At 68.1% G+C, this 56081-nt stretch carries 55 protein-coding genes and 1 pseudogene; 30 read left to right on the top strand and 26 right to left on the bottom strand.

What is annotated here, in order from left to right; genetic code table 11:
• Positions 1-197: 197 nt before the first annotated feature.
• The 9 genes from ACFLIM_RS35920 (at position 198) to ACFLIM_RS35880 (ending at position 7714) form a co-directional block, all read left to right on the top strand.
• Entirely contained in the window at positions 198-392 is a 195-nt protein-coding gene (locus ACFLIM_RS35920) for a hypothetical protein (RefSeq protein ID WP_393172832.1), read from the top strand.
• Positions 353-655: a helix-turn-helix domain-containing protein gene (locus tag ACFLIM_RS35915; protein ID WP_393172914.1), complete on the top strand. Its 303-nt coding sequence runs from the start codon at positions 353-355 to the stop codon at positions 653-655. The genes ACFLIM_RS35920 and ACFLIM_RS35915 overlap by 40 nt, the downstream gene beginning before the upstream one ends.
• 104 nt (positions 656-759) lie before the next feature.
• Complete coding sequence (locus tag ACFLIM_RS35910; protein ID WP_393172831.1) at positions 760-1191, top strand: integrase core domain-containing protein; 432 nt, start codon at positions 760-762, stop codon at positions 1189-1191.
• Positions 1192-1282: 91 nt separating this feature from the next.
• Positions 1283-1795, top strand: a complete 513-nt coding sequence (locus ACFLIM_RS35905; RefSeq protein WP_393172830.1) for a helix-turn-helix transcriptional regulator — start codon at positions 1283-1285, stop codon at positions 1793-1795.
• Positions 1796-1866: 71 nt separating this feature from the next.
• A complete protein-coding gene (locus tag ACFLIM_RS35900; protein WP_393172829.1) occupies positions 1867-2559 on the top strand; it encodes an alpha/beta hydrolase in 693 nt (230 codons plus the stop codon).
• A gap of 70 nt (positions 2560-2629) precedes the next feature.
• Positions 2630-4882: an ATP-binding protein gene (locus tag ACFLIM_RS35895; protein WP_393172828.1), complete on the top strand. Its 2253-nt coding sequence runs from the start codon at positions 2630-2632 to the stop codon at positions 4880-4882.
• A 112-nt stretch (positions 4883-4994) separates the two neighbouring features.
• Entirely contained in the window at positions 4995-5675 is a 681-nt protein-coding gene (locus tag ACFLIM_RS35890) for an alpha/beta fold hydrolase (protein ID WP_393172827.1), read from the top strand.
• Between the two features lie 214 nt (positions 5676-5889).
• On the top strand, positions 5890-6714 hold the full coding sequence (locus ACFLIM_RS35885; RefSeq protein ID WP_393172826.1) for an alpha/beta fold hydrolase: 825 nt from the start codon (positions 5890-5892) through the stop codon (positions 6712-6714).
• Positions 6715-6817: 103 nt separating this feature from the next.
• Positions 6818-7714, top strand: coding sequence for an alpha/beta fold hydrolase (locus ACFLIM_RS35880; protein ID WP_393172825.1), 897 nt, complete (start codon positions 6818-6820; stop codon positions 7712-7714).
• A 299-nt stretch (positions 7715-8013) separates the two neighbouring features.
• Here the strand turns inward: ACFLIM_RS35880 and ACFLIM_RS35875 are convergent, their stop codons facing one another.
• Positions 8014-8925 (bottom strand): helix-turn-helix transcriptional regulator, encoded by a 912-nt coding sequence (locus ACFLIM_RS35875; RefSeq protein WP_393172824.1) that lies wholly within the window; start codon positions 8923-8925, stop codon positions 8014-8016.
• Positions 8926-9130: 205 nt separating this feature from the next.
• On the opposite strand from ACFLIM_RS35875, the gene ACFLIM_RS35870 reads away from it, so the two are divergent.
• From ACFLIM_RS35870 to ACFLIM_RS35850, 5 genes are all read left to right on the top strand, one after another.
• A complete protein-coding gene (locus tag ACFLIM_RS35870) occupies positions 9131-9334 on the top strand; it encodes an aldo/keto reductase (RefSeq protein ID WP_393172823.1) in 204 nt (67 codons plus the stop codon).
• Entirely contained in the window at positions 9331-10605 is a 1275-nt protein-coding gene (locus ACFLIM_RS35865) for an aldehyde dehydrogenase family protein (protein WP_393172822.1), read from the top strand. The genes ACFLIM_RS35870 and ACFLIM_RS35865 overlap by 4 nt, the downstream gene beginning before the upstream one ends.
• On the top strand, positions 10602-11348 hold the full coding sequence (locus ACFLIM_RS35860; RefSeq protein ID WP_393172821.1) for a class I SAM-dependent methyltransferase: 747 nt from the start codon (positions 10602-10604) through the stop codon (positions 11346-11348). The genes ACFLIM_RS35865 and ACFLIM_RS35860 overlap by 4 nt, the downstream gene beginning before the upstream one ends.
• Before the next feature lie 561 nt (positions 11349-11909).
• The gene (locus ACFLIM_RS35855; RefSeq protein WP_393172820.1) at positions 11910-12113 is read left to right on the top strand and encodes a hypothetical protein; all 204 of its coding nucleotides are present in this window, start codon (positions 11910-11912) and stop codon (positions 12111-12113) included.
• 27 nt (positions 12114-12140) lie between these two features.
• Entirely contained in the window at positions 12141-12779 is a 639-nt protein-coding gene (locus ACFLIM_RS35850; protein WP_393172819.1) for a transposase, read from the top strand.
• A gap of 758 nt (positions 12780-13537) precedes the next feature.
• Here the strand turns inward: ACFLIM_RS35850 and ACFLIM_RS35845 are convergent.
• The gene (locus ACFLIM_RS35845) at positions 13538-15094 is read right to left on the bottom strand and encodes an ethanolamine ammonia-lyase reactivating factor EutA (protein ID WP_393172818.1); all 1557 of its coding nucleotides are present in this window, start codon (positions 15092-15094) and stop codon (positions 13538-13540) included.
• Positions 15091-16227 (bottom strand): hypothetical protein, encoded by a 1137-nt coding sequence (locus tag ACFLIM_RS35840; RefSeq protein WP_393172817.1) that lies wholly within the window; start codon positions 16225-16227, stop codon positions 15091-15093. The genes ACFLIM_RS35845 and ACFLIM_RS35840 overlap by 4 nt, the downstream gene beginning before the upstream one ends.
• A gap of 206 nt (positions 16228-16433) precedes the next feature.
• Between ACFLIM_RS35840 and ACFLIM_RS35835 the strand changes: the two genes are divergently transcribed.
• The gene (locus ACFLIM_RS35835) at positions 16434-17171 is read left to right on the top strand and encodes a FadR/GntR family transcriptional regulator (RefSeq protein ID WP_393172816.1); all 738 of its coding nucleotides are present in this window, start codon (positions 16434-16436) and stop codon (positions 17169-17171) included.
• Positions 17172-17451: 280 nt separating this feature from the next.
• Here the strand turns inward: ACFLIM_RS35835 and ACFLIM_RS35830 are convergent, their stop codons facing one another.
• Positions 17452-18705 carry an MFS transporter gene (locus ACFLIM_RS35830; protein ID WP_393172815.1) on the bottom strand — a complete coding sequence of 418 codons (1254 nt, stop codon included), beginning with the start codon at positions 18703-18705 and terminating at the stop codon, positions 17452-17454.
• A gap of 425 nt (positions 18706-19130) precedes the next feature.
• Between ACFLIM_RS35830 and ACFLIM_RS35825 the strand changes: the two genes are divergently transcribed.
• From ACFLIM_RS35825 to ACFLIM_RS35800, 6 genes are all read left to right on the top strand, one after another.
• Positions 19131-19259: a hypothetical protein gene (locus ACFLIM_RS35825; protein ID WP_393172814.1), complete on the top strand. Its 129-nt coding sequence runs from the start codon at positions 19131-19133 to the stop codon at positions 19257-19259.
• A gap of 179 nt (positions 19260-19438) precedes the next feature.
• A complete protein-coding gene (locus ACFLIM_RS35820) occupies positions 19439-20470 on the top strand; it encodes an ABC transporter substrate-binding protein (RefSeq protein ID WP_393172813.1) in 1032 nt (343 codons plus the stop codon).
• A complete protein-coding gene (locus tag ACFLIM_RS35815; protein WP_393172812.1) occupies positions 20467-21615 on the top strand; it encodes an ABC transporter substrate-binding protein in 1149 nt (382 codons plus the stop codon). The genes ACFLIM_RS35820 and ACFLIM_RS35815 overlap by 4 nt, the downstream gene beginning before the upstream one ends.
• Before the next feature lie 84 nt (positions 21616-21699).
• Positions 21700-23427 (top strand): ABC transporter permease, encoded by a 1728-nt coding sequence (locus tag ACFLIM_RS35810; RefSeq protein ID WP_393172811.1) that lies wholly within the window; start codon positions 21700-21702, stop codon positions 23425-23427.
• Between the two features lie 26 nt (positions 23428-23453).
• Positions 23454-24605, top strand: a complete 1152-nt coding sequence (locus tag ACFLIM_RS35805; protein WP_393172810.1) for an ABC transporter ATP-binding protein — start codon at positions 23454-23456, stop codon at positions 24603-24605.
• A gap of 92 nt (positions 24606-24697) precedes the next feature.
• Complete coding sequence (locus tag ACFLIM_RS35800) at positions 24698-25984, top strand: MFS transporter (RefSeq protein ID WP_393172809.1); 1287 nt, start codon at positions 24698-24700, stop codon at positions 25982-25984.
• Positions 25985-26032: 48 nt separating this feature from the next.
• On the opposite strand, the gene ACFLIM_RS35795 is transcribed toward ACFLIM_RS35800, so the two are convergent.
• The 5 genes from ACFLIM_RS35795 to ACFLIM_RS35775 form a co-directional block, all read right to left on the bottom strand.
• Positions 26033-26770 carry a phosphoglyceromutase gene (locus tag ACFLIM_RS35795; protein WP_393172808.1) on the bottom strand — a complete coding sequence of 246 codons (738 nt, stop codon included), beginning with the start codon at positions 26768-26770 and terminating at the stop codon, positions 26033-26035.
• Entirely contained in the window at positions 26767-26952 is a 186-nt protein-coding gene (locus ACFLIM_RS35790) for a hypothetical protein (RefSeq protein ID WP_393172807.1), read from the bottom strand. Before ACFLIM_RS35790 ends, ACFLIM_RS35795 begins: the two co-directional genes overlap by 4 nt.
• Positions 26953-27379: 427 nt before the next feature.
• Entirely contained in the window at positions 27380-28882 is a 1503-nt protein-coding gene (locus ACFLIM_RS35785) for an NAD(P)/FAD-dependent oxidoreductase (protein ID WP_393172806.1), read from the bottom strand.
• Positions 28883-29517: 635 nt separating this feature from the next.
• Positions 29518-30513 (bottom strand): cupin domain-containing protein, encoded by a 996-nt coding sequence (locus tag ACFLIM_RS35780; RefSeq protein WP_393172805.1) that lies wholly within the window; start codon positions 30511-30513, stop codon positions 29518-29520.
• Positions 30514-30573: 60 nt separating this feature from the next.
• Positions 30574-30837 carry a hypothetical protein gene (locus ACFLIM_RS35775; RefSeq protein WP_393172804.1) on the bottom strand — a complete coding sequence of 88 codons (264 nt, stop codon included), beginning with the start codon at positions 30835-30837 and terminating at the stop codon, positions 30574-30576.
• 121 nt (positions 30838-30958) lie between these two features.
• On the opposite strand from ACFLIM_RS35775, the pseudogene ACFLIM_RS35770 reads away from it, so the two are divergent.
• Positions 30959-31141, top strand: a pseudogene (locus ACFLIM_RS35770) (FAD-dependent oxidoreductase); the annotation flags it as partial.
• 175 nt (positions 31142-31316) lie between these two features.
• Here ACFLIM_RS35770 and ACFLIM_RS35765 read toward each other — a convergent pair.
• From ACFLIM_RS35765 to ACFLIM_RS35745, 5 genes are read right to left on the bottom strand one after another with little or no spacing between them, the layout of a single operon-like run.
• Entirely contained in the window at positions 31317-32054 is a 738-nt protein-coding gene (locus tag ACFLIM_RS35765; RefSeq protein WP_393172803.1) for a class II aldolase/adducin family protein, read from the bottom strand.
• Positions 32051-33037: an ABC transporter substrate-binding protein gene (locus tag ACFLIM_RS35760; RefSeq protein WP_393172802.1), complete on the bottom strand. Its 987-nt coding sequence runs from the start codon at positions 33035-33037 to the stop codon at positions 32051-32053. Before ACFLIM_RS35760 ends, ACFLIM_RS35765 begins: the two co-directional genes overlap by 4 nt.
• A 1-nt stretch (position 33038) precedes the next feature.
• The gene (locus ACFLIM_RS35755) at positions 33039-34043 is read right to left on the bottom strand and encodes an amidohydrolase family protein (RefSeq protein ID WP_393172801.1); all 1005 of its coding nucleotides are present in this window, start codon (positions 34041-34043) and stop codon (positions 33039-33041) included.
• The gene (locus tag ACFLIM_RS35750; RefSeq protein WP_393172800.1) at positions 34040-34744 is read right to left on the bottom strand and encodes a 4-carboxy-4-hydroxy-2-oxoadipate aldolase/oxaloacetate decarboxylase; all 705 of its coding nucleotides are present in this window, start codon (positions 34742-34744) and stop codon (positions 34040-34042) included. The genes ACFLIM_RS35755 and ACFLIM_RS35750 overlap by 4 nt, the downstream gene beginning before the upstream one ends.
• Positions 34741-35886, bottom strand: a complete 1146-nt coding sequence (locus ACFLIM_RS35745; protein ID WP_393172799.1) for a zinc-dependent alcohol dehydrogenase — start codon at positions 35884-35886, stop codon at positions 34741-34743. Before ACFLIM_RS35745 ends, ACFLIM_RS35750 begins: the two co-directional genes overlap by 4 nt.
• Before the next feature lie 46 nt (positions 35887-35932).
• Here ACFLIM_RS35745 and ACFLIM_RS35740 point away from each other — a divergent pair, with 46 nt between their 5' ends.
• Both ACFLIM_RS35740 and ACFLIM_RS35735 read left to right on the top strand, forming a co-directional pair.
• Positions 35933-36865 carry a hypothetical protein gene (locus ACFLIM_RS35740; RefSeq protein WP_393172798.1) on the top strand — a complete coding sequence of 311 codons (933 nt, stop codon included), beginning with the start codon at positions 35933-35935 and terminating at the stop codon, positions 36863-36865.
• A gap of 12 nt (positions 36866-36877) precedes the next feature.
• The gene (locus tag ACFLIM_RS35735) at positions 36878-37312 is read left to right on the top strand and encodes an RpiB/LacA/LacB family sugar-phosphate isomerase (RefSeq protein ID WP_393172797.1); all 435 of its coding nucleotides are present in this window, start codon (positions 36878-36880) and stop codon (positions 37310-37312) included.
• On the opposite strand, the gene ACFLIM_RS35730 is transcribed toward ACFLIM_RS35735, so the two are convergent.
• From ACFLIM_RS35730 to ACFLIM_RS35705, 6 genes are all read right to left on the bottom strand, one after another.
• Entirely contained in the window at positions 37313-38167 is an 855-nt protein-coding gene (locus ACFLIM_RS35730; protein ID WP_393172796.1) for an alpha/beta fold hydrolase, read from the bottom strand.
• Positions 38168-38175: 8 nt separating this feature from the next.
• The gene (locus ACFLIM_RS35725; RefSeq protein WP_393172795.1) at positions 38176-39006 is read right to left on the bottom strand and encodes a 3-methyl-2-oxobutanoate hydroxymethyltransferase; all 831 of its coding nucleotides are present in this window, start codon (positions 39004-39006) and stop codon (positions 38176-38178) included.
• Entirely contained in the window at positions 39003-39482 is a 480-nt protein-coding gene (locus ACFLIM_RS35720; protein WP_393172794.1) for a hypothetical protein, read from the bottom strand. Before ACFLIM_RS35720 ends, ACFLIM_RS35725 begins: the two co-directional genes overlap by 4 nt.
• 19 nt (positions 39483-39501) lie before the next feature.
• Positions 39502-40785 carry an aromatic ring-hydroxylating dioxygenase subunit alpha gene (locus ACFLIM_RS35715; protein ID WP_393172793.1) on the bottom strand — a complete coding sequence of 428 codons (1284 nt, stop codon included), beginning with the start codon at positions 40783-40785 and terminating at the stop codon, positions 39502-39504.
• A 73-nt stretch (positions 40786-40858) separates the two neighbouring features.
• Entirely contained in the window at positions 40859-41182 is a 324-nt protein-coding gene (locus ACFLIM_RS35710) for a 2Fe-2S iron-sulfur cluster-binding protein (protein ID WP_393172792.1), read from the bottom strand.
• Positions 41183-41285: 103 nt separating this feature from the next.
• Entirely contained in the window at positions 41286-41675 is a 390-nt protein-coding gene (locus ACFLIM_RS35705) for a hypothetical protein (protein WP_393172791.1), read from the bottom strand.
• Positions 41676-41931: 256 nt separating this feature from the next.
• Here ACFLIM_RS35705 and ACFLIM_RS35700 point away from each other — a divergent pair, with 256 nt between their 5' ends.
• Positions 41932-42699: a FadR/GntR family transcriptional regulator gene (locus ACFLIM_RS35700; protein WP_393172790.1), complete on the top strand. Its 768-nt coding sequence runs from the start codon at positions 41932-41934 to the stop codon at positions 42697-42699.
• 155 nt (positions 42700-42854) lie between these two features.
• Positions 42855-44036 (top strand): integrase core domain-containing protein, encoded by a 1182-nt coding sequence (locus tag ACFLIM_RS35695; RefSeq protein ID WP_393172789.1) that lies wholly within the window; start codon positions 42855-42857, stop codon positions 44034-44036.
• 73 nt (positions 44037-44109) lie between these two features.
• On the opposite strand, the gene ACFLIM_RS35690 is transcribed toward ACFLIM_RS35695, so the two are convergent.
• The 5 genes from ACFLIM_RS35690 to ACFLIM_RS35670 all read right to left on the bottom strand — a co-directional run bounded on the left by ACFLIM_RS35690 (position 44110) and on the right by ACFLIM_RS35670 (position 49837).
• Positions 44110-45024, bottom strand: a complete 915-nt coding sequence (locus ACFLIM_RS35690; protein WP_393172788.1) for a hypothetical protein — start codon at positions 45022-45024, stop codon at positions 44110-44112.
• A gap of 384 nt (positions 45025-45408) precedes the next feature.
• A complete protein-coding gene (locus ACFLIM_RS35685; protein ID WP_393172787.1) occupies positions 45409-46776 on the bottom strand; it encodes an IS110 family transposase in 1368 nt (455 codons plus the stop codon).
• Between the two features lie 329 nt (positions 46777-47105).
• Positions 47106-47489 (bottom strand): tyrosine-type recombinase/integrase, encoded by a 384-nt coding sequence (locus ACFLIM_RS35680; protein ID WP_393172786.1) that lies wholly within the window; start codon positions 47487-47489, stop codon positions 47106-47108.
• A 150-nt stretch (positions 47490-47639) separates the two neighbouring features.
• Positions 47640-48362 (bottom strand): tyrosine-type recombinase/integrase, encoded by a 723-nt coding sequence (locus tag ACFLIM_RS35675; protein WP_393172785.1) that lies wholly within the window; start codon positions 48360-48362, stop codon positions 47640-47642.
• A gap of 266 nt (positions 48363-48628) precedes the next feature.
• Complete coding sequence (locus ACFLIM_RS35670) at positions 48629-49837, bottom strand: plasmid pRiA4b ORF-3 family protein (protein WP_393172784.1); 1209 nt, start codon at positions 49835-49837, stop codon at positions 48629-48631.
• 204 nt (positions 49838-50041) lie between these two features.
• Here ACFLIM_RS35670 and ACFLIM_RS35665 point away from each other — a divergent pair, with 204 nt between their 5' ends.
• Both ACFLIM_RS35665 and ACFLIM_RS35660 read left to right on the top strand, forming a co-directional pair.
• Entirely contained in the window at positions 50042-51229 is a 1188-nt protein-coding gene (locus ACFLIM_RS35665) for a hypothetical protein (RefSeq protein ID WP_393172783.1), read from the top strand.
• Positions 51230-51244: 15 nt separating this feature from the next.
• The gene (locus ACFLIM_RS35660) at positions 51245-51784 is read left to right on the top strand and encodes a hypothetical protein (RefSeq protein ID WP_393172782.1); all 540 of its coding nucleotides are present in this window, start codon (positions 51245-51247) and stop codon (positions 51782-51784) included.
• 305 nt (positions 51785-52089) lie between these two features.
• On the opposite strand, the gene ACFLIM_RS35655 is transcribed toward ACFLIM_RS35660, so the two are convergent.
• Positions 52090-52971: a hypothetical protein gene (locus ACFLIM_RS35655; protein ID WP_393172781.1), complete on the bottom strand. Its 882-nt coding sequence runs from the start codon at positions 52969-52971 to the stop codon at positions 52090-52092.
• Between the two features lie 605 nt (positions 52972-53576).
• Here ACFLIM_RS35655 and ACFLIM_RS35650 point away from each other — a divergent pair.
• Together ACFLIM_RS35650 and ACFLIM_RS35645 are read left to right on the top strand one after the other, a co-directional pair.
• Positions 53577-55148 (top strand): DUF7405 family protein, encoded by a 1572-nt coding sequence (locus tag ACFLIM_RS35650; RefSeq protein WP_393172780.1) that lies wholly within the window; start codon positions 53577-53579, stop codon positions 55146-55148.
• A 187-nt stretch (positions 55149-55335) separates the two neighbouring features.
• Positions 55336-55923, top strand: a complete 588-nt coding sequence (locus ACFLIM_RS35645; RefSeq protein WP_393172779.1) for a hypothetical protein — start codon at positions 55336-55338, stop codon at positions 55921-55923.
• Positions 55924-56081: the final 158 nt, after the last annotated feature.

Genomic DNA, 56081 nt, shown 5'->3' with positions numbered 1-56081 from the left:
GCTCTCGCAGGCCGGAGTAGGGTGATGCGGCCTGCTGAACGGATCCGATGAGTGTTTCCGGCAGGTCGTTCGCAGTCGCGAAGAGTGCGCCTGCCGAAAATTACATCCGCCCAGGTCATGACCATGTGAGCTCTTCGCGTGGCGGCGTGAGCTCCGGTCACCCAGAAGACGGAACGCGTGCGGCAGGATGATCAGCCGTGCTCCTTCGCCTGGCCTACCTCACCGTCACGAACACGTTCGCCGCGCTGCGGTTGCTGCCCATGGGCGATCGGGATAAGGACGTGGAGATACTCGCCCTGCGCCACCAGATCACCGTCCCTGAACGCCAACTCGGTGCCGACACCAGAGTGAGATTCGCACCGAGGACCGGGCCTTTCTCGCCGCGCTCCTGACCTCGCTGCCCCGCGAGATTCTGCGCCGACTGCAACTCCTCGTCCGCCCGGATACCGTCCTGCGCTGGCACCGCGACCTGATGAAACGGCGTCACGCCCGTACCTGCCGGCCGAAGCGGCCTGGGCGCCCGCCCACGGTCCGCTCCATCCGCGCTCTCATCCTGCGCCTGGTTCGGGAGAACCCCGACTGGGGATATCGGCGAGTGCATGGTGAGCTCGCCACACTCGGCATCAAGGTCGCGCCGTCCACGGTCTGGGAGTAACCGTCACCTTAAACGGGGAGCGCCAGTACATCCTGGCCGTCATTGAGCACGCCGGCAGGCGCATTCGCGTGTTGGGCACCACCGCTCACCCGACCGCCCGCTGGGTGATCCAGGCGATCAGGAATCTCGTGATGGACCTGGAGGATGCGAACTGCCGGGCACGCTTTCTGATCCGAGACCGGGATGGGAAGTTCCCCGCCCTCATGGACGAAATCCTCGCCGACGCAGGCATCCAGACCGCACTCACCGGTATCCGGATGCCGCGAATGAATTCCATCATGGAGCGATGGGTGCAGTCCTGCCGCCACGAACTCCTGGACCGCTGCCTGCTCTGGAACGAACGCCACCTGCGGCATGTCCTACGCGAGTACGAACTGTTCTACAACCGGCACCGAGCCCATCAAGCCCTGGCCCAAGCCGCCCCGCTGCGTACCGTCCCGGACCCGATCACGGATCCAGAGCGAATCACCGACCTGAACATACGCCGACGAGACCGGCTTGGCGGCGTCCTTCACGAGTACTCACATGCCGCTTGACCTGCATGGATGAAATTTTCGGCAGGCGGACTGGCGCAGCGGGCGCCACGCTGAAGTGGCCGCGCATGCCGCCGCCGTGCAGGGGTCGGCCGTGATCTCGCCACGGCTGACGATGGTCGCCGGTGCCTGCGCGGCCCTGGCCGCCCCCCACGGGCACTACGGCCGGCTGTTCGAGACCGCGCTGGCCACCGCGGGCGCGGAGCGCTGGCCGTTCGAGCGGGCCCGCCTGCAGCTCATCTACGGTGAACGCCTGCGCCGCGACAAGGCCACCACCGAGGCCCGCGGCCAGCTGACCACCGCGCTCGACACCTTCCGCAGCCTCAGCGCCGGACCGTGGGTGGCCAGGGCGAGCGCCGAGCTACGGGCCACCGGCCTGTCCATCGGGCCCGGCGGGGCCACCGGCACGGCCACGGGGATGGCCGCGCTCACCCCGCAGCAGCAGGAGATTGCCAAGCTCGCGGCGGCGGGGCTGACGAACAAGCAGATCGGCGAGCGGTTGTTCCTGTCTCCGCGTACCGTCGCCAATCACCTGTACCAGCTGTTTCCGAAGCTCGGTGTCACCTCCCGGGCCGCGCTCAGAGACGCGCTGAACCAAGTCAAATGACTCAATCGACACCTTCGCCCCGCGACCTAGCGTGAGTGCCCTCACGGTCTCATCGGCGAAGGAGCACAGCCATGACAATCCCGCGCATCGTTCTGGTCCACGGCGGGTTCGTGGACGGGTCCGGCTGGCAGGGCGTCCACCACCTGCTGAAGCAGGACGGCTACGACGTCGCCGTCGTGCAGAACCCGACCCTGTCGCTGGATGGCGACGTCACCGCGACCCGGCAGGTCATCGACGCCCAAGATGGCCCGGTCGTCCTGGTAGGCCACTCCTACGGCGGAGTGGTCGTCACCGAGGCGGGCACTCACGACAAGGTGGCCGCCGTGGTCTACATCGCGGCCTTCGCCCCCGACAAGGGCGAGTCGGTGAACGCGCTGATCGCCGACCCGCCACCCGGGGCGCCGGTCCCGCCGATCCTGCCGCCGGTGGACGGCTTCCTGTTCCTGGACCGCGAGAAGTTCCCCGCCTCGTTCGCCGCCGACCTGCCGGCCGAGCAGGCCGCGTTCATGGCCGACTCCCAGGTTCCCTGGGGTGTGGACGCCCTCGGCGGCGCGGTCGTCGAGCCGGCCTGGCGACACAAGCCGAGCTGGTACCTGGTCGCGACCGAGGACCGGATGATCCCCCCGCCCGCCCAGCGAGCCATGGCCGAGCGAGCGGGCTCCACCGTGACCGAGACCGCCGGCAGTCACGCCGTCTACGTGTCCGACCCCGCCGCGGTGGCCGCGGTCATCCGCCAGGCCGCCACCGCCGTCTCCGCACGTTGACCACGGTCCCGGCGCTCGGACCGGCCGAGCGCCGGACTCGATCCACCCCCGACAGGTCGCGGAGAAACGCGTGTCCACCACCCCACCCAGCTTCGCGGAACTGCTCCGCCACCACCGACGCGCGGCGCAACTGACGCTTGAGCAACTCGCCGGGGCCTCGGGAGTCAGCATCCGGGCCCTGTCCGACATGGAGCGCGGACGCAGCGCCGGACCTCAGCACCGGACCGTCGTCGCGCTGGCCGATGCGCTCGCGCTGAGCGAAGACGACCGCGAACAGCTCATCGACCTGGCGCGATCCGGCCGGCTGAGGGATCACTGGACGCGCCCGACCGGCCTGTGCGAGCTGCCCCGATCCGTGGACGACTTCACCGGCCGGGCCGCGGAGCTAGCCTGGGCCGACGACGTCATGCACGCCGGCGACGCGCCAGGCGCGGCCGGCGTGGCCCTCATCACCGGCGCGGCCGGCCTGGGCAAGACCACGCTCGCCGTGCACACCGCCCATGTGCTGCGGCCGAGCTTTCCCGACGGGTTGTTCTTCGTCGACCTGTACGGCATGTCCCCTCGGCCGCTCACGGCCGACGACGCTCTCATGCAACTGCTGCGCGCGCTCGGCACCACGGAGCGGCACCTGCCCCACGACACTCTGGAGCGCGCCTCGGTTCATCGGTCCCTGCTGCGGGAGCGGCGTGTGCTGCTCGTGCTCGACAACGCCGGGTCGGAGGAGCAGATACGGCCGCTCCTGCCCGCCGGCGGCCAGAGTCGCGCGCTCGTGACGAGCCGGCGACTGCTGGCCGGACTGGAGGGTGTGCACCGGCTGAGTCTGGGCCCGTTGCCGCTGGTGGAAGCGGCTGAGTTGCTGACCGGGATTCTGGCCAGACGTGGGTCCTCCGATGGAGGATCGGCTGTCGGCGAGCTCGCCGAGTTCTGCGGTGGTCTGCCGCTGGCTTTGCGGATCGTGGGCAACCGGCTGGTCAGCCGGCCCGGCTGGCGTGCCGCGGAGTTCGCCGACCGGCTGGCGGACGAAGAAAGGCGCCTGGACCAGCTCAGAGCTGGCGATCTCAAGGTAGCTACCGCGTTCGGGATGTCCTACAAGCAACTGGCCGCCTCGACGCAGCGGGTCTTCCGCAGGCTCGCCTTGGTGCCAGGCCGAGACTTCGACGCCACTCTCGCGGCAGTGGCGGGTGGCGCCTCGATGGAGGGGATGTGGGAAGCCCTCGACGAACTCGTCGACCTCGGTCTGCTGCAGGACAGCAGGTCGGGACGCTACCGCTTCCACGACCTGGTCCGGCTGTTCGCCCGCGACCGGTTGCACGCGGAGGAGCGCTCGTCCGAGCGCGACGCGCTCACCGTGACGGTGACGTCGTGGCTGCTACGCATGGCCACCGTCGCCGGGCGGTGGTTCGACCCCGCCTACGGCCGTCCCGATCCGCCCGACGCCGACCTGTCCTCTTCCGAGGAGGCCGACCACTGGCTGCGTGTGAACGTGGACAACTGGCTGGGCGCGTTGCGGGCAGCGGCGGGCGGCGGCCGACAGGCCGACGTTCTCGACTGCGCCGAGTCGATGGACTGGTTCTCCGACCGGTGGATGCACGCGCCTCACTGGCACGAGGTCTTCACCCTCGGCTCCGAGGCCGCCGCCGCCCTGGATGATCCGGCCCGCCAGGCCAGGCAGCTGAACCTGCTGGCCTGGGTCCATCTGGTACCGCGAGACGACCTGGAGACCACCCTGCGATACACGGCCCAGGCGCTGGAGCTCGCCACCCGTAGTGACGCCACGGCGCAGGTCGCCTCGGCTCACCACAATGCGGCGGGCGCGCTTCGCAGGCTCGGACGGCCCGATGAGGCCATCGCAGCGGAGACTCGGGCGGCGGAGCTGTTCAAGGCCGTCGGCGACATCGATACCTACGGACAATGTCTCGGTTCCCTCGGCAGTTGCCTACGCGATTCCGGACGCCACAGCGAGGCCTTGGAGCAGTATCTCGGCCTGTGGGCCCTGGTGAACGACGACCGGTCGGGGGTGACGTCGAGCGTCGCGGCGTTCATCCGGCCGATCGCGCTTGCCCGCATCGGCGAATGTCTGGCGCTGCTCGGCCATCACTCCGAGGCGATCGCCACGCTCACCGAGGCGATCACCCTCATGGAGGAGGGTCAGTTGCCCGTCCCGCAGGCCGCTTCCCTGCAGACGCTGGCGGCCTTGCTGGGCGAGGAAGGCCGGACCGGCGAGAGCCGCCATGCCTATGCGCGGGCGGCCGAGGTGTACCAGGCCGTCGGCGACATCGAGGCGGCCGACCGCTGCCGCAAGCTGGCGAGCGCCGCGCCCTGATGGTTCCGCACTACTTCTGCCTCCTGTTCCGCATGGTCTGTTCCCTCGGGCGCCACTTGGATGAAGGGCACAGGACGGGCATCGGGCCTGTCCCTCCAGATCAGGAGCGATCATGACCACCATCAGGAACATCGTGCTCGTGCACGGTGGCTTCGTCGACGGATCCGGATGGCAGGGCGTCTACGACGAGCTCGCCCGGGACGGCTTCCGCGTCCGGATCGTGCAGAACCCGACGCTGTCGCTGGAGGGGGACGTCGCCTCGACCCGCCAGGTCCTCGACAGCCTCGACGGACCGGCCGTTCTCGTCGGCCACTCCTACGGCGGGGTCGTCATCAGCGAAGCCGGCACGCACCCCAACGTCGCAGCGCTGGCCTACATCGCCGCATTCGCCCCCGACAAGGGCGAATCGGTCAGCACCCTCATCGCCGACCCACCGCCCGGGGCGCCCGTGCCGCCGATCCTGCCTCCGCGTGACGGCTTCCTGTTCCTCGACCGCGACAAGTTCCACGGCTCGTTCGCCGCCGACCTGCCCACGCAGTCCGCCGCGTTCATGGCCGACTCCCAGGTCCCCTGGGGCGTGGACGCCCTCGGTGGGAGGGTCACCGAACCGGCCTGGCGGCACAAGCCGAGCTGGTATCTGGTGGCCACCGAGGACCGCATGATCCCGCCGCCGGCTCAGCGGATCATGGCCCAGCGCACCGAGGCGACCGTAGTCGAGGTCGTCGGCAGCCACGCCGTCTACGTGTCCCAACCTGCCGCAGTCGCCGATCTCATCCGCCAGGCCGCCGCCTGACGGCCGGGCTGTCGGCGCGCTCACACCGAGTCACTACCCGGCCGCCGACCGGGCACCGGACGATCTTCTCCTGCCTGGGCGGCAAGCCGCCTGGGCCGTCCGGATGGCGCTCGGCCTGGAGCAACGCCGTGCTGAAGCGTGGCTGAGCCGTGCCCGGGCGCCGTCTTCCCCATGTATTCCCGTCATCTCTCGCACCAGTTCTCTGGAGATACCGTTGAACCGCTCCACCCCACTGCCACGCCGCCTCGTGTTCGCCGCCGCTGCCGGCAGCCTGGCCGCCGCGCTCCTTGCGGTCCCTGCCGCGTCCGCGGCACCCTCCAACAGTCCGGCCAAGCCCACGATCGTCCTGGTCCACGGCGGATTCGCCGACGCCTCCAACTGGAACGGCGTGATCAGCAGGCTCCAGGAGAGGGGCTATCCGGTCATCGCGCCGGCCAACCCGCTGCGCGGCCTGCCCACCGACGCGCCGTACATCGCCAGCGTGCTGAAGTCGATCGAGGGGCCGATCGTCCTGGTCGGCCACTCCTACGGCGGCGCCGTGATCACCAACGCGGCCGTCGACGTCCCCAACGTCAAGGCGCTGGTCTACATCGCCGCGTTCGTCCCCGACGAGGGCGAACAGCTCGGCGTCCTGATCAACAAGTACCCCGGCACCCAGATCCCCGGCGCCGTCCGGGAAGTGCCCTTCCCCAACCCGGACGGCAGCACCGGCACCGACCTGTACCTCAGGCCAGACAAGTTCCGCAGCGCCTTCGCCGCCGACTTGCCTGTCTCCACCACCCGCCTCATGCAGGCCGGGCAGCGGCCGTTCAGCGCCTCCTCCTTCACCGACAAGACCACCGGTGCCGCCTGGCGCACCGTCCCCTCGTGGGCGCTGGTGGCCACCGAGGACAAGGCCATCCCGCCGGCCCTGGAGCGCTATATGTACAAGCGGGCGAAGTCGCGCATCTACGAAGTGGCCGCCTCGCACGTGCCGATGATCAGCCAGCCGAGCCTGGTGACGCGCATCATCCAGGACGCGGCCCGCGCCGTCGACTGAACCGGCCATGCCGATCGGCAACCCGCGCCGCTACTTCAGCCGCGGCGTGACCACCTGAGTGCGGGACCCCCCGGGCAGCACTGTCCATGTCAGGAGTACGTTCGTGAGCCTCTCCTCCGACCCGCTGCTACCCGGCACCCACACCGTGAGCATCCAGGGAGTGCTGCAGCGCTACCACGTCACCGGCTCCGGCCCGCTCTGCCTCGTCCACCCCGGCGGCCCCGGGCTCGGCTGGGAGTACCTGCGAATGCCCGAACTGGAGCAGCATCTGACCCTGGTCTACCTGGAGCCGATCGGAACCGGCGGCTCCGGGCACCTGCCCCGGCCGCAGGACTACCGCATCGATACCTACGCCCACTTCCTGCACAGCGTCGTGGAACACCTGAACGTGCCGAGCGTGTTCCTGCTCGGCCACTCCCACGGCGGCTTCGTCGCCCAGCAGTACGCGCTGATCCATCCCGCCGCCCTGGCGGGCCTGATCCTCTACGACACCTCGCCCTGCACCGGCCAGGAGTTCTGGGACCAGGCGCTCGCCACCCTCGACCGCCTCCCGCAACGCCACCCCGACCAGCCCGAGGCCGCCACCATCCCGCGCCTGTTCCGCCACGCTCTCGCCGCCACCGACAATGCCTCCTGCACCCAGGCGCTACGTGCAGTCCTGCCCGCCTACTTCGCCGACTACTGGGCCCGCGAAGCCGACCTGGCCCCTCTCCGGGCTTCCCTGCGCGCCTGGGTCGACCCGATGCGCGCGGAGCAACCCCCCTTCGACGTCCGTGACCGTCTGGGCCAGATCGCCACACCCACCTTGATCATCAGCGGCGCCCACGACTTCATCTGCGGTCCTGACTGGGGACGGCTGCTGCACGAAGGCATCGCCCACGCCCAGTTCCTCCTTCTGCAGAACAGCGGCCACCTCGGCCACCTCGAACAACCCGGCGCGTTCACAGCGGCCATCAACGCCTCCACCTTTGGCGCCGGTCGGCCGGCGGAGGCGACGTGATCACGGACGCTGCTGTAGTGCTGGATCCGGCATGGCCTTCTCAGAAACGAGCCGCCCCCAGAGCACGATCAAATATCGGCTGCCGGGCTCTTCGGGACGCGAACGCGCTTGCAGAACTCGTTCTCATCGTCGGCGACGCCGCCGACGGCGGGTCTCGCCGTCAACCACCCTTGCAGCCCGTCGAAACCGTGCTCCGCGCGTTCTTGATCTTCTTCCCCAGACAAGAGGAAGGATCAATCAAGGGCTGTCCCCATGGTCAGCCGGGGTCGATACCGGCCGGCCGCAGGTTAAAGATCAAGTTAGCCCTCGAGGTTCCGGCCGCGTGTTCCTGCCGTCGGGTTGTTGTTCGGTTGGTTGTCGGCGTTCCAGCTGGCCAGGAGGCGGATCGCGTCGGCTTCGGGGGTGCCGGGCTGGGGGGCGTAGACGGTGAGTATCTGGCTGGAGGCGGCGTCGATGCGGAGGGTCTCGTAGGGCAGTGTGACCTCGCCGATGAGTGGGTGCCGGAAGGTCTTCGTGCCGGCCCGGTGGATTCGTACGTCGTTGGTCGCCCAGCGCGTCCGGAATTCTGTGCTGCGGGTCGCGAGTTGTCCGATCAGTTCGGTCAGGTCGGGGTCGTCGGGGTGGCGGCCGGCCTCGATGCGCAGCATCGCCACAGTGTCGGCGGTGATCCGGTCCCACTCGGGGAACAGGTCCCGGGCCCTGGGCTCGTCGAGGAACAGGAAGCGGGCGCTGTTCGTCCGTCCGGGCATGTCGTACACGGGTGCGAGGAGTGCGCGCCCCAGTGTGTTGACCGCGAGGATGTCGAACCGGCCGTTGAAGACCACTGCGGGCAGGTGGTCCATCGAGTCCAGCAGCACCCGGATTCCGGGGGTGATCAGGTCCTTCGCCGCGCCGCGGCTCCGCTTGCGGGCCGCGGGGGTCAGGGCGGCGAGCAGCCGGCCGAGGTGAGCGCGTTCGTCGTCGTCCAGACGCAGGACGTCGGCGACGGCGTCGACGACTCCGGCGGAGGGCCCGGTCGCCTGGCCGCGTTCGAGCCGCACGTAGTACTCCGGGCTGACCCCGGCGAGCAACGCGACCTCCTCCCTGCGCAGGCCCTTGACCCGACGGCGGGGGCCCTGCGGAGGAAGGCCGGCCTCGGTTGGGGTGACCCGGGCACGGCGAGTGGTGAGGAACTCGCGGACCGCCGTCCGCGCAGCCTCCTTCTCGTCCATGAGATCAAGGATAGGCCCGGCCCGCGCCCCGGAAGGGGTCCCTGTGAGTACCCCTTTTCGCAGGGGCTGTCGCGACGTGGTGAACCGATGTTGGCTGAACGTCAGCGAGATCGAGATCGGCGCCCGGATGCCGTGGACGCCGTCCTTCGCCACTTCCCTCTGATGCACCTTCCTTCGACACTCTCGACGAGAAATGAGTTCTCTGATGCGGCACGCCATGCTGGGGAGCCTGCGCGTTTCCCGGATCGGTCTGGGTGCCATGTCCATGGCCGGCACTCTCCTCTCCGGCGGCGGCCTGGACGACGCTGAATCGATCCGCGCTATCCATCGCGCGCTCGACCTCGGCGTCACCCACATCGACACCGCCGAAAGCTACGGCCCGTACCACGGCGAGGAGATCGCCGTATGAGCGAGCAGCGAGCAGCCCAGCACTGGATCGACGGCGCCGAGGCCGCCGGCGGCGGGTGCGAGCGCATCGAGGTCGTGAACCCGGCCACCGCCACCGTGATCGCCGACTTGCCGGCGGGTACGGCGGCTGACGTCGACCGGGCCGTCGCGGCCGCGCAGCGTGCGTTCCCAGAGTGGTCGGCGGTGCCGGTCAGTGAGCGGGCCGCCGCGATCGCCCGGATCGCCGACGGCATCACGGACGCCATCGACGACTTCGCCGCCACCGTCACCTCCGAGATGGGTTCGCCGATCTCGTACGCCAAGGTCGTGCAGGCCGGGCTCCCCTACCAGGTGGCGAGTAGCTTCGCCGCGCTGGCCGACGGCTACGCCTGGGAGGAGGAACTGGGCAACAGGCTGATCGTGCGCGAGCCGATCGGCGTCGTCGGCGCGATCACGCCGTGGAATGCCCCCCTGTATCAGACCGTCGCGAAGGACGCGCCGGCGTTGCTCGCCGGTTGCACGGTGGTGCTCAAGCCCAGCGTGGTCACCCCGCTCACCGCTGCCCTATTCGCCGAGCTGACCGCGGCCGCGGGGATCCCGGCGGGCGCCTTCAACGTCGTGTACGGCGCCGGGTCGGTGGTCGGCGAAGCGATCTCCGGCCACCAGGGCATCGACATGGTGTCGTTCACCGGATCCACCGGCGCCGGCAAGCGGGTGTCGATCAGTGCGGCCGGCACCGTGAAGCGGGTGGCGCTGGAGCTGGGTGGCAAGTCGGCCAACGTCATCCTCGACGACGCCGACATGCAGAACGCCGTCAACCTCGGCCTGGAGTACGCCTGGATGAACGGCGGCCAGACTTGTGCTGCGTGGACGCGGATGCTGGTGCCCGCGAGCCGGCACGACGAGATCGTCGAGCTCGCGGTGGCCGCCGCCGGTTCCTACGGTGTGGGCGACCCGACCGACCCGGCCACCCGGATCGGCCCGATGTCCTCGGTCGCCCAGCAGGGCCGGGTGTCCGGCTACAACCTGCTGACCGCCGACGGCTTCCGTGTCGGCATCGTGCAGCACGCCACGTTCTCGCTCGCCGGCGACGTCGGACCACCTGACGGGTCCTCGACGCCCAGAACGGTCCCTCCGTGCCGTCGGGCACTCCTACGGCGGAGTCGTCGTCTCCGAGGCTGGCACCCACGACGCCGTGGCGCCGGTGGTGTACATCGCCGCGTTCGCCCCGGACCAGGGCGATTCGGTGAGCACGCTCATCGCCGACCCGCTGCCCGGCGCGTCATGCAATGACCGATGACCCGACACATCGAGCCGCCCGTTTCGTCGGTCAGAAAGAAGGCATCGTGAACAACACTCTTATTCCGTTCATCCGTGAATTCGCTAAGGCGCCAACCGTTGTCGCGTCGGTGATACCGAGCGGCAAAGCTCTCGCCCGGCAGGTGACATCACCGATTCCGTCGATTGGGCAACCGGTCGTCGTGGAACTCGGCTCCGGCACCGGTGCGTTCAGCCGGACGATTCAAGAGCGACTTGACGGGCGGGGGCGGCATATCGCCCTCGACGTCAATGAGCGTTTCACCGCCTTGTTGTCCGAACGCTTCGCAGGCCTCGAAGCGGTCACGGCGGGTGCCCGTGACCTCTCCGCCCTCCTCGCCGAGCGCGGCCTCGGTCAGGCCGATGCCATCGTCAGCGGCCTGCCGTGGGCGTCGTTTCGACACGAACGGCAGCGTGAACTGCTCGACGCCGTCGTGGACGCCTTATCGCCACAGGGTGCCTTCACGACCTTCGCCTATGTCCATGCTCGCCGGTTCATCCCGGCTCGCCGGTTCCGCCGGTCATTGGCGGATCGGTTCGATGAAGTCGTCCTCGGACGGACCGTGTGGGCGAATCTGCCTCCGGCGCTGGTGTATCACTGCCGTCGTCCCCAGCCACGACAGCGCGACCACCGGACGGCTGGCGTACCAGGCCACGCCGTGGCGGCAGATCGATTCGGTGCCGCAGATGCCAGCGCCGCCGATCAGCACTGCTGGTGACGGTTAGTAGTACCTCCGGGAAGTCGGTCAGGCGTCCGCGCCAGCCGGTGTCGAGGATCTTCCAGTTGACCAGGTGCGCGATGTTGCGTTCCACGGCCGCTCGGAGCTGGTTGAGGGTGCTGCTGCTGCAGGCGCGCTGAACGTCGGTGAGATCCCGGCCACGGGTTTTCGGGTACCGGTGATCGCGGCGGTGCCCAGGTCGGCCTCGCTCTATGCGGCGCTGGGCCGTGGGCCCCTGTCGCCGGTGATCTCGGCGGAGTCGAACAGCACAGCCTGCGCTGAAGGCACGCATCGGCAACACCCCAGAGCGGAAGATCGCCTGCCGCGGAACCGTTTCGTACGGTAGGCAAGTACTTCAAGCACGCCTGACCGTTGCCTGGAGAATCACGCTTAAAGCTCGGCGGCTGACTAGGAAGAGGCCATTGGCATGGACCCGAAAAGCCAACGGCGCCGTGGGCCGCCAAATTGCCCCTGGCTCAGGAGGCCGGGGTGGGCCCGACCTACGCGGTGCAAGCTAGGGGGTGCGATTTCAGGGCTCAGTCAAGGGGAGTGTGGTCCGCGATGTCGACGCCGGTCGAGCGCAGACGCGCTTCGATCGCCCGCAAGGAGTTCGAGACGATGGCCCAGGCCGCCGACGAGTGCATCACCAAGGTCGCCGGCATCGAGGTGGTCGGCCCGCAGGCGGTCCGGCGCGAGAACACCAGCCTGCTCGCCCAGATGATCGCCGACCTCGAAGCCAGGCTCACCGAGCCGACGGCAGGCTGAGCAGAGCAGCGGATCACCTCGCTGTTGATGCGGTACGGACGGATCTGGCGCCAGGGCGTGAAGTGGACCGCCGTTCACCGGGAATGGGTGAACGGTCAGCGCTTCGAAGAGCCGGCGCTGAGTTCGACCTATCAGCACTATCTGGCCGCGCTGCAGGCCCGAGAGGCCGAGCTTGCGGCCGTCGAAAGGGTGCTGCTGCTCTGGGCCGAGCGTGAGCCGCTGAGCGCCGCGGTCCATCGTCTGATCGCCTACCGGGGCATCGCCGAGCTGACCGCGCTCACGTTGGCCGGCGAGGTGGTCGGCTGGCGGCGCTTTCCCTGCGCGCGGGCCTTCATGGGCTTCACCGGGCTGACCCCAAGCGAATACTCCAGCGGTGAGCGGTCCCGCCGCGGCCACATCACCAAGGCGGGCCCGACCGACGTGCGCACCGCGCTCACCGAGGCTGCGTGGGCGTATCAGTTCCGGCCGGCAGTCGGTGCGCCGCTGCGCCGTCGCCAGGCAGGTGCCAGTCCGGCCACCGTCGCCCGCTCCTGGAGCGCCCAGCAGCGGCTGTGCGCCAAGTTCCGCCAGATGACCGGCCCCGGTAAGCGCCCCGGCCCGATCGCCGTGACCGCGGTCGCCCGCGAACTGGCCGGGTTCGTCTGGGCCGAGATGACCAGCGAGTAGGCGCTCATGACCTTCGGCACGGCATCTCCTTCACCCGGCGGCCGTCACCGCCGGTGGGTGTCGTGCCACCGTGACCGGTGGTGGATCGGGACGCACGCCGCGGCAGGGGTGAACCCCGTCAGATCTTTGAGCTACCCAACGCTCGTCTCAAGTGAGGGGCCCCGTCCTGCGCACAGCAGACATGCGATCTCGACACGCGAATATCAGAATGGCAGTGGCGAAGGCCACGACCCCGCCCTGATCCACCACCCCTGCCTCGCGCGTCCTCCACCCGGCTGGAGTGTGGAGAGATCTCCCCGACGCCTCAAGACCGTTCGTCCTCGCTACGCTGCGGGCGCTCCGTCTTGACCCGTCAGGTCGATTTCTCCTGCTCATAGACCAGGAGGACACACAGGAAAAACGACACCAAACCATCAACATTCGGGCCGGTGTGGCTGCAAAGCCTTGACGGGCCGTTTCATATCAGAACTGTTGCTTAGCCGACATGCATGACCACCTGGATCTCGGCCCGGCCACCTTAGCTGCGCGGCGGTAGCAGGGCAGCGATACAGCGATACAGGCCGCACATCGACCACGTCGAACGGCCTGCGGCTCCTTGGCGCCCCGCGGTCCTCTTGAACGACATCAAAGGATCTTGAAAGTCGGATGGCTCATCTTCGTAGAAGAGATCACGACGGCGGCGGGTACCGAAGTACCCGCCCGTTCGACGATTACGGGCTCCCAGCCGACCTGACGCAACCGGATCGCCGTGAGCACGCTCAGCCAGTCGCATCCATGTCGTTGAAGACCAGCGACTTGATCGTCACCGGCACCGTACCCGAAGGCTGACGGACGCGCCCGAGGTCGACATAGTCGAAGTCGCGCAGGAGCAGGCCGTCGAGGATCAGGAGGTCGTTCTCGACCCCCAGCTCGTCGCGCAGGATCCGGCCGAGCGTCCGGGCGATGTCGCCCTCCACCACGAGGTAGAGCCGCTCACCGGCGGCGAGTCGTGACGACAGCCCCTTGACGAGGCCTTCGCCGAAGGCGCGCAGCCGGTGATACTCGGGGTCACCGCTCCACGACAGGGCGACGGCGAGATCGCCGTCGCCCTGCGTGAATCGGCCGAGGTGCTCCCTGAGCGCGTCGGCCATGGCTCCGGAGTCGACGGTGTCGCCGAGAACGTACGTGGGCCGCGCCACTGGGAGGTTGCGCCGGGGAAGGGTCCGCTCGGCCGAGTCGAGGTGACTGGTGATGCCGCTGAGCTGCACGGTGTACTGCGAGGCGCCGAGCACCGTCGCGCGGATGCGCTCGGCAGCGGGTAGCACGGGCGCGGGGAGGAGTCCGCCTTCCGCGCTGCGTCGCAGCTCACCGCCGAGTCGATGGCCGAGGTCGCCGAAGTCGGCGGTCTGGGTGCCGTAGACGTACTCGGCCACGCCGCCCGAGAAGACGATGCCGTCGAGCCGCTCCGGGATGCTGAGCGGCTCGGTGAGCCACAGTCCCTCCGTCGCCTTGGTGTGCTGCCCGTTGAGAGCTTCCAGCAGCTCACCTGCCATGAGCGCGGCCACGTCATCGAGCTGGTCGTCGGTCACCGGAGAGCCGAGCGCCAGGTCGTGCCCGGCCCGCAGAGCATGCCGGCGGCCGCCGGGCTCGATCCGGGTGACCACGCCGTCGGTGACCGCGATGAGACGGCCGCCGACGTGGAACGCCGCCGTCTCGACGATCCGCCCGTCCTCCACCAGGGCAAGTTTGGTGGTGCCACCGCCGATGTCGATGTTGAGCAGGCGGCCGTGCTCCCGGCTCGACGCCCTGACGGCACCTGAGCCGTAGGCGGCGAGCATGGCTTCCATGTGATGACCGGCCGTCGCGCAGACCAGGTCGCCCGCACGCTCGCTGACCACCTCGGCGATCGCCTCGGAGTTGCGGCGGCGGAGCGCCTCGCCGGTGAGGATGACCGCACCGGTGTCGATCATCTCGGGCGTGAAACGCGCCTCGGCGTACGCCTCGTCGAGGAGCACGCCGAGGCGGGCCGCGTCGATCTGCAGGTCCGCGCCGAACGGCGTCAAGTGGACCGGCGACTCGTAGAGCGACTCGCGCCGGACCACGACGTACCGGCTGGTGAGGTCCTCGCTCAGCCGCCGGAGATGGAGCCGCGAGAACGCAAGCTGGGTGCCTGAGGAGCCGATGTCCACGCCTACGCTGTGCAGCGTGACGTTGTCCTGCTGCCAGATCGGGTGCTCGTCCAGCGGAACGTCGGGCTCGTCGTCGTGGTCGTGGTCGTGGTCGTGGTCGCGCCCAGCGCCGTCGACGTCATCATGGTGCCCGTGCCCGGTGCTCATGCGGTGGCGGTGCTCTCGCCCGGCGTCGGCGGCAGGTCCTCGAGCTCGGCCGCGTAGGCGGCGTCCATCTGCGGGGTCAGCCCCTTCTGGGCGAGCGCCTTGGCGAAGGTGTCGCGGACGATGGGGGACTCATCGGCGTAGTCGATCTGATCACCGCCGATCCGCCGGCTGATCCAGGCCTTCGGCACGCCCTGGGCGTTGCGGATCGAGACCACCTCGTGCTTGAACGCCAGGTACCGGGCAGGACTGTCGCCGGTGTTGAAGTGCTGGTGGAACCACATGTTGGGCGGGACGATGAGCGTGCCCGGCTTCCAGTCGTAGCGCTTCGGCTCCTCGCCCTCGGGCCACATCAGGCTGAAGCCCTCACCGCTCAGGATGATGACGTGCGCGCCCGGGCCGTGGCGGTGACCCTTTTTGTACGTCGCGACGGGGAACTGTGAGATGTGGCTGTTCATGGAGCCCTTGGCCATCATGAAGCGGATGTGGCCTCCGCCCGCACCGCGCTCCTTGGCGTGGATGAGCGGGAGGTTCACGGCGTCGGCGACGAAGTTCGTCTTGAGGAGCAGGCCCTCGACCTCGTCCTTGTCGGCGAAGTAGTCGGGCTCGCCGTTGAAGCGGCCGACGAAGTCGTGTGCGGTGTCGAAGACGAACTCCGGCTCGTCGTACATGTTCAGCACCGGCGGCATGTTCGTCGAGGAGACGAAGCGGGCGGCGGTGGTCCCCGAGCCGTTGAAGTGCTGGTGCCAGGTGTTGAGCGGAATCGCGAAGAGGGAGCCCGAGCCCCACTCGAAGGTGATCTTCTTGCCGGCGTCGTTCCATACGCTGGTCGAGCCGTTGCCCGAGAGCACCATGATCATCTCTTCGAAGAGCTGGCGCTGTGGGGCCAGCTTGCCGCCGGCGGGGATCTCGCACACATAGCAGTCGTTGGACGTGCGGGAGGCTTCGTGGTTGATGAAGACACCGCGCCCGCCGCGGCGATCCCAGGGTTTCAGCTCGACCGTGTTGAGGTCAGGGATGTAGTGGGCGGAGATGATGTCCAGCCCCTCGTTGCGGACCCATGAGGCGTACGGGGTGTTCTTCTCGCGGGCGAAGTTCTTCGCCATGCTGTCCGAAACGAGCGCATCTTTTGTCACTGAAACCTCCACTTTCATGTGGTACAACGGTAAGACCAATATCTGGATTGCGTCAACAAGCGCCCCCCGATCGAAGGCAGGTGCGAGCACCGTGGGCATCGCCGCCTGGTTGCGCCTGCACCAGGCGTTGCCCGTCGAGCCGCGGCCCACACGCCGCGCAGGTCCCCGCTCCGAGGTCATGGTGGAGATGTCATACCATTAGCTACATGGAGACAACGAGATCCGGGAGCAGCGCCGACCCGTCGGAACTCTTCAGCCGTGTCAACGTCGACCGTGTCTCGCAGGTCATCGTCGACCAGATCAAGCTTCTCATCCGTGACGGGCGGCTGAGTTCTGGCGATCGCCTGCCCAGCGAACGCGAGTTGTGTCAGCGTTTCGGCGTCAGCCGGGTGACCGTGCGTGAGGCCCTGCGCGTGCTGGAGGCCGGCGGGCTCGTCACGATCAAAGTCGGTTCGCACGGCGGCGCCTTCCTGACCTCGCCTTCGGCGGAGCGCCTCGGTGCCGGACTCGCCGACCTCATCTCGCTGACGCCCCTGACGGCGGCGAACATCACCGAGGCGCGCATCATCGTGGAACTGGGCATCCTTTCCCTGGTCGTCGAACGAGCGACTGAGGAGGACATCGCCGATCTGCTCACCATGGTCGAGGAGAGCCGGCAGGCCGTCGAGAAGGGCGAATACGCGATCGAGATGTCGGCCGCGTTCCACACCCGGGTGGCGGCGTGCACGCACAACCCCGCCATCGAGATGCTGGTCCAGAGCTTCCACGGTCCTCTGCTGATGTCATTGCAGGAGTCGCACGTCGACGCGCCGATGGGACACCAAGGGACCGACGAGCACCGGGCGCTCACCTACGCCATCAAGGATCGCGACCAGGCGGCGGCTCGCGAGGTGATGACCCGCCACCTCGAGCGAACGGCTCGCCGTGTGGGGCACGACGGGTGACCAGCCCGCGAGTACGGCGAAACGGGGCCGGCACCGGCGGCCGTTGGTAATCATGAGTGGACGGGGGCAACCCTTCTACCCTCCGCTGGGCGACGAGACAGAGCTCTTCGAGGCCCAGGCGGTCCGCACCGGTGCCATCTGCGATTTGGACGAGATCGTCGAGGCGCGTAAAGGACACCACCGTCATCCTGCACCCGGGGAACTGCATGGAGGGGATTTTCGGCAGGCGCAATGTCGCCAGGCTGCGGCCAGCGGATCTCACGATCGACTGACCGGGAGGTCACTCCTCGCGCAGGGCGCGCACCTTCCGCAACCACGGCAACACCGCGAGCGCTGCGAGCCCTGCCGGGATCCCGGCCAGCAGGAGTCCGGTGCGTGCTCCCCACTGCTCGCACACCCACCCCGTGATCGGGGCTCCCAGCGGAGTGCTGCCGAGAAATAACAGGCTGTGCAGGGCGATCACCCGCCCCTGCATCGTAGGATCCGCCCTGATCTGCAACAGCGTGCGGGCGAGCGTGTTGAAGCAGATGTTCGCGATACCGAGGGCGACGACCGCCGCCATCGCCAGGCCGAGCACGGGAGCGGCCGCGACGGCGACGTTCACGCCGGCGAAGGCGAACGTCCATAACAGCAGGGACCACGTGGTGGCGTCCACGCGCGCGGCGCTCGCGAGGGCACCGAGCACCGCCCCCACTCCGAGGGCGGAGGTGAGCCAGCCGTAGATCTCGGCGCCTCCGCCGAAGGTCTCGCGGGCGAGCAGAGGGAACACAACGCGAAAGTTCTGGCCGAGCAGCGCGACCACGGCTACGAGAAACAGGCACATGCGTAGCTCCGGGTGCTCCCATACATATCGCAGGGCCTGCCTGGCCTGGCCCTTGGCTCGGGGAAGGGCCGGAACCCGGTGCAGCTCCCGCGGATTCATGCGCGCGAGCCCGACCAGGACCGCCACGAACGACAGCGCGTTGACCGCGAACGCCGCTCCGACGTCGACGGTCGCGATCAGGACTCCGGCGATCGCCGGGCCGACGAGGCGGCCGGCGTTGTGCACCGTCGAGTTCAGGGCCTGCGCGTTCACATAGTTCTCCGGGCTGACCATCTCGGTGACGAAGGCCTGCCGCGCGGGCACGTCGAGGACGGTGACCAGGCCGAGCCCGAGGGCGAGCGCGTAGACCATCCAGAGCTGCACCAGGTTGCCCAGCACGAGCACCGCGAGGGCGGCCGCGAGGACGGCACTGGCCGCCTGCGTCGCCATGATCGTGCGGCGCCGGTCGAGCCGGTCGACGAGGACACCTCCCCACAGGCCGAACATGAGGGTGGGCAGGAACTGCAGCGCGGTCGAGATGCCGAGCGCGACGGGCGAGTCCGTCAGTTCGAGCACGAGCCAGTCCTGTGCCACCCGCTGCATCCAGGTTCCGATCACGCTCATCGCGTGACCGGTGAAGAAGCGTCGGTAGTTGGGCACGGTGAGCGAGCGGAAGACACGCCGGTGCGCGGTGCGGACGCGGGCGAGGAACGTGTCATCTGCCGAGCCCATGGAGACCCCTTCCCTAGATCAGGCTAATGGTATTACCTTAAGATCCTTAAGGGAGCGGCTTGGGGTAATTGTTATGACTTGCCCTGGACTGTTGCCGTCTTGAAGGGATATTCCAGTTTCACGGCCCTCGGGGACGCGGGTCGCCTGACAACGAAGGGCCCGAATGTCGACGACAGTCGCCGCGGCACTTCGCGTGCCCCCCAGGGGTCTGACCGGCGCAGTCGCGCCGGCCGGGGGTCGACACGGCGCCCCGCTCGTCTGAGCGGCCCGCGCGATCTCAACATGAGAGACGGCCGGACCTCTATCCGGGGAACTGCTCCGGGACTTGTCCACCGTGTAACGGTCCGGTAAAACTGTGGCCAAAGGGTTAGACCTTTAGTCCGACCGGGTGTGTACTTCAGGGTAATTCGCTCAAAGGAGGCAAAATGTGCGATGACCATCTGGCTGGAGCTCTCGCCGGCGAGACGGGGAACCGGGACGGGCCGGAGATCGCCGCACATGATCCGTGGCGCCAGCACTCCAACCTGGGCCAGATCGAGACGGGCGTGATCTGAGCACTATTTCTCGCGGGGGAGAACAAAAGTGCATCATCGCCGGGTCGGTGCTCACACCGCCCCGCCGAGCTCGCGGGAGAGCATCCATGCAACACCAGAAATTCTTCGGATCGGTGGCGGTGGCCGCCGCCGTTCTCCTCCTAGGAGCCTGTGGCGCCTCGCCGACAGCTGGAGGGCCCATGCCGGCCGACGGGGCCGACAAGTCCAGCGTGAAAGCTCAGGAGGTTTACGACCGCATCAACGGGCTCACCGGTGACGAACGGACCAAAACCCTCCTTGACCTCGCGAAACAAGACGGCACGCTTTCGATCTACACCTCAAACACCGACCTGGACAAGGTTATCGAGGGATTCGAGAAGACCTACCCGATCGAGGTGAAGGTCTACCGCGGGAACTCAGAGTCGGTGCTTCAGCGCGTGATGCAGGAGCAGCAGGCGAACTACAACGGCAACGATCTTGTCGAGACGAACGCCGGCGAGCTCAACGTCATGGCCGACCAGAAGATGCTCTATCCGTACGAAGGCGCGCTGCGCGCCGCCGTACGCAAGGAGGGCCAGGCGGATGGCTGGACCGCTACCCGGTTCAACGTGTTCGTGGTCGGCTGGAACACCACCAAGGTGAAGCCCGGCGAGGAGCCGAAGACGTTCGAGCAGCTTGCCGACCCGAAGTGGAAGGGGCGCGTCTCCCTGGAGGTCGGCGACGTCGACTGGTTCGCCGCCATGTACAAGTACTACCTCGACCAGGGCAAGACGGACGCCGAGGTCCGCGACCTGTTCAACCGGGTCGTCGCCAACGCGAAGATCGCCAAGGGGCACACGGCGCAGGGTGAACTGCTCTCGGCCGGGCAGTTCGCGGTGACTGCCTCCTCCTACAGCCACACGATCGACAAGGCCGCCGACCAGGGCGCCCCGGTGAGCTGGCATCCGGCCTCGGGGACTCCGGTGCAGCCCATCGTGGTACGGCCCAACGGCGTGGCCCTGATGAAGACGGCGCCGCACCCGGCCGCGGCGATGTTGTTCGTCGACTACGAGCTCAGTGAGGGGCAGAAGATCATGCACGAGTCTTTCCGGGTCGGGTCGATCCCCACGGCGAACGATCCTCTGGCCGGACTCACGACGATTTCCGTGCCCGAGAAGGAAATGCTCGACAACCCCAAGAAGTGGGACGCGCTCTACGAAGAGATCGTCCAGTCAGGCCGGGAGGTCAAGTGAACATCGCCCCCCTGTCGGGCCACCGCAGAGGCAGGCCCGCGAAGCGCGCGCTGGCCTCAGGGTCCGCACTCGTACTCCTGCTCTCAGGCTGCGGAGGCTTGCCCACGGCCACCGCACCACAAGCCGCGACCGGCGGCGGGCCTACCGCAGCGGAGAAGCTCTACACCGAGGTCAACGGAATGACCGGTCAGCAGCGGCGCGACAAGCTCGTCCCGCTGGCCGAGAAGGAAGGCACGCTCGACCTCTACACGTCCATGACGAGCGATGTGGCCGACGCGGTCCTGAAGGCGTTCGAGGGCCAGTTCGACGTCACGGTGAACCTGTACCGCGCCGGGTCGGAGACGGTGCTGCAGCGAGTCGTGCAGGAGCAGAAGGCCAACTACCAGGGCAACGACGTGGTCGAGACTAACGCGACCGAGATGTTCGACCTGAACAACGAGGGCGTTCTCGCCAATTACGACGGTGAGCGGCGCCGCCTGGTCCCCGAGGCAGGGCGGCTCCAGGGATGGACGGCGACGCGGTTCAACCTGTTCGCGCCGAGCTGGAACACCAAACTCGTGCCCAAGGGGCAGGAGCCGAAGACCTGGGAGGATCTCGCCGACCCCAAGTGGGACGGCAAGCTGGCCATGGAGCTCAGCGACTCCGACTGGTACCTCACCCTCTACGGGTACTGGAAGAAGCAGGGCAAGAGCGACGACGAGATCAACAAGATCTTCGACGGCATGGCCAGGGGCGCGAAGATCGTCAAGGGCCACACCGTGCAGGGCCAGTTGTTGTCGGCCGGCCAGTTCTCGGTCGCCGCCTCCAACTACTCCTACATCGTCCAGCAGTCCAAGTCCGCGGGCGCGCCCGTCGATTACCTGCCCTACGTCGAGCCGGTCATCGCCCGGCCCAACGGCGTCGGGCTGATGAAGACGGCCAAGCATCCGGCCGCGGCGATGTTGTTCGCGGACTGGCTGCTCCAGGAAGGCCAGGCGGTCCTGTCAAAGCGGGGGCTCACCCCGGCCATCGTGGAGGGCGACGACCCCCTCAAGGGCGTGGAGATCATCCCGATCGATGTCGAAGAGCTGACGAAGAACGGCGACGAGTGGAACAAGCGATATGACCAGGTCATCTCCAACGGTGAGCAGGTCGACGGAAATTGAGTCACCGATCGCGCGGCGGCACCGGTGTCGGTGGTGCCGCCGCGCCCTCGGTCATCGCAGACTGGTTCAGAAAGAGGTGAGGGCGTGACCACGGCATCTCCCGCCGTCCCTGCCCGCAAGGGAGCCACGCTCGGATGGCTGCGCCGGTTGGGGACCCCTAAAATAATCATCATTGCCGTGGTCGCCGGCTTGATCGGCTATCTCGCGCTTGTGCCCCTTTACTACCTGATCTGGGGCACCTTCTTCGATGCCAACGGCTTCACCCTCGGCGGCTTCGCCCGTGCATACGGTGACCCGCGCGTCGGCGGCATGATTGGGAACTCGTTGTGGTTCGCGGTCGGCTCGGCCGTACTGTCGCTGTGCGTCGGCACCGCGCTTGCCTACCTCAACGTGCGGACGGACGTCCCGTTCAAGGGGTTGTTCTTCGCCGCCTCGATCATTCCGTTGATCATCCCGGGGATTCTGTACACCATCGCGTGGATCTTCCTGGCGAGCCCGGACATCGGCCTGCTCAACAAGGTTGTCGAACCGATCTTCGGCCCCGGGTTCTTCGACGTCTTCACCGTGTGGGGGATGGTCTGGGTCGAGGGACTGCACCTTTCTCCCATCGTGTTCCTCCTCATGGTCGCCGCCTTCCGCTCGATGGACCCCTCGCTGGAGGAGTCGGCCCTGATGTCCGGGGCCAGCAGGTGGCAGGTCTTCCGCAGGGTCACCGTGCCGCTGACGCGCCCGGCGATCGTCGCCGCGGTGCTCATCATGGTCGTGCGCAGCCTGGAAAGCTTCGAAGTTCCCGCCCTGCTCGGCCTGCAGAACGGGATCTACGTCTTCACCAGCCGCATCTACTTCGTTCTGCGCTCCTACCCGCCGGACCTCGCCGCGGCCGGCGCGCTGGCGGTGGGCCTACTGGTGCTCGCGTTGATCGGCGTCGCGATCTCCAACCTGGTCGGCAGGGCGGGCAAGACCTACCAGACGGTGACCGGCAAGGGGTTCCGTCCCCGTCCGATGGAGCTGGGCAAGTGGCGGCCGGTCATGGGCGGCGCCATCGTGCTGTACTTCTTCCTCACCGTCGTCGGGCCGCTGCTGGTGCTGCTCTACACGTCCCTGCTGAAGTTCTACCAGGCGCCGTCGGCCGACGCCTTCGCGTCGATGTCCCTGGACAACTATCGCCAGCTCTTCGACCTCTCCGACGCGATGACAGCACTGAAGAACTCCCTCGCGCTCGGTCTGGGGTCGGCAACGCTCGTCATGATCCTTATGGCGGTCGGCGCCTGGATAGTCGTGCGCTCGCGCATTCCCGGGCGGCAACTCGTGGACCACTTCTCGTTCGTCCCGCTCGTGATCCCCGGTCTGGTACTTGGGCTCGCGCTTTCGTTCGTGTACCTGCGCAGCCCTGTCCCGATCTACGGCACGATCTTCATCCTGTTGATCGCCTACTGCACCCGCTACATGCCGTACGGCATGCGCTACGCGGTCACCTCGATGCACCAGATCTCCTCGGAGCTGGAGGAGTCCGCACAGGTGAGCGGGGCGAGCTGGTGGCAGACGTTCCGCAGGGTGCTCCTGCCGCTCCTCTCGCCCGGCCTCCTGGCCGGGTGGATCTACATCCTCGTGGTCTCGTTCCGCGAGCTGTCGAGCTCGATCCTGCTCTACAGCCCCGGCAACGAGGTCCTCTCCATTCTCATCTTCGAGCAGTACGAGAACGGCCAGTTCACCGTCCTGGCGGCACTCGGTGTCGTCATGGTGCTCACCCTGGCCGTGCTCGTCATCATCGCCTACAAGCTCGGCGCCAAGGTCGGGCTCCGGCAGGACTGAACAACGGGCTCTTATCAGGAGGACAGGTGCTCCGCATCAACAACCTCGTCAAGACCTTCGACGGAGAGCGCCGCCGCCGGCGTGACTCGCGCGCGTCCTCGGCACAGGAGGCCCGGGTGTTCGCGGTCAACGACGTCAGCTTCAACGTCGAGAACGGTCAGCTGTTCACCTTGCTCGGACCCTCGGGTTGCGGCAAGACGACGACGCTGCGCTCGATCGCCGGGCTGGAACGCCCTGACTCGGGGACCATCGAAGTCGGCGATCGTCTCCTCTTCTCCACCAACGAGGGGAAGAAATCGGTGAACGTTCCCGCGAATGAGCGGGGACTGGGCATGGTCTTCCAGTCCTATGCCATCTGGCCGCACATGTCGGTCTTCGACAACGTCGCCTTCCCCCTGCAGGTGAAGAAGCGCGGCGACCGGCTGGGCCGTAAGGAGATCTCCGAGCGGGTGATGCGCGTGCTCGAGACGATGGAGCTCGGCACCCTGGCCGACCGCCAGGCCACCAAACTGTCCGGTGGCCAGCAGCAACGGCTCGCCCTCGCCCGGGCACTCGTCATCGAACCCCCGCTCCTGCTGCTCGACGAACCACTGTCCAACCTCGACGCGAAACTGCGGGAGTCACTGCGCTACGAGCTGAAGAGGGTGCAGCGCGAGCTCGGCATCACCTCGGTGTACGTGACGCATGACCAGGTCGAGGCCCTGGCCCTCAACAACGCGATCGCGGTGATGCGGGACGGCAACATCGTGCAGCTCGGCCGTCCCCGCGACATCTATGAGAACCCCAACTGCAGGTTCGTCGCCGAGTTCATCGGTACGTCGAACTTCCTGTCCGGCAACGTGGTGGCCAAGGATGGTGATCGATACACCGTCAACACCATCGACGGGCAGCTCGCACTCGACTCTGCCATGACCCTCCCCCTGGGCACCGACGTGATCGTGTCCGTGAGGCCTGAAGCGGTGGAGGTCGGCACCACCTCCCGGGCGGGCGAGGTGCCCAACGAGTGGAAGGGTACGGTCCTGACCCGTGCCTACCTCGGAGACAGCCTCGACCACGTGGTGGGGGTCGGCAAGCACGAGCTGCGGACCCGCGGGAACCCCTCGACCTCGATAGAACCCGGGACCCAGGTCTATCTGCGGATGGATCCCGCCAAGCTCGTGCTCGTCCCCGTCGACTGACCGTACCTCCGATCAGTGAATCGGAGGGCCCGGCGCTCTCCGGGCCTTCGGCGTGAACAGGAGTGCGTGATCAGAAAGGTGGGAGACACCGCGTGATACCCGCGATCCTACGGAACCGCGACTTCACGCTGTACTGGGCAGGGGTCGTCCTGTCCCAGATTGGCACCCGCGGCACCGTGGCGGCGAATTTCTACCAGGTCTACCAGCTCACCGGCTCTGTCGCCTACACCGGGCTGGTCGGCGGCGCGCAGGCGGTCGCGCTGCTTGTCCTCAGTCCGCTGGGCGGGGCATTCGCCGACCGCCTGGACCGGCGCCGTCTGCTCCAGGCCGCGCAGGCCGTCGCGTTGCTCGTCGCCGTTGCGCTCTCCTGGCTGACGCTGATCGGCCAGGCCGAGGCCTGGCACGTCGTGATCTCCGTGGTGCTCACAACAGCCGCGGCGACTTTCGACCAGCCGGCCAGGCAGGCGCTGATTCCCGCTCTGGTGCCGAAGAACCAGATCGGGCAGGCGGTCGCGCTGCTCAACCCGTCGCGGGAGCTGGCCGTGCTGGTGGGCCCGCTCCTGTCCGGCGTGCTCATCAGCCTGGCCGGGCCCGGACTGATGTACGTCATCGACGCGGCGACCTACGCGGTGCTGGTCGGAGTGCTCGCCACGCTTCGGATCTCCAAGCTGGAGCCGGCTGCGGAGCGCCGCTCGATACTGGGATCGATCGCCGAGGGCGCCAAGTACATCGCCCACCGGCCGCTCATCTACAACCTCATGCTGCTCGACCTGTCGGCGACCGTGTTCAGCGCCTATCGCGTTCTGCTACCGGCGCTCGCGCTGGATGTGCTGCACGTCGGCGCGACCGGATACGGAGTGCTGTCCGGTGCCCCGTCCGCCGGTGCGTTGATCGCGACATATGCGGTCTTCCGTACGGTGCAGCGAAGTCAAAGGCAGGGCCGGGTCCTGCTGGTTTCCACGGTCCTCTACGGCATCTCCGCCATTCTGCTGGCGCACTTGCCGGTCTTCCTCCTGGCCGTGCTCGCCGCCCTGCTCCTCGGCGCCTTTGACGCCATGGCGACCACGATCCGGCATGCCGCGGTCCAGATCGACACCCCGGACGAGATCCGGGGCCGGGTCACCGCCTTCTACCAGATGTCTTCGCGGGGAGGTCCGGCGATCGGCGACGTCGTCGTCGGGGCGGTGGCCGGTGTGATCGGACCCGTGGCGGCACTCACCATCGGAGGGCTGGGTCCGATGGTCGTCGCCGGGTGGTCATGGCTGCGGGGCGGCGTGGTGCGGTCCTACACCGGAATCGTGGAGGCCGATGAGGAGGGGGTGGCGGAGTCGTCCGACGAAAATCCCGAAGAGAAGCGGCGCTCCACACCGGGGACATGACCGTCAAGGTCGGGAGCGTCGCATGACGAGCTCGCCCCCGAGTTCGGCTCAACGCCCTTGGTCCGCCACCGCCAGGGCACCCACAGCGGCCGCCTCCGGGTCAAGGTAGCGGCCACCGCGCAGGACCGGCTCCAGATTGTCGTCGAGGTCATAGCGCAGGGGAATGCCGGTTGGGATGTTCAGCGCCATGACCTCCTCACGGTCGAGGCGGTCGAGGTGCGCGACGAGTGCCCGCAGCGAGTTGCTGTGCGCCACGACAAGCACCGTATACCCGGCGCGCAGGTCAGGAGCGATGACGTCGTACCAGTAGGGCAGCAGGCGGGCGACGACGTCGGCGAGTGACTCGGCCCGCGGCACGAGGTCGCGGGGCAGCCCGGCGTAGCGCGGGTCGTTCCGCACGTGCCACTCGTCGTCCGGGTCGTCCGGCGGCGGCACGTCGTACGACCGGCGCCAGAGCCGGAACCGCTCCTCGCCGTACTCTTGGAGAATCGTCCTTTTCTCCTTGCCTTGCAGTGCGCCGTAATGCCGCTCGTTGAGCCGCCAGTGCCTGCGGGCCGGGATCCAGACCCGACCGGCCGCCTCCAGCGCAAGGTTCCCGGTGCGCACCGCGCGTGTGAGCAGGGAGGTGTGCACCACGGTCGGCAGCAGTCCGGCCTGGTGCAGTAGTCGCCCACCCTGCCGTGCCTGCTCCTCACCGAACGGCGTCAGGTCGACATCGACCCACCCCGTGAACAGGTTCTTGGAGTTCCACTCGCTCTCGCCGTGCCGAAGCAGGACCAGTCTCATCGTGGCTTCCGCATTCTGGGCCGGTGCGTCATCAGATGACCGGTCAGCCAGGGAAGCATGAACCGCAGGACGACGTCGGTGAACACCCGCCGCACACGAGGGTCGCGGGCGGCGAACGGGCTCGGCACGCGCCGCGTGCGGTCGTAGTCGCCGCAGGCGAAGGTGAGATGCGGCCGGGACATGGGTCTACCTGTTGTCCGCGGGACTACCCGGTGCGGAACATTTCGCCCATCGGCGTCCCTGGACCGGTCTGCGTCAAAGGCTCGTTGATGTCCTTCCCTTAGCACGGCCGTTTCCCCCTCATGTGATGGACCGGTGCCGAACTGGCGGTATCGGATCCGCGACCCGGGTCCGCGGTCCTGCCGGGTCCGGGTGTCATGGCTGTTCCGGGGGGATCTCCACGGTCAGACCGTCGAGGGCCTCCGCAATGCGCATCTGGCACGAGAGACGACTGGTGCTGCGTCGCTCCGAGACCCCCATTGCATGTCATTGGGAGGACTCAACGGGCCGGTGCGAACTCCGCGCTCACCCGCACGTGGCAGGTGGCACAGGAACAGTTACCGCCGCATTCAACTCCCTGCGCGGGACGCGCCGATTGAATTGGTGCGATCACGCACTTAGCGGTTCGCCGATCCCCTTCACGGTTCCGCTCGATGAGCCGCCGGCGTTGACGAGGGATTTCAGGGGAATGGCAGGATCGCCGGCGCGGTCGGGAGCGATGGTCGCTTTCTGGCTGAGGGCCTTGCGTACGGCCATGTAGTCGGCTGGACGGTTGACGGCGTCAATGGCCAGCAGCCGGTCGTCTCGGTAGTACAGGACCGAGAACTGCCCGTCATCCGGATCACCGCGCACGACCTGGCTGTCGTAACCGGTGGTGAGACCGGCGATCTGCAACTTGAGGTCACCCTGATAGGACCAGAACCACGGTACCGATATCACGTTGTCGACCCGGCCGAGCAACGTCGCGGCCGCCACCTTAGCCTGGGCCACGGCGTTGTGAACCGATTCGATCCGTACCCGCCCCTCCCCGGTGATCGGATGCGGTTGCACGGTGCAGTCGCCGGCGGCGACGATCGAGGGGTCGCTGGTGCGGGCATGGGCATCGACGACAATGCCTTGGTCGCACACGAGTCCTAGCTGTTCGGGGAGTTCGGTGCGAGGGAGGACGCCGACCCCGATCAGGACCAGATCGGCCGGCAGATGCGTGCCGTCGGACAGCTTGACGCTGGTGACCCTGTCGCGTTCACCCTGGAACCCGGACACCACGGACGAGAGCCGGACGTCGACGCCGCGGCGCAGGTGCGCCCGACGGTAGAACTCCGAGACCACCGGTCCCACCGACCGTGCCATCAGTCGTTCCGCGGCCTCGACCACCGTGACGGATCGGCCAAGGGCGCGGGCCGCCGAAGCCACCTCCAGGCCGATGAACCCGCCGCCGACGACGACGACGTTGGTGGCGGTCGCGAGCCGCATCCGCAGGTCGGCGGCATCGTTGTATTCGCGCAGGTAGCAGATCCCGTCGAGGTCGGCGCCGGGCACGGGGAGCCGTCTGGCGCCCGCTCCCACGGTCAACGCCAGCCGATCGAAGGGCAGTTCGCGCCCGCTCGTGGTCATCGCGACTCCTGGCCCCGGAGGGCCCGATGGGGACAGGCTCACCTCGCATACCCGCTCACCGCATACCAGGTCGATTCCGAAGTCGGCGTAGAAGCCGGGCGTGCGGAACACCAGTGAGTCGAGCTCCGCCTCGCCGGCGAGGAACTCTTTCGAAAGGGGCGGCCGCTGGTACGGCGGGTGTTCCTCCTCGCCGACCAGGGTGATCGGCGAGGTGTCGCCGAGCTGCCGCAGTGACACGGCCACTTGCAGACCGGCCTGGCTGCCACCGATGATCAGCGTCCCCTTGCTCATCAGGCCCTCCGGAAGTCGGGTCGGAACGGCGGCCTCTGTGGAGATGGCCGGGCATCTTGAGCCCGCCAGGGGCGACACCGCTGGTCCCTGCGTGACATGGAATCCTCTCCTGAATTTAGGTAATACCATTAAACCATCAAGCCCCAAAGTGTCCCGCCGACTTCGTCCTGATGCACCGGGGTCGTCCGGATCGCGGACTCGCCCCATGTCCGAATCTGGACATGGGGGCGATCGCGCCAAGCGCTGGGTTACCACTCGGATCGCGGTGCCGACATCGAGCGCCGCGGCCTGGCGGGAGAAGATCTCCAGGCGGCATCCGGGCGTGCCGATGACGCCGGCTGCCGGCCGGCCACCCGGCCCGAGCGGGCGGTGCGGCGCGTGGACGGCTGCGTCGGGCCCGAGCCGACGGCCGTCAGGCCCGGATCTGCTCCGCGACCGTCCGCTACGCACAACGCGGGGCGTCGCGGAACAGAGGCCGGGCCGACAGCACGATCAGCTCAGCTCACATGGTGATCCGTTAACCCGCCGGCCAGCTGGTCGAAGGTCGTCTTTACTGTGTCGCCGTACTGCCCCGGGGAGCCTCCGGTAGTGACCGTTCATCGCCATCATGAGCGGCGGCACCGTCCCGCCTCGATGTTCGCGGGCATGGAGGGGTTGGACGGGTCACCACACGGTGAATCCTCAGGCGCGAGATCGCCGCGGGCGAGAGCGTTCTGGAGTTGCTGTCCGGATCCCGGCGGCGTCCCGCGTCCCACCCTGTGTGGCAGGACGGTCACCGTCGGCGCCGACGTGACCGCCTCGCTCCGGGTGCCGGAGTGAGGCGCCCTTCGTCCGCGAGGTCACTACATCGCATTCGAGGCCGGCTCCAAGTAGTGGACGGTGTCGTAGCCGAGGTGCTTGAAGACGCGGTTCTGGGCGTTGAACAGACGCAACGGGGTCCCGTCCGCCGCGAAGATCTGGCAGACGTGATTCTGCGGGACATAGAGCGTGTCGCCCCGCCTGATGTCATAGCGCTTCGGCTCAAGGGCGATCCTCGCGTAGTACTTCTCCGCAATCTCCGCCTCGACCTCCCACTGGAGCGCGTACCCGTCGCCGTCGAGCACGTAGTAGACCTCGTCGGCCATCTTCCAGTACTTGCCGCTGTGGCCACCTGCGGGGATGTCCAGCTCGAAGGCGTCCACGCTGAAGATGCGGGCGTCCGTACGCTCCGGCGAGGACATGACGCGGACCCGCCCGAGCGGGGTCTGCTGCCAGGTCGTGTCCGCGGGAGAGATCACCTTCTTGCGGTCCAGGACTCCCGGCGTCCAGATGCGCGACCAGTCCTCACGGGGACCGAACCGGTCCTCCTCCTCGACCGGCCCCGACCGCCCCTGCTGGATGAGCCCCATGAACATCCACGTGCACTTCGCCTTCACCACGAGGGCGACGGCCCGCTCCTGGTACGGGTTGAAGTGCCGGTGCACGGAGTCGGTGTGCACGAAGACCAGGTCGTCCTTGTTCCAGTCATAGCGCTGGTCGTCGTGGATCTCATAGCCCCGGCCCTCCAAGATGTAGAAGGCGGCCTCGTTCTGGTGCCCGTGGCCGTGATTCGACGACTCCGGGGGAAGCTCCACGAAGTGCACCTGGATCGTCTGGGTGAGGAAGTCCTCGTCGCCCGGACCGATCCGCCACCAGGTCCGGCTCTTCGCGCTGTCGCCCGAGTGCCCGACCTTCGCGTCGTCCACGACGACGCTGTCGTCACGTACCCGCTCGACTGCCAATTGGCGGCGCCGGAAGTCTCCGAGGCCGTACGTCTGCGAGGTCAGTCCGCGCACGAACACTCGTCCGCTCTTGCCCATGGGTCCTCCTATTTTCGGTCATCGTCCTGCTCGGGCGCCGGTGTGCCACCGGTACCCGTGTCACGGTTGCTTCGATTCGGCCCCCGCGAAGTGCTCCAGCCCACGACCGAGGAGTTCTTGCCCGGTGGGGGTCGGCCCGAGGAGGTCCGCGATGATGTGGCTCATGTGCTCCGGGTGCATCACGCTGATCCGCCCCCCGGACTCCGGCGACGAGTCCGTGGTCCCCGTTGCCGGAGTCCGGAAGCCGGCGTAGTACGCGCCGAAACGCCTCACGGGGCCGGCGCCGACGACCGAAACCTTGACTTCGAACGCGTGCGTATCCATCTCCTCCTCTCGCGAGGTCCGACCTTATTAGGGTCAATGGTATTACCTTCCTACCGGTAGCCGCAATGGCCGTTGTCACCGGCGTCGGCGACGATCGAGTCGTCGCGTACTCGCGGCGGGCATCGGCCTGGAGCCTCGCACCGAGCTCGCCGAGCAGCTGGGGCTGCGGGTGGACCGCGGCATCGTCGTCGACGCCGACGCGAGGACCAGCAACCCGGCGATCGTCGCCGCCGGCGACTGCACCGTTCTTCCCCATCCGCTGACCCGGCAGGGCCAGGTGCGGATCGAGTCGGTGCAGAACGCCGGGTCACAGGCGCAGGTCGCCGCCGCCTCGCTGCGCCCCGTGACTACATGGTCGTGCGCAAGGTGCTCGGCGATGGGGGCACGCTGCCGCCCGACCGGGTCGGTGACGAGTTGGTCTCCCTCAAGGACCTGATAAGCCGCTCGACCTCGACCGCGGTCGCCTGAAGGCCCGCGCGTCAGCCGACGTCCGCGAGACCCTGCAGCTCCAGGAGCCCCACGTGGTGGCGCCACAGCAACTGTTCGTTGAACGCCGCACCGAGATCGGGCAGGTGCTCACGGTCCTGTTCGGTCACCGCGGACGGCGCGGCACCCAGCCGGGCCAGCTCGACGCTGATCCGCAGCAGCTCGTCGAGCGCGAGCAGACGGCTCAGCACCTGTGGTACATCCTGGCCGACCGTTGCGACACCGTGGCCGCGGAGCAGAACGACAGCGGACCCGCCGAGGGCGCGGGCGAGCTCTCCGCCCGCGGCGGCGGTGCGGACCAGGCCGGCATGGGGGTAGACGGGCACGCCGCCGTCGGCCAGCCGGAACGCCGGGATGTCGTAGGCGCCGAAGATCGGGCGGATCGGCACCTCCGCGAGCCCGCCGAGAAGGGCCGAGCGGGGATGGGCGTGCAGCACGGAGGCGATGTCCGGGCGTGCGCGCAGGATCTCGGCGTGGATCGGATACTCGTTGGGCAGCCGGTAGCCGTCGCCGACGTCGCCCTCGTCGTCGAGGGAGACGAGCCGGACGTCGGACACGGTGGTGAAGAGCAGGCCGCGCTCCTGAGGGCCGCGGCAGCGGACCAGGACCCGGTCCGGGCCGACGCGCAGGCTGATGTGCCCGAGCAGCGGCGTGGTCAGCCCGGCCGCCGCCACGATGCGGCAGCCGAGGGCCACTGTCCTGCGCAGCTCGTCGAGTTCGTCGGCCATCATATGACGAACGCTTCCAGGCTCTCCGGGGCGAAGATCGCCTCCGGCTCGCGAAGCCGGCGGGACAGGCCCTGCTCATGGTGATAGCGCAGGAACGTAGCCAGCACGTGCTGGTTCGCCTGCACGCCGTACGACCAGTAGTCGGCGCCGAGCAGGTCACGGGCCTGCTCGATCTCCTGGATCAGCCACGGTGTCATGAAGCGCAGCGCGGAGGAATCGTAGATCCGTCCGTAGGCGTCGTCGCGCGCGGCCACGAAGGCCTTGTAGAGCGACTGCGCCACCCAGCGGTGCCGTTCGTAGACGTCGCGGCGGATGACGACGACGTGCATGATCGGGAAGATCCCCGTCGCGGCGAAGTAGGCACGTTCCGCCCCGACGACGTCGGGGAAGAGCCGCTTGACACGAGGGTCCCGCCGCTGGAAGGGGCTCGGCACGCGAGGGGTGTAGAGCGCGTCGATCTCGCCGTTCGCGAGCATGTCGGCCAGGGTCCGGCCGGGCGGCGCCGTCTCCATCCGGAACGGTGTCTCGACCCGGCCCTTCTCGATGCGTCCCGGCGACTCCTGGCCGCCGGAGACGTAGGTGACCGAGTCGAGGGGCACGCCGTGATGCTCGGCGAGGATGCCGCGGATCCACACCCCCGCGGTCAGCTGGAACTCTGGGTTGCCGACGCGCTTGCCGCACAGGTCGGATGGCTTGTCGATGCCGGCGTCGGCGTTGAGGTAGATGCCGCCGTGCCGGAACATCCGTGAGGTGAAGACGGGCAGCGCCACGAACGGCGGTGTCTCCGCGTCGAGGGTGGCGACGTACGTCGACAGCGACATCTCCGCCACGTCGAACTCGCGGTGCCGCAGCATCCGGAAGAAGGTCTCCTCGACTGGAAGCCGCAAGTAGGTCAGATCGATGCCGTCAGGGCGGATGCTGCCGTCCTCGAGGGCACGGGTGCGGTCGTAGTCGCCACAGGCGAGTGTCAGCGCCAGCCGGCCCATGTCAGGCTCCCATCGCGACGCGCTCGAGCCGGGTCGCCAGCCGCGGGTAGACCCGCCGCGCGTTCGCCTCACAGACGGCCGCCAGTTCGGCGGGGGACAGGCCCGCGGCCTCGACGTACCTCAGCGTGTCGTCCCACGCGATGCCGGTCTCGGGGTCCGCGCCGCGTACCGCGCCGAGCATCTCCGAGGCGAAGAGCACGTTCGCCACCGGTACGACGCGGGTCAGCAAGTCGATCCCGGCCTGGTGGTAGACCGCGGTGTCGAAGAAGATGTTGCCGAGCAGCTCGGCGGGATCCTGCCAGCCGTAGCGGATCGCCAGTCCCCGGTAGCGGCCCCAGTGGTAGGGGACCGCGCCTCCGCCGTGCGGGATGACGAAGCGCAGGCCGGGGAACCGCCGGAAGAGGTCGCTCTGCAGCAGCTGGACGAAGACGCTCGTGTCGGCGTTGAGGTAGTGCGCGCCGAGGGTGTGGAAGTTCGGGTTGCACGCGGTCGAGACGTGCACCATGGCAGGGACGTCCAGCTCCTGCAGCACCTCGTAGACCGGGAACCACGACTCGTCGGTCAGCGGCAGCCCGGACCAGGTGCCGGACGGGTCGGGGTTGAGGTTGCAGCCGACGAAGCCCAGCTCCTCGACCACACGGCGCAGCTCCGCGATCACGCCGTCGAGGTTGCCGTCGGGCGTCTGCGGCAGCTGCGCGACCGGGTGGAAGTGCTGGGGATAGAGCTCGGAGACCCGGTGGACCAGGTCGTTGGACGCGCGTGCCCAGGCATCGGCCACCGCGGGGTCGGGAACGTGGTGCTCCATGCCGGAGGCCCTGGGAGACAACAGCATCACGTCCCCGCCGCGCTCGCCCAGGATGCGCAGCTGGTTGCCCGCGACGCTCTCCCGCAGCCGGTCGTCGGAGATCGGGGCCGGTACGGCCTCGCCACCGGCGAGCTGGGCTTCGCGGAAGGCCTGGAGCGCGGGGGGTGCGGTGGTGTAGTGGCCGTGGACGTCGATGATCATCCCTGCTCCCTCCGGTAGGTCTCGTGGTCGACGTAGCGCAGCCCCTCGCGCTCGAGCCGCTCGCGCATAGCGTTCACGTCCAGGCCGAGCTCGCCGGCGGCGTACCGCCGGCGCGAGCGCGCCTCCTTCTCCTCGCGCGCCTTCGAGGCCGCGAGCACGGTCGCCGCCTCGGCCCGGCGGACCACCACGACGCCGTCGTCGTCGGCGACGATCACGTCACCGGGCTCGACCAGCCGCCCGGCGCACACGACCGGTACGTTGACCGCGCCGAGGGTCTCCTTGACGGTGCCCTCGGCCGAGACGCACTTCGACCAGGCAGGGAAGCCCATCGCCTCGAGCTCGGCGGCGTCACGCACGCCGGCGTCGATCACCAGGCCGCGCACCCCGCGGGCCTTGAGCGAGGTCGCGAGCAGGTCGCCGAAGTAGCCGGCATCCGACGGCGAGGTCGGGGCCACCACGAGGACGTCGCCGGGCCGGCACTGCTCGACGGCGACGTGGATCATCCAGTTGTCGCAGGGCGGCACGCTGACCGTGACCGCCGTGCCGGAGATGCGGGTGCCGCGGTAGACCGGGGAGATGGAGGACGCCAGCAGCCCGGTGCGGCCCTGCGCCTCATGGATCGTGGCGACGCCGTACTCGCCGAGGCCGTCGCGCAGGTCGGCCGGCGTGCGCGGCGGATCGGTGACGACGATGCCGTTCAACGCGTCACCGCCCCGCCGGCCTGGCCGATCAGCTCGGGCATGAGCGAGATGTGGATCGCGTCCTGCGCGGTCTCGCCGGCCAGCACGCGGATGGCGTGGTCGACCTGGTCGATGCCGTAGCGGTGGGTGGCCAGCTTCTCCAGCGGGAAGCGGCGGGAGGCGAGCTGGTCGAGGGCGAGCTCACATGCCTTGAACGAGTGACCGCGAGCGCTCTTGATGGTGATCGCCTTCTCGGTCAGCTTCTTGACCGGGAAGTCGGGGAAGGCGGCCAGCTCGCCCTGGATGAGGAGCGTGCCCTCCCGCCGTACCAGCGCGTCGATCCCGAGCAGCACGGGTCCGGTCCCGGCGCGCGAGGTGCAGTCGAGCACGAAGTCGACCCCACGGCCGCCGGTGAGGTCCATGACCTTCTCCAGCGGGTCCTGCTGCAGGATGTCGATGACGTCGTCGGCGCCGAGCTCGCGGGCCAGGTCGAGCCGCGCCTTGTCACGGGTGGTGCCGCTGACGATGATCCGCGAGGCGCCGGCCTGCTTGCAGGCCACCACCTGGGAGAGGCCCTGCTGGCCCGGGCCCTGGATCAGCACGGTGTCGCTGTAGCCCACTCCGGCCGCCCGCAGCGCCCACTCGATCCCGTTCGACAGCGGAGTGACGAGACCGGCGAGCTCAGCGGTGACGGTTTCGGGCACACGGTGGAGCACGGCGTTCCAGGGCAGGTACATATACTCACCGAAACCGCCCCACAGGGTGCCCGGGTTCTCCGCCGAGGTGTAGCCGTAGCGGCGCGCGTCGGGGTTGGTGCGCCAGTCGGTGGCCTCGCAGTGGCGGTATTCGCCGATGCGACACCACTCGCAGGTGAAGCAGCCGACATAGTGCTCGACGAAGACCCGGTCGCCCTCGCCCAGGCCGTGTCGCTCCTTGAACCGGGCGCCGGCCTGGGCGATCACGCCGACGTTCTCGTGGCCCATGATCACCCGGCCGTGGATCATGCTCGGCGGGCTGGCGTACATCTTCACGTCGGTGCCGCAGATGCCTGCGACCTCCACCTGCAACAGGGCCGAATCCTCGTCGATCGGCGGGAGAGGGAACTCCTGCATCTCGGTCGTGCCGGGCGCGACGCGCACCGCCGCGCGCACCGTTTCGCTCATAGCTCTCCTTATGGCCAAATGGTAATGCCATTAGTACCATAGGCCGGTGCGCTACGTAACTCTCACCCGAGCCCAGGGTAACAACCGAGCCGTCATCGACGGGAGCGTCGTCCCCCAGGGCTTCCCGCTCGAGCTCGCCCAGGAGGCGGTCCTCGTCCAGGGCTTCCGCAAGATGGTCCGCAACCTGGCGTATGACGTCAGCGAGATGGCGCTGACGACCTACCTGTGCGCCCGCGAGCACGGCGTCCGCTTCACCGCGCTGCCGGTCTTCCTGGTCCGCGGCTTCCACCACGGCGCGATCCTGGTGCGCCGCGACGGCTCGATCACCGGTGCCAAGCAGCTGACCGGCCGGCGGGTCGGCGTCAACCGCGGCTACACGGTCACCACGGGCGTCTGGGGCCGGGCGATCCTGGACACCGAGGGCGGGCTCGACCTCGACTCGGTCACGTGGGTGCGCTCCGGTGACGAACACGTCGCCGACTACCGCCAGCCCGCGAACGTCGTCTCGGCCCCCTCGGGCCGTACCCTGATCGACCTGCTGAAGGCGGGTGAGCTGGACGCGGTGATCGGCGTCGACACGGACGACCCGGACGTCACGCCGCTCATCGCCAACCCCGGGCAGGCCGGCTTCGCCGCCCTGCGCGAGCGCGGCCTCTACCCGATCAACCATCTCGTCGTCGTCAAGGACGACGTCCTGGCCGCCGAGCCCAGGATCGCCGCCGCCGTCTTCGAGGCCTTCGCCGAGTCCAAGCGACGCTACGTCGAGCGGCTCCGCTCCGGGACGGTGGAGAACGCCAGCGACCGGATGTACGCCCGCGTGCTGGCCGAGACCGGCGCGGACCCGTTGCCGTACGGGCTCGAGCCCAACCGGGCCGTCCTGGAGGAGCTCATGGGCCACGCCGTGCGGCAGCACATCCTCGCCGCGCCGGTCCGGCTCGAAGACCTCTTCGCGCCCTCCACCCTCGACCTGGCGGGCTGAGACATGCGAGTCGTGATCGCGGCCGACCACAACGGCGTCCTGCTCAAGAGCCGGCTGGCTGGCTGGCTCATGGCGCGCGGCCACCTCGTCGACGACGTCGGTGCCCACACGACCGACATCGTCGACTATCCGCCGCTGTGCGCCGAGGTCGGGCGGCGGGTGGCCGCGGGACACGACGACCTCGGCATCGTCATCGGCGGAAGCGGCCAGGGCGAGGTGATCGCCTGCAATAAGATGCGCGGCGTGCGCGCCGGGCTGGCCTACAGCCGCTTCGCGGTCGAGATCTCCCGTGGCAACAACGATGCCAACGTGATGGTGCTCGGCACCAAGGTCCTCGGCGACGACGAGGCCGAGGAACTGCTCGCGCTGTGGCTCGGCACGCCCTTCAAGGGCGGCGTGCACGCGGCCCGCGTGGCGCAGATCAGCGCACTCGAACAGCAGGGCTGATCATCTGTCGTGGGACCGGAGGAACTCCAGGATGCGGGCCGGTGCCGTCTCCGCCGTCTGCTCGACCACCGGAACGTCCCAGTACTCGTGGACGGGCAGGCACTCCTCGAGGTAGCGCGCGGCCGAGGGCGCGTGCGAGGCGTCCTGGCCGGGCACGATCAGCGTCGGCACGTCGAGCGCCATCAGCTCCTCCGGCTCCACACCCGGGACGGTGTCGCGGTCGAAAAGCCCGCGCACACTGCCCGTCACGATCAGGTCGTAGCGGGCCTGGTCAAGGGCGGCGTAGGCTGCGGCGAACACCTCGTCGGTGCGCAGCGGAGCCGCCCACGGACCGACGCGCGGGTCCTTGCTGAAGCCGGCCGTCGTGGCGCGGGCCAGCTCGACGACCGCGCCCAGCCCCTGCTCGGCGACGAACGCGAGGTGCCGCACGAAGCGGCGGTGCTGGGCCATCCGGTAGCGGGGCCCGCCGGCGGGGGAGAAGAGCACCATGCCGCGGACCCGGTCCGGGGCCTCGACGGCGAGCGCGGCAGCCGTCGAGCAGCCCACGCAGCCCCCCATCGTGTGGGCGGAGTCGATGCCGAGGTGGTCGAGCAGCCCGAGGGCCTGGCCGACGTACTTCTCCCAGGTGAGCCGCTCGACCTTGCCGCCCGACTGGGCGGCCTCCCGCCGGTCGAAGACCACGCAGGTGTAGTGCGGTGCGAACGCGTCGACGAAGCCCAGGTCCCGGTAGCGGCCGAAGCTGGTCCAGTTCTCCAGGCCGGAGTCGAAGCCGCCCGGGCTGAACATCAGCAGCGCCGGACCCTCACCCACTGTCTCGTAGCGGGTACGGATGCCGTCGAGGTCGACGAAGGGCATGGAGGCTCCTAGATCTTGATGCCGCCGCGGATCTGCCGACCGGCGCGGATGTCGGCCGCGCACTGGCTGAGCGCGTCGTAGGCGAGCCGGGCGACGTTGAGGTAGGTGTCCGGCTCCCTGTCGAGGTTGTCGGCCGAGTATCCGAGCGCCGCGGTCGTCATCCTGATCCGGCCGTCGAGCCACGGCCCGCCGCCGAAGCCGCCCAGCACGGGGATCGCCACCGCCTCGACCACGGCGGGCCCGACGACGGGACCGGAGTTGGTGAAGTTGAGCGCGACGGCGCCGGCCGACTCCAGCCGCCTCGCCTCGCCGACCAGTTCGTCCAGTATCTCCTCGGGAACTTGCACGGAACTGGCCGCCGAGTACTCGATGCCGTACTTGAGCGCGGTCTGCGGGGTGATCCCGAACTGCGCGAAGACAGGGATGCCGGCGCGGGTCACCGCTTCCACGGCCTCGGGGAAGTCCGCGGCGCCGTCGAGCTTGACCAGGTCGACGCCGGCCTCCTTGACCAGCCGGATAGCGGCGCGGACGGCGCCGGCCTGGCCCTGCTGAAGCGGGCCGAACGGGAAGTCACAGCTCAGCAGCGCGCGGCTGACGCCTCGCCGCACCGCCTTCGCGACGACGAGCATCTCCTCCATGGTGATCTCCAGCGGATGCGGCTGACCCCAGAGGTTCACCCCGACGGTGTCGCCGACCGAGACGATCTCGACGCCGACCCGGTCGGCGATACGCGCCATCTGGTAGTCCCAGGCGACGAGGCACACGCTCTTCTCGCCGGCGGCCTTCATCGCCTGCAGCGACGGAACGGTCACCTTGCCGGGAGCGGCCGCGGCGCTCATGCGCGGGTCGCCCTGAGCAGCTCGAAGAGGTCGTCCGCCTCGGCGGGGACCAGCAGGATGCGGGCATAGGGCCGGAGCGCGAACAGCGCCTCACTGGTCAACTGCCCCGGCGTGACGGCCAGGCCCGCCGTCATGATGCCGCGAACCTTGCAGGCCGCACCGATGGTCGCGGCAGCCTCGGTGTTCTCACCATTGGTGGAGACGAAGACGAGGGTGTTGCTGTCCTCCAGCTCCCCGACGAGCGGCACCGTCTCACCGGACATGGTGACGAGGCTGTGCCCCGGGTCGACGGCCGAGTAGAACCTCGCCTGCGCCCACTGCATCTGCGCCGCCTGGCGTACGATCTCCCCGGCCGCGGCGTCCAGTGCCACCACCCGGGTGTTCCGGGCGGCAGCCAGGGGATAGTCGATCCGGAAGGCCGCCTCCTCGGCGGTCGCCGCGCGAGCGCAGCTACTGACCAGGCGGGATTGTGTCATCGGCGTACTCCTCGGGATATCAGACGGTGGTCTGCGGGACGCCAGGCTTGGCGACCATGGCCTCGCCGATGCCTTCGACGAACGACTGGTCGGCCGGCAGCACGATGGCGACGGAGCGCACCTTCTGGTCCTGTGTGCGGTTGCCGACCGGCTCGGCGCCCTCCTGCGCGAGCGCCAGCGCCGCCTTGCGGAGCTTCTGACGTGCCTTGATGATGCCGGCGTCGGTGGCGACCAGGCGCTCCTTGGTGCGGTCGACGATCGGGCCCATCGACTCCTGCAGCGAGGCGTCCTGGAGGGCGATGCCCTTGATCCCGGAGTACGTCTCGCCGCGGCGCTGGGCCTCGCGGTCCATCAGGTAGTCGTTGTCCTTGTTGGCGAGCGGACGGTAGTTCTCGTCATTCGCGCTGTGGACGCCCATGCCGGCGCGCATGGCCGCGGCCTCGGCCTCGGTGAGCGGGCGGGTCGGGTGGTAGTCGAAGCTCCAGGCCCAGCAGTTCTCGTCGTCGATCGGCACCCAGAAGTGGCCGTGCATCGGGTGGTCGCCGCGCGGCGGCACCATCGTGAAGTTGGGCAGCACCCACGGCGTCACCCGCCAGTAGTAGTGGCCCTCCTCGGCGTTGCGCCGGGCGCCGATCAGCAGGCCGCCCTCGTAGTCGACGACCTCGAAGAACGGCTTGAGGTCGCCCTTGTTGTAGGCGTTGCCCCTCGACCCCTTGAACAGCGGGTCGCTGTCGAGGCTGCCGGAGTGCAGGAAGGTGACGTGGCTGGAGTCGATGCCGCCCTCGAGGGCCTGCAGCCAGTTGCACTCCTGCAACCGCTTGGAGGTGTACGCCTGCCCCTCCGGCACGGTGATGAACTCCCACTCCGGCAGCGGCGGCCGCTTGTCCGGGTCGCCGAGGTAGGCCCACAGCACGTCGCCGCGCTTGATCATGGGATAGGACTTCAGCTTCACGTTGGCGCAGAAGTTGCTGGTCTCGGGCTCGCTGGGCACCTCGATAGCCTGGCCGGTGTAATCGTACTTCCAGCCGTGATAGGGGCAGCGCAGGCCCCCTTCCTCGTTGCGGCCGAACCAGAGCGAGACACCGCGGTGGGCGCAGAACTCGTCCATCAGGCCGTAGCGGCCCTCGGAGTCGCGGAAGGCGATCAGCCGCTCCGAGAGGACCTTGACGCGGACCGGCGGACAGTCGTTCGCCGAGAGCTCCTCCGCCAGCAACACCGGCTGCCAGTAGCGGCGGAACAGGTCGCCCATCGGGGTGCCCGGTCCGGTCTGGGTCAGCAGCTCGTTGATCTCGGTGCGCAGCATATGTGGTCCTTTCGCCCTAAGGGATAACTATCAGACCATTAACCAGCTGGCAATGGCCGGGAGATGGTGGATGCTAGGCCTGGGCAGGGGGCACGTCGACGACCAGACCGTCGAGGTCGTCGGTGAGCTCGATCTGGCAGCCGAGTCGGCTGGTGGCGCGTCGGTCCTCGACGCCGAGGTCGAGCAGATCGTCCTCGAGGTCGCCGGGGCCTCCTACATGACCTGCGAAATCGTCGCGCACCCAGACGTGGCACGTGGCGCAGGAGTTGTTGCCCCCGCACTCGCCGATGATTCCCGGCACGCCGTTGCGGACCGCAGCGGACATCACCGTCTCTCCAGCCGCGGCTTCGACGACGCGCTCGTCGCCCATGGTGCTGACGTAGACCACTTTCGGCACGTACGCCTCCTTCTGGCATAATGGCCTAACCAATATACCTAGTCTCGTATTGGGTAGGTCAACCTTTGCCACGCGCGGGAGTTGACGTGCCGAGGTGGGCTGCCTACGGCTGTTCCGCCGGGACCCGGGCGACGGAATATCGGCTGACCCGGCTGCCGCGCAGGTAGTGGAGGCCCGCATAGGCGATCGAGACGAAGCCGCCCAAGGACAACGCGCCGACCGGCCCCAGGAAACCGGCGACCGGCCCCAGGAAACCGGCGACCCAGCCGATGTTGAAGTCGCCCAGCGCGGGCCCGCCACGCGAGGCCATCTGGTAGATCGCCGCCCGGCCTCGCATGGCGTCCGGAGTCTCCGGCTGCACCGCCGCCGGGCGTATCGTCGTCGCCAGCGCGTCGAAAGTGCCGATCAGCAGGCCGGACGTGAGTGCGAGCGGCAACCAGGGCGACTGGGCCGGCGCCAGGGTGGCGACGCCGTAGCCGGCCGAGGCCAGCACCGCCAAATCGGCGGCGACACACCGACCAGTAGCGGGCGAAGTCGCGATGGCGCAGGGCCGGTGGCAGTTTCATGAAAGCTGCTCTCGATTCGGCGGTGTCGCGAACGGCTCGACACGACCGCAATCTAGCAAATGATAAGACCATTTTCTCAATAGACCCATGGGCTGCTCTAGAAATTGGTTAGACCATTTCTTGGTACGATGTAGGCGGGAGACGGCCGAGATCGACGGACGAGATCGTGAAGGGGGCGCCGGCATGGCCAATGCGTCAGTGGGGCCATCGGATGGGACGCCGGGCAAGAGGAGCACCGCCGGCCTGTTCAGCCCGGTGAGCGTCGATCGCATCTCCGAGGTCATCGTGGAACAGATGCGGCTCCTGATCAGGGAGGGCAAGCTCGTCCCCGGTGATCGGCTGCCCAGTGAGCGGAGTCTGTGCGAGCGATTCGGGGTCAGCAGAGTGACCGTCCGTGAGGCTCTCCGCGTACTCGAGGCCGGCGGCCTGGTGGAGATCCGCGTCGGGGCCCGGGGCGGCGCCTTCGTCACCCGTCCGTCGAGCGAACGCGTCGGGAAGGGTCTGGCGGAGCTGCTGACCCTGACCCCGATGACCGCCCTCGACGTCACAGAAGCCCGGATGGTCGTCGAGCTCGGCATCCTTCCCTTGGTGGTGGAGCGCGCCACCGAAGAGGACATCGCGGAGTTGCGCGTCCTGGTCGATCAGGGTCTCAGCGCGCTGGAGAACGGCTCCTACACCATGGCGATGTCGGCGGCCTTCCACGTGCGGGTCGCCTCCTCCGTGCACAATCCGGCGATCGAGATGCTGGTGCACACGTTCCACGGCCCCCTGCTCATGTCGCTCCAGCAGGCACAGGTCGCCGCGCCGTTGATGGGCCTTCGGGGAGCCCACGAACACTTCGAGCTGGTTGAGGCGATCGAGCAGCGGGACGTCGAACGAGCACGCAACGTCATGACACGCCATCTCCAGCGCACTGCCGATCGCCTGGCGAACCCGGACGGCGAGGAGTAGCTCTGCCAGGATCAGCCGGCTTCGGCCAGGGCCGTGCCGTGGCACGGATGGTCCCGAGCCCGGCGCGGGTCGTTCAGCACCTCGGGCGCGGCGTCCTGGCGGAACCGCAGGACGGGCAGCGCCAACCCAGCCGGTTGCCGGTCCCGGAGTCGAACATGACGGGCCCGCTCGCCCCCGGCACCGCCGTGTTGGGCTGCGCGAACAGGGGGAGCATGTCCCTGTGCTGTGCCAATACTCGTGCATGGTGGTTGACCTGCGGTTTATCCTCGATCCTCGGGTGCTTCCGTCTGCTGTATCTGATCTTCGTCCGGGTTGTGGGATGGCTGATGCTGCTGGCCCGCAGCGATGCCTCGATGGAGGTGGAGATCCTCGTGCTGCGGCATGAGGTGGCGGTGCTGCGGCGCCAGGTCGCTCATCCGCGGCCGGATTGGGCCGACCGGGCGATCCTGGCCGCGCTCACCCGGCGTCTTCCGCGCTGGTTTCGTGCGCGTCGGATCGTGACGCCGGGTAGCCTACTGGCCTGGCACCGCAGGCTGGTCAAGCGGCACTGGGCCTACCCGCGCAACGCCGGCCGTCCGCCGATTGCCGAGGAGGTGCGTGACCTGGTCATACGCCTAGCTCAGGAGAATCCCCGGTGGGGCTATCGGAGGATTCAAGGTGAGTTGATCGGTCTGGGGCATCGGGTGGGGGAGGGCACGATCCGCCGGATCCTGGCGGCGGCCGGGCCCGGCCCAGCACCACGCCGGGCGTCACCGAGCTGGCGGCAGTTCCTGGCCTCCCAAGCCAGCGGCCTGCTGGCCTGCGACTTCGTGCACGCCGACACCGTGTTCCTCAAGCGGCTGTACATCTTCTTCGTGATGGAGATCGAAACACGGCGCGTTCACATCCTGGGCGTGACCGCTCACCCGACCGGGGCGTGGACCGCTCAGCAGGCCCGGAACCTGCTGATGGACCTGGGGGAGCGTGCCGGCCGGTTCAAGTTCCTTATCAGAGACCGCGATGGCAAGTTCTCCCGGGTCTTCGACCGGGTGTTCACCGGGTCTGGCGTACGGATCCTCAAGATTCCACCCCGTGCGCCGCGGGCGAATTGCTATGCGGAGAGGTTCGCCGGGACGCTACGGCGTGAGTGCCTGGACCACGTGCTGGTCTATGGTGAGCGGCATCTGCGAGGGGTGCTCGCCGAATTCGAGCGGCACTACAACGATCATCGTGCGCATCAGTCCCGAGATCAGAAGCCGCCACTGCACGAGCCAGGCCGGGTGATCGACATGAGGGCGCCGGTCCGACGGACCAAGGCTGTCTCGGGATTGATCAATCAGTATCGGCGAGCGGCTTAGCAATCTCTTGCATCCCAGGTGAGAGCCAGCACACGAGTATTGGCACGGCACAGGCGCGTCAATTCGGATCCGGTCAGCACACTGGCTTTTGATAGCGGGAAAGACGCAGTTCGAACCCCGTGTCGTGGCCGGAGGCTGTGAGAGCAGTGCCGCCGCTGGTCGTGGCGCTCCAGAGCCAGGGCATTACGTGGCGGATGGGGGACTGTTCCGGGCTGGTGCGGATGGCCTGCCGTAGGGTCAGGCGAAGGTGCTGAAGTTGGTCCAGGTCCGCCGTCGGATGGTCCACGGCTCGCTGTCGTCCGTCGCGAGCGGTGGCCTCGGCCAGAGTCATCGCCGTGTCTTCGACCGCCGGAGGTTCATCTCTTCTTACGCCGACCCGCTGCGCCCGCCAGTCAGACCAATTCGAGCCGATGCTCTCCAATGCCGCCCGCAACGTCGTGAGGACATGTCGTTCCACGTTCGTGCCCTCGCCCCAGATTTCTTCCAGTAGGGGGAGGATCCGTGTCCAGGTGACGTGCGCAAACCTGCTGCCGTCCCGGCTGGCCGGCGGCGTGAAGGTGAGCGGTGGGGTCAGGTATGTGAGATCCACGGCAAGGCCCGGATGATGATGGTCGGCGAGCGTGTAGTAACCGGAGAGTTGGCCTTGCCGGTGGCTTGACCTCTCCGTCTTCAATTCGATCATCCAGAGCCGTTCGTTCCACAGCACGGCGTAGTCGGGTGCTCCGCCCTGTTCGTCGTCATGCCGTGGACGCAGCTCGAACTCGTCCACGAACAAGGGTGGTCCGTTCCACTCGGTGGGGCCGAAGGACAGCTCATCCAGTGACCGAAGGAAGGCGGCACCCTGGGGCGACGGCCGGGTACGCCTGTTCCAGCGGGGATAGGGGCCGCCCACGATCAGCATGGTCAGGAGCCGCTGGCAGTATTCCTCCCGGCCCAGCCGTAGGCGTCCCAACAGGTGGAGAGGGTTCTCGATCGCCACGTCCTTCACGCTTCCATGCGGATGCCCGCACTGCGTGGGTTCGCTGGCAGGTGATGACGGTTCGTGATGGCCGACTTGGTTGACGGCTGTGAGCGCGAGAACTGGATCAGAGTGTGGTGGATGGTTGCCGTCGAGCGGCGACGTGGTGGTCCGGTATGAGTTAGATCTCGCCGAGGACGTGATTCGGCTCGCGTCGGCGCGACTGCCGGTGGACGCGGGCGTGGACCGCGCTTCGCTTCGGGGCGAATGTCTGGATGATCTTCTGCAACTGGTTGGCGACTCACAGGTGGCTGGTCCGGTCTTCTGACCGGAAAATGATCCACTTCAGCTGGGCAGGCGGCAGCGAACCCCAGCCGGTGATTGCGGGCTGGGGTTGGTCAGGGCCGGTATTGGTCAGGCGGCCTGGGTGAGGGTGACGGTGAAGCCGAGCGCTTCCAACTGCCGGATGTGGTTGCGGGCCTTCTGCCCCTTGTCGATGCGGTTGGCGTAGTAGTCGACGCCCAGGTCACTGAAGCGGGCGGTGGGATCGGCGAGCAGATGCCAGACGATGACGAGGATGGATCGGGCGATGGCAACCAGGGCTTTGAGTTTGCCGCGGCGTTTGACGATCCGCCGGTAGCGTTCGCCCAGGAAGGTGTCGCTCTTGGCGGCAGCGGCGGCGGCGTTTCCCAGTACGCCTTTCAAGTACGGGTTGCCCTTTCCGGTCTGACCGGATCTGCTCTTGGCCCCGGACTGGATGGTGCGAGGGCAGAGTTTGGTCCAGGACACCAGATGTCCTGCGGTGGGGAACCGGCTCATCTCCAGTCCGACCTCCGCGATGATCACCTGGGCGATGTGCCGGGCGATACCGGGGATCTCATCCAGCCGCTCCAGCGCCGGGAGCAGGATGTGGGCCATCTGGCAGTGGTCACACTCATCGGAGCCGCAGTCACAGCCGTGACCGTCTCCGTGCTGGGCAGCTTGAGCGGCGGGGAGGGCTGAGAGCTCCTGCTCGATCCGGACGGTCAGCTGATCGATCTGCCTGGTGAGGCCGTCGATCTGGTCCAGCAGCATCCGGGCGAGTTCAGCGTGGTGGTCGTCGAACTGGCCGGTCAACGCCTCGATCAGGGCGGCGTTCTTGGCTTTCATCTTGCCGCGGGCCAGATCGGCGAGCACTCGGGGGTTGCGTTCCCCCGCGATCAGCGCTTCGACCATGTCCCGGGCCGAGACGGTGTCCAGCTTGCTGGCCACCGACGACACCTTGATCAGCGAGTCCTCCAGCAGCTTTTCCAGCCGCTGCCAGTGCCGAGTCCGCTCTTGAGTCAGATCCACCCGCATCCGGGTGTAGTCCCGCAGCGTACGAATCTCTTTTGGCGGCACGAACGAGGGCCGCAGCAGCCTCTTCTCCGTCAGCTTGGCCAACCAGATACTGTCCAGTTTGTCCGTCTTCGGGCGGCCGGGGACGTTCTTAACATCGCGGGCATTGACCAGCTGGACCTTCAGGCCGTGCGCTTCCAGCAGATAGAACCAAATCCGCCAATAGTCGGAAGTCGACTCGACCGTGACTATCTCGATCCGCTGGCGCACCAGATGATCGGCGAGCTCGGTGACCGCGTTGAACGTGGCCTCAACGTCCCACACCTTGCTGAGGCGCCGGCCCGGCTTCGACTCGTGCGGCACGCGCATGCACACCTTGCCGGAGTCCTTGGCCACATCGATCGCGCAGACCCGCTGGAAGACCTGCTCGTGTTCCTCATCGGGGATTTCATGAGGCTCTCGCATCGCCACGCGAACCGTCCTCCATCACCTGTCGGGGGGTAGGTGGAGGGATGCCCGGGGGCCTCGGTCGGGAACCGAAATTCTGACCGGCGTGCTCGAAGCAACAGTGCGTGACCCTTCCAGGTCGGGCCCCGGCGTCAGACTAATCCACGGGCTCCAGATCCCAAGAAGACACCGACGTCGGCGGGCAACCCGACCCCATTTTCACGCCTGCGCGGACTAATCCGACGGTCGCAGGTTCGAATCCTGCAGGGCGCGCTTCTCCACCTGCGGAACCTCCAGCCGCGCCCGTGCGCTGGGGCGGCATGGGGCAGATATGAGGCAAAGCTGAGTCAGCCGCCGAGCCCTCGCCCCAGTGTGGACGCGGCTTTCAGCACCAGCCTGGCCGTTTCCCTGGCGGCTCGGTGGGCGACCTCGGGCAGCACCGAGACGTAGGTGTCGGCGGTCAGCACAATGCTGGCATGCCCCAACATCGCCTGCACCACCTTCAGATCGGTGCGCGCGGCCAGCGCCAGCGTGGCGGCACCGTGCCGCAGGTCGTGCAGCCGAATCGGCGGCTGTCCGGAGGCCGCCACCAGCCGGCGGAACCGACCGGTGAGGTAGTCCGGCCGCAGCGGCGCGCCGTCCGCGATGGTGAACACGTACCCGGAGTCTCGCCAGCGGGTGCCCGCCCTCGCGCTCAGCTCCTTTTGGCGCTCGCGGTGCCCGGTCAGCACCCGCACAGTCTCCGCGTCCAGGGGCCACCACCCGGCAACTGGCGGCGCTCTTCGGCGGCCCGGCCACGACCTGGCCGTCGGCGTGCACCCGCTGCTGCGTCACCGTCAGCTCCGCGGCCTGCGGGTCGACGTCCGTCCAGCGCAGCCCGGCTAGCTCACCGCGGCATACAGACGGTCCTGCGCGATGCCGGTTAGGAAGGTCGCGAGCTGTTGTTCGGTCCAGACCGCCACTGCCGGACGTTCTCCTGTTTGCTGCCACCGGGCGGTCCGCCCGGCGGTCCAGACGACCGGATGCGGTCGCCGGGGATGGGGCAGTTCGGCCCCGTTAGCCGGGTTGAGGGGGATCAGCCGGGCACGGACCGCCGCGTTCAGTGCGGTCCGCAAGGTGGCGTGGATCCGCACCACGGTCGCGGGCGACAACCGGCGGCCGGTCGATGAGGGACGGGACGCCAGCGCCGCGAGCAGTCCGTTGACGTCGCGAGAGGTCAGCTGGTGGAGCAGGATCCGTCCCAACTGCGGGATGAGGTGGAGGCGGATGTGTGTGGCGTAGCCTTGCCGGGTCGACGGACGGAGGGCGTCCTTGGTGGCCAGCCAGCGTGCCAGCCACTGTCCGAGGGTGCATCCGGCCCCTGCGCCGTCGTGGTCGGCAGCGGCCAAGGCTCGGCCTGCCGCTTGCGCTTCCTCGGGGTCGGCGTAACCGCCCTGGCGGACGCGCTGCCGCTGCCCGTCCAGGCTGTGTACCTGCACCGCGAAATACCAGCTGCCGTGATCGTCATCTACCGGCAGCCGCGGACACGTCACGCCTCGCTGACGTCCCGTTTCCGCATCCACGCAGCCGCATCGCCTGCTGACCTGCACACGAGTCTTTGCCATCTGTCCCACCTCCGCCCCCACGGTGTGCGACGAGAGACGCGCCAGCTAGGGCTCGCATTCGATCGGGGGTGACCTCAGGTCAAGTGTCCGGAGTACGGGGGGAAGCTCAGGGGTGTGGCGGTCGGCGCTGCCGCGATGGTCCCGACCGGGCACCACCAGGGTTTCCGTGCAAGGATCCCCCTCGCGGGGCGTTTCAGGCGTTGATGTGCGGGGCGAGCGCTACGGTGAGGAGGCGCGCGGGCTGCGCGTCTGCAGTGTGCATCTGATCACCCAGCCGAGGCCAGCGCTCGGCGAGCGGCTTCAAAGGCGAACCGGGCCGGGTCGAATTCCTGCGCGCTTTCTAGACCGGCCCAGCGGACATATTCGTCGTGCTCGTCGTGTTCGGGATCGGCCAGCACCAGACGGAGGTATTCGTAGCCTCCGATGCCGCCGACGTCCTCTGGTGGGCAAGCGCCCGCCCCGTCCACCAGCACCGGGTAACGGACCCCTTCCTCCGCGGTGAGGATCTCCTCCAGCACGATGTCATGCCGCCAGCTGTCACCCAGGTCGTACTCGTACTCAATGGTAGCCCCGACCTGTGCGAGCACCTCCGGCAGCGAGGTCTTCTTCTCGTCCAGAACGTCCAGGTCCCACTCGGGTGACGCTTCGCCGTACAGGACACCGCTCGCCGTGAACAGGTGGAGATGACGGTCCTCCCAGCCCATCGCCGCGACCAGGATGTCGTGCAGTCTGTCGATCGTGATCCCGGGTGAGACGAGCAGGCGCCGCCAGATCACCGGATCCGCACTCTCCTGGAGCGTCACCCGGATCTGATAGATCGGCTCTCCCGGTGCGGCCTCACCCAGGCTGCGCCGTACGGCGTTCACCGCCACCGGGGTCAGAGTCGCCGTCTCCTCCGTGAGCTCCACCGCGCCCAGCCGGACCAAGACGGCCAGCAGTCGATCGATGTCCTGGCCGGCCATCCGCCGCTGCGATTGCAGGTCGCGCATCTCGTAGTACGGCGACACGATCTCCCAGGCCAGCTCCCGGAGATCCGCAACGGGCACCGGCCCGCCGTACAACCTACGCAGCAGCGCCGGCCAGATGAGCGTGAACTCCTCGCCGACCAGCGACGTGTACCAGTAGGTTTTGGGGAAGAGCGCCTCGCTCATCTTCCCCAACGCCGTGAACGACGCCTCCCACAACCGCTCCGAGTCCTTCAGCAGTGGCGCCGCCTTCGTCACCGGCAGCAGCCGCCCTTTGACCACCCGGACCAGCCCAGCCGCCTTGGCCCATTCCACGATCAGGTTCAATCCGGGCAGTTCGGTGCTGCTCTTCGTCCGGAACACGCGGTCGCCGATCTTCGGGTCGATCTCGTCGCCGGTCTCCAGCAGCGCCACCAGCGCCCGCGCGTCCGACAGCGTCAGTTTCCCCGTCTGGGTCAGCTTCCGGCCTCCGCCCACCCACTCGGTGAACGCCCGCAACTCCTCCTGCATAGCGTTCAGAGTATGGCGCAGCGTTCGGCCTTAGCCGCCCGCGTCGCGCGAACGAGTCCTTCTGGCCCATGAGACACCGTAGGATCGGGTGCTGTGGCGAAGAGGCGTAGAGCGAAGGCGAACCCCACGCGGGGAGTCAGCGGCCATCCTGCCCGGCGCGCGCTGCAGCTCGCCACCCGTCAGCCCTCGCCCGACCCTCGTTCTGTGCTGTTTGAGTCGCTGATGGGGACCGCTGGGGATCAGTGGTGGCCGGACTCCCAGAATGCGATCATCGAGCGCCTAGCCGACCTGCCCGCCCACTCGCCTCTGCGGCTGGAAAGCGCCGTCGTCGACCTGGTCGGCGAGGAGATGTGGACGCGCACACAGACCGAGACCATGGGTTTCCACTGGGACCAGTACCTGGCCTCTCTGGCTGACCTCGTCCGCGACGAGATCCAGATCGCCGCGCGCACTGGCGGGCAGATAGATGACCTGTGGCGGATGCTGCACGGGCTCGCCGCGATGACCCCGCCGTCCAGCGGGGAGATGCTGCGCCGCGACCTCGACCTCGCCGTCCGCGAAGCCATCAAGGACACCACGACGGCCTTGGCCAAGGCTGGCATCGCTCCCGGGTGGCCGAGTGAGATTCTCCGGGCCACTCCGGCCGGAGAGCCACTGCTGCTGGCCGACGAGTACGGCTCGCGGTACGCGCTCCTCGCCCCCTTCGCCTGGGGCGAGGAGGACCCGCACTGGTACTGCTGGGACATTGACCGCTGCACCGGAGACCGGGTCGTGCACGCTGCCGTCTTCGCCTCACCGGAGGACGCCCTCGCCGAGTGGCGAGCCGCCGTGGGGACGCACGCGGCACCCGCCTCCACCCAACCGGCCCCGTGCGACCAAGCCACGGCCCGCAGCCTGTTGGATCCGCTGTGCCGTTCTGACCTCCTGGGCGGCCTGCTGCTCGGCAGTGAGTCGCAACAGCTCATCGCCGAGCGTTTTCGCCTGCGCCAGCGCGCCAGCGCCCTCTGCGAGTCGTTCGTTGTCGCTCCTGAGCCCAAGCCCAAGCAGGACCTCAACCCGATCATCGATGACTTTGCCGCCTGGCTACGCGATCGAGATGGCCACAGACCCGAACGAGAGGACATCGCCACGCTCGCCGATACCTGGTCCCGCCTCTGCGGACCCGGCTACTATGCCTGCTCTCCGCATCGGATCGAGCACACCGTGATCCTCGTCGCGGACGGATACATCAAGAAGTACGCCGAGGCCATACTCGATCTGCTACCCCAGTGGGTCGAATGGTGCATCGAACGCACCGGCCTGACCGGCGAACTGGCAGAGCGAGCCCGCCAAGCAGCCGCGAACAACCGGTGGGACGGATCCGACAGCATGGACCTGCGCCGCACCGAATAGTTGAACCGCTCCCGGATGTCCGGGCTGCGCGCCACGCTGGAAGCGCTGGCCCGTGCCGGCGGCGGCCGGACCGGCGCGCCCCAGGCCATCCACGTCGCCGACCGATTTCTGCGCCTGCCGATAATTACATCGGCCCAGCTCATGCCCAGTGAGGGCTTCGCGTGGTGTGCGCGAGTTCCGGTCATCAGGAGAGGATGGCGGGTGCGGCATGATGATTGGCCATGCTCCTTCGCCTGGCCTTACCCGACCGTCACGAACGCTATGGCCGCGCTGCGGCTGCTGACGATGAGTGATCGGGACAAGGACGTCGAGATACTTGCCCTGCGTCATCAGATCACCGTGCTTGAACGACAGCTCGGCGTCGGCACCAGGGTGAGATTCGCCCCAGAGGATCGGGCCTTCCTTGTCGCCCTCCTGGCTACGCTGCCGCGCGAGGTCCTGCGCCGGCTACGGCTTCTCGTCAGCCCAGATATCGTCCTGCGCTGGCACCGCGATCTGCTGAAACGGCGGCACGCCCATGCATCGTGTCTGATAGCCAAAGCGGGCGTTGTGTGAAATCTGGTGCTCGGATCCGTGTCACCAGACGCAAAGTAGCTGTTAGTAACCGGGAGTTCCTGGACGGGTTGGCATAAGCCATTAACGAGCAACTAGCGAGCAACGCGACCTGCGGAAACGCACCCGCCGCTGTTATCGGGCGGCGAGCGCCGGACTCATCCCCGAACGCCCGGACCGAAACCCGCAGTTGGGCACCGCGACCGTCCCCTGTGGCCTGCGGCAACGCTCTACCTTCTACCTTGCCTCTGGTGACACGGACCCGAGCACCGGGCCTGAGACTTGCCTGCTTGTCCCGATGGGGGTCCTCATGCGGTGAGGTCGAGGAAGTCCCGGACTACTGGCGCATGACGGTGCTCGGCGAGGTTGTCCCTCAGGTCGTCCAGGGTTGCCGAGGACCGCGCCGAGTCGACGCCGCCGAGGCAGCGGACAGCGTGTTCAGCGACCGCTACTGCCTGGTCCAGGTCGTGCAGCGCGAGATGGGCGTCTGCGGCGCGCGCCAGGTAGATGGCGTGTGTGCGCGGGTACTGGTCGTCTCCTGCGTAGTTGGCGTCGATCGCGGCGTCGAAATGGCGGATCGCTTCTCGGGGGTCGCCGAGTTGGAGCGCTGATGACCCGGCGATCATCTCGACTTCCCCCAGGCTGACCCAGTAGAGGTAGGGCGGGTCGTCGTCGTGTGGGCCAGCGGCGAGGTGATCACGGGCCTGGTGCAGGGCGCGGGCGCACGCGTGCCGGTCGCCGGCCTTGGAGTAGGAGCGGGCCGCGCGAGCGGCGAGCATCGCGCGGAAGTGGGGGGTGGCCGTGCTCTTCGTCTGGGCTTGAGCGGCCTCGATCAAGGCGACGGCGTCGCGCGGGTCAGCGGCGGTGTAGTGCTGGATCGCCCGGAACGACAATGCGTAGGCGCTGATGAGCGGATCACCGGCGGTGGCCGAGGCGCCCAACGCGGCGTCGAAGAACCGCTCGGCTTGGGCGTGGAAACCGTCGTCGAAGTGGACCCAGGCGCAGCAGCGGGCGGCTTCGGCGGCAGCCGCATACAGGCGGCGGCCGGTGGTGTCGTCGAAGCGGGAGTCTTTGATCAGGCCGACGATGAACGCGAACTCGGCCTGGGCCAGTTCCCGCAACTGGGCGCTGCCCAAGGCGTCGTCGAGACGACGCAGGCGGTCCAGGCGGGCCTCAAGATGATCGACCATGGGCGTGGTGATCTGCCGGCGGCCGGTCGGGGCGGGTCCGGCCAGCGAGGGCGTCTTGCCAGCCGGTGGATCGAGGCGCCCAGCGCGGCCGACGTCATCATCAGGAACTCGCGCCGGTCCACCGGGCCTCCCACTGCGAGATCGGTCAGCAGTTCTACCGTAGCTGTCTGATCGCCGTAGGCGTGAGTCCCTTTTGTCCGCTCGCACGCGGTGGCCAACCAGTCCGGCCATGGCAAGGTCTTCCGCAGATGGTCAGGGATGCCGTGAAGGGCGGCTATCGCCTTCTGCGCGGACGGCTCCGGGACGAAGCCGCCCGCTGCCCGAGGTCCTGGAGTAGAGGACGAACGTCCTTCGGCCGCCACCGCGCTGGTCATCTTGATGGGCTTTTGTCCCCTGCTCGGCTCACCGCTCCCCGGCGAACCTTCACATTTGTCAGGTACGTCGGCTCCGGGAGCTGGACCGAGCCATCCCGGACCGGTCCAGCTCCGCCGAGGACTCTGCGCTGGAAACGAGCGAAGAGCTCTGTCTTGTCGTCCAATCAAACGCTCTCCAAAACACCTCCAACTCGGGTTCGACAGTCCCAACAGGGCGGTACAACGCGCGACATGACAGGAAACGACGGAAGCGACCCGCCCGGGGCGCGGACTTCTGGAATGCCGAGCAGGCGGTACCTGCTCGCCGGGGGGACGCTCGCCACGGCCCTGGCTTCGGCGGGGATCTACGAGCTCGTCGACACGCTAATGGGGGCGCCCGAGCGGCCGACTCCGCCGACCCCGCCGACCTCGCCGGCGTTGCCGCCTGAGCAGTACGTCTTCCCGCGCCCGCGCGTCATCATGGACGACGGCTCCGGCGTCGCCAGCAGCAAGGGCACGATGGCCGTCGCGATCCCGCCGTTCCACGCCCATGTCATCACGGCGAAGCTGAAGGCGCCGGCACGGGCGAAGGCCTTGCAGGAGGCGCACCGGCACCTGGAGGAGGTGCTGAAGCGCCTGGAGCAGCAGTACCCGCCCGCCCCGAGCGGGGTGACCATCACAATCGCCTGGGGGCTCCCCTATTTCGAGCATTACATCCCCAGACTCGGGAAGAGTTCGAGCTATTTCGACGCTGGCACGCCGTACCCGATGTATTTGCCGGTGGATGTGACCACCTCGAAGGAGCTCGGCCGGACCGTCTACGCGCTGCAGCGGTCCAGGACGTTCCCAAGCGATGAGCCGCCCCCCGGCTTCGGGCCGGTCCGCCTGGAGGACAACGACGTCGCGGTGCTGCTGCGCAGCGACTCGATCACCAAGATTCTTGACGTCACGAACACTCTGTTCGGTACGAGAGACGGTCAGGCGGGTGACCTGTTCAAGGTGACCAGCATCCGGCGGGGCTTCACGGGTGGAGGGCACACCGGACGGCAGGGGCTGGCGAGCAAGCTGGCGACGCAGGCAGGCGTTCCCGGCGCGAAATTCATCCCCCGGCTGTCGCCGATCTTCCTCGGCTTCACCACCACGCTCAGGGACGCGGAGAGCTCCACCCCGGTTTCCAACTTCGAGACGTTTCCCGGCTGGACCGACCAGTGGCCCAACGGTTACTTCAAACAGGGGACCATCATGCCCCTGTCGCATCTGTTCGAAGACCTCGTCGCGTGGTACTCCAAGGATTTTCCGACGTTCGAGGAACGGATCCATGCCATGTTCCGCCCGGGAATCTCCTTCCCGCCGAACACGATCACGGCCGATCCGCCCGAGCAGAACGAGGCCGACGTCCTTTCCGACATCAAGAAATTCCACGCCTACGGGCACAACGGAAGCATGCAGCCGGTGAACCGCCTGCAACAGGAGTTGACCAGCAACTACGGTCACGTCTATCCCGTGGACACGGCCATCACGAATCGCGGGGACTTCGCCACGCTGGACAATCCGTTCCACTACACCTCGGACCCCGTGGGAAACCACTACAGCAAGCAACCGGCCCCCGGGCTGCACTTCCTGCTGTTCACCCCGACCACCGAGATCTTCAATCGCGTGCGCCTCGCCATGGACGGCGTGCTCCCCGGCGGGAGGAGTGCTCCGTTCTCGCCGCGCTCGTCCGGAGCGGGCCTGAACTCTGTCATGCACACGACGCACCGGCAGAACTTCCTGATCCCGCCGCGTTCCCGCCGATCCTTTCCACTCGCCGAGTTCCTGACCTGACCATCCTGCCCACGCCTGAGCGCGATGCCTGGCGCAGGCAAGAGGGGAGCGTGGGCTGGTCGCCGACCCATGCGAGTGCTCCGCCCAGTGCGTACAGGTCGGTGGCGTCGATGCCGGTCCGTGACGGCGGCCGGTTTCCTCGCTCACTCAGGCGCGGTGGCGCACTGTTCCAGGTCTTCCCCGGGTCGTGATCGCCGCAGGCGGGCTGGGCGCCCGGGTCCACCCGTGGGCCCGCTACCTGCCCAAGGAGTTCCTCCCCGTCCAGGGCCGGCCCGCCCTCGTGCACCTGCTGGAAGAGATCGCGCACACAGGCGCGATGCAAGCGGTGACGATCTACCACCCGTACTACGAAGGGTTCGCCGCCTGGGCCCGCCACGCCTTCGGCCCCAACGCGCACCTGCGCTACCGGCACAGGGCCGGCCTGCCCGATCTGGAACGAGGCCCGGCCGAACGAGTGACGCCCACGTTCATCGCTCAGCACGGCCGCTACGGCGACCTCACCTCCCTGCTGAACGGCGCCGACCATTACGCGCAAACGGCATCCGTCACCAGCGACGACGAACTCCTGCTCGCCTTCGGTCATGCAGGCAGGACGCATGGTGTTGCAGGCTGTGCTGTTGGAGCAGCGGGACCGGCCAGCGGTGCGGGACGTGCGCTCGCTGCTGGCCATCGAGGCCTGACCGGCGGGGCGTCGCGGAAGATGACGCCCCGTCCCGTGCAAAGGCAGCAGACGCCCGGTGATGGCGTACACCGTGGACACGATCATGAAACGTGATCCCAGGAGAGCAGGATCAGCCACTCAATACGTAAGCAATCAGAAGGATCTGTGACGTTGCGTGATACGAGCTGATCAGGCGTCGAGTGCGACGGGCGGCATCCACAGGTTGCCGGTGAAGGCGCGGTGGATCGCGTCGAAGGCCGACAGGCCGTGCT

This window comes from Nonomuraea marmarensis (assembly GCF_043197025.1).
Taxonomy (GTDB): Bacteria; Actinomycetota; Actinomycetes; order Streptosporangiales; family Streptosporangiaceae; genus Nonomuraea; species Nonomuraea marmarensis.
Note: the sequence above shows the minus strand (reverse complement) of the source record. Positions and strands in the feature narration are given on the sequence as shown.

Excerpts from the sequence above, each read along its gene's own strand:
- ACFLIM_RS35900 (WP_393172829.1), top strand. The coding sequence starts at position 1,867 with ATGACAATCCCGCGCATCGTTCTGGTCCACGGCGGGTTCGTGGACGGG.
- ACFLIM_RS35890 (WP_393172827.1), top strand. The coding sequence starts at position 4,995 with ATGACCACCATCAGGAACATCGTGCTCGTGCACGGTGGCTTCGTCGAC.
- ACFLIM_RS35875 (WP_393172824.1), bottom strand. The coding sequence starts at position 8,925 with ATGGACGAGAAGGAGGCTGCGCGGACGGCGGTCCGCGAGTTCCTCACC.
- ACFLIM_RS35870 (WP_393172823.1), top strand. The coding sequence starts at position 9,131 with ATGCGGCACGCCATGCTGGGGAGCCTGCGCGTTTCCCGGATCGGTCTG.
- ACFLIM_RS35865 (WP_393172822.1), top strand. The coding sequence starts at position 9,331 with ATGAGCGAGCAGCGAGCAGCCCAGCACTGGATCGACGGCGCCGAGGCC.
- ACFLIM_RS35860 (WP_393172821.1), top strand. The coding sequence starts at position 10,602 with ATGACCGATGACCCGACACATCGAGCCGCCCGTTTCGTCGGTCAGAAA.
- ACFLIM_RS35855 (WP_393172820.1), top strand. The coding sequence starts at position 11,910 with ATGTCGACGCCGGTCGAGCGCAGACGCGCTTCGATCGCCCGCAAGGAG.
- ACFLIM_RS35850 (WP_393172819.1), top strand. The coding sequence starts at position 12,141 with ATGCGGTACGGACGGATCTGGCGCCAGGGCGTGAAGTGGACCGCCGTT.
- ACFLIM_RS35845 (WP_393172818.1), bottom strand. The coding sequence starts at position 15,094 with ATGAGCACCGGGCACGGGCACCATGATGACGTCGACGGCGCTGGGCGC.
- ACFLIM_RS35835 (WP_393172816.1), top strand. The coding sequence starts at position 16,434 with ATGGAGACAACGAGATCCGGGAGCAGCGCCGACCCGTCGGAACTCTTC.
- ACFLIM_RS35830 (WP_393172815.1), bottom strand. The coding sequence starts at position 18,705 with ATGGGCTCGGCAGATGACACGTTCCTCGCCCGCGTCCGCACCGCGCAC.
- ACFLIM_RS35825 (WP_393172814.1), top strand. The coding sequence starts at position 19,131 with ATGTGCGATGACCATCTGGCTGGAGCTCTCGCCGGCGAGACGGGGAAC.
- ACFLIM_RS35820 (WP_393172813.1), top strand. The coding sequence starts at position 19,439 with ATGCCGGCCGACGGGGCCGACAAGTCCAGCGTGAAAGCTCAGGAGGTT.
- ACFLIM_RS35795 (WP_393172808.1), bottom strand. The coding sequence starts at position 26,770 with ATGAGACTGGTCCTGCTTCGGCACGGCGAGAGCGAGTGGAACTCCAAG.
- ACFLIM_RS35790 (WP_393172807.1), bottom strand. The coding sequence starts at position 26,952 with ATGTCCCGGCCGCATCTCACCTTCGCCTGCGGCGACTACGACCGCACG.
- ACFLIM_RS35785 (WP_393172806.1), bottom strand. The coding sequence starts at position 28,882 with ATGGGGCGAGTCCGCGATCCGGACGACCCCGGTGCATCAGGACGAAGT.
- ACFLIM_RS35780 (WP_393172805.1), bottom strand. The coding sequence starts at position 30,513 with ATGGGCAAGAGCGGACGAGTGTTCGTGCGCGGACTGACCTCGCAGACG.
- ACFLIM_RS35775 (WP_393172804.1), bottom strand. The coding sequence starts at position 30,837 with ATGGATACGCACGCGTTCGAAGTCAAGGTTTCGGTCGTCGGCGCCGGC.
- ACFLIM_RS35765 (WP_393172803.1), bottom strand. The coding sequence starts at position 32,054 with ATGATGGCCGACGAACTCGACGAGCTGCGCAGGACAGTGGCCCTCGGC.
- ACFLIM_RS35760 (WP_393172802.1), bottom strand. The coding sequence starts at position 33,037 with ATGGGCCGGCTGGCGCTGACACTCGCCTGTGGCGACTACGACCGCACC.
- ACFLIM_RS35755 (WP_393172801.1), bottom strand. The coding sequence starts at position 34,043 with ATGATCATCGACGTCCACGGCCACTACACCACCGCACCCCCCGCGCTC.
- ACFLIM_RS35745 (WP_393172799.1), bottom strand. The coding sequence starts at position 35,886 with ATGAGCGAAACGGTGCGCGCGGCGGTGCGCGTCGCGCCCGGCACGACC.
- ACFLIM_RS35730 (WP_393172796.1), bottom strand. The coding sequence starts at position 38,167 with ATGCCCTTCGTCGACCTCGACGGCATCCGTACCCGCTACGAGACAGTG.
- ACFLIM_RS35725 (WP_393172795.1), bottom strand. The coding sequence starts at position 39,006 with ATGAGCGCCGCGGCCGCTCCCGGCAAGGTGACCGTTCCGTCGCTGCAG.
- ACFLIM_RS35720 (WP_393172794.1), bottom strand. The coding sequence starts at position 39,482 with ATGACACAATCCCGCCTGGTCAGTAGCTGCGCTCGCGCGGCGACCGCC.
- ACFLIM_RS35715 (WP_393172793.1), bottom strand. The coding sequence starts at position 40,785 with ATGCTGCGCACCGAGATCAACGAGCTGCTGACCCAGACCGGACCGGGC.
- ACFLIM_RS35700 (WP_393172790.1), top strand. The coding sequence starts at position 41,932 with ATGGCCAATGCGTCAGTGGGGCCATCGGATGGGACGCCGGGCAAGAGG.
- ACFLIM_RS35695 (WP_393172789.1), top strand. The coding sequence starts at position 42,855 with ATGACGGGCCCGCTCGCCCCCGGCACCGCCGTGTTGGGCTGCGCGAAC.
- ACFLIM_RS35685 (WP_393172787.1), bottom strand. The coding sequence starts at position 46,776 with ATGCGAGAGCCTCATGAAATCCCCGATGAGGAACACGAGCAGGTCTTC.
- ACFLIM_RS35675 (WP_393172785.1), bottom strand. The coding sequence starts at position 48,362 with ATGGCAAAGACTCGTGTGCAGGTCAGCAGGCGATGCGGCTGCGTGGAT.
- ACFLIM_RS35670 (WP_393172784.1), bottom strand. The coding sequence starts at position 49,837 with ATGCAGGAGGAGTTGCGGGCGTTCACCGAGTGGGTGGGCGGAGGCCGG.
- ACFLIM_RS35660 (WP_393172782.1), top strand. The coding sequence starts at position 51,245 with ATGTCCGGGCTGCGCGCCACGCTGGAAGCGCTGGCCCGTGCCGGCGGC.
- ACFLIM_RS35655 (WP_393172781.1), bottom strand. The coding sequence starts at position 52,971 with ATGGTCGATCATCTTGAGGCCCGCCTGGACCGCCTGCGTCGTCTCGAC.
- ACFLIM_RS35650 (WP_393172780.1), top strand. The coding sequence starts at position 53,577 with ATGACAGGAAACGACGGAAGCGACCCGCCCGGGGCGCGGACTTCTGGA.